Annotated in this window: 49 protein-coding genes and 1 pseudogene (2 of these 50 cut by a window edge); 17 read left to right on the forward strand and 33 right to left on the reverse strand. The window is 66.1% G+C overall.

All coding sequences use genetic code 11. From position 1 onward, the window contains the following. Positions 1-184 carry the beginning of a murein L,D-transpeptidase catalytic domain family protein gene (locus N6H05_RS24775; protein ID WP_284112140.1) on the reverse strand. Its footprint begins 488 nt before the window's first position, so only the first 184 of its 672 coding nucleotides appear in the window; its start codon is at positions 182-184; its stop codon lies beyond the left edge, outside the window. 134 nt (positions 185-318) lie between these two features. Between N6H05_RS24775 and N6H05_RS24780 the strand changes: the two genes are divergently transcribed. Beyond that, the gene (locus N6H05_RS24780) at positions 319-888 is read left to right on the forward strand and encodes a helix-turn-helix domain-containing protein (RefSeq protein ID WP_284112141.1); all 570 of its coding nucleotides are present in this window, start codon (positions 319-321) and stop codon (positions 886-888) included. Between the two features lie 21 nt (positions 889-909). On the opposite strand, the gene N6H05_RS24785 is transcribed toward N6H05_RS24780, so the two are convergent. From N6H05_RS24785 to N6H05_RS24825, 10 genes and pseudogenes are all read right to left on the reverse strand, one after another. Beyond that, complete coding sequence (locus tag N6H05_RS24785) at positions 910-2232, reverse strand: oligogalacturonate lyase family protein (RefSeq protein ID WP_284112142.1); 1323 nt, start codon at positions 2230-2232, stop codon at positions 910-912. Positions 2233-2246: 14 nt separating this feature from the next. Further along, the gene (locus N6H05_RS28340) at positions 2247-3515 is read right to left on the reverse strand and encodes an exo-rhamnogalacturonan lyase family protein (RefSeq protein WP_502958983.1); all 1269 of its coding nucleotides are present in this window, start codon (positions 3513-3515) and stop codon (positions 2247-2249) included. A gap of 51 nt (positions 3516-3566) precedes the next feature. Further along, positions 3567-4904: pseudogene (locus N6H05_RS28345) on the reverse strand (exo-rhamnogalacturonan lyase family protein); the annotation flags it as partial. A 73-nt stretch (positions 4905-4977) separates the two neighbouring features. Then, complete coding sequence (locus N6H05_RS24795; RefSeq protein ID WP_284112144.1) at positions 4978-5670, reverse strand: DUF6250 domain-containing protein; 693 nt, start codon at positions 5668-5670, stop codon at positions 4978-4980. Positions 5671-5775: 105 nt separating this feature from the next. Beyond that, on the reverse strand, positions 5776-8469 hold the full coding sequence (locus N6H05_RS24800; protein ID WP_284112145.1) for a TonB-dependent receptor: 2694 nt from the start codon (positions 8467-8469) through the stop codon (positions 5776-5778). 318 nt (positions 8470-8787) lie between these two features. Then, entirely contained in the window at positions 8788-9600 is an 813-nt protein-coding gene (locus N6H05_RS24805; RefSeq protein ID WP_284112146.1) for a class I mannose-6-phosphate isomerase, read from the reverse strand. Positions 9601-9631: 31 nt separating this feature from the next. Continuing rightward, positions 9632-10570 (reverse strand): ROK family protein, encoded by a 939-nt coding sequence (locus tag N6H05_RS24810; RefSeq protein WP_284112147.1) that lies wholly within the window; start codon positions 10568-10570, stop codon positions 9632-9634. Positions 10571-10651: 81 nt separating this feature from the next. Then, positions 10652-12064: a succinylglutamate-semialdehyde dehydrogenase gene (gene astD, locus N6H05_RS24815; protein ID WP_284112148.1), complete on the reverse strand. Its 1413-nt coding sequence runs from the start codon at positions 12062-12064 to the stop codon at positions 10652-10654. 120 nt (positions 12065-12184) lie between these two features. Further along, on the reverse strand, positions 12185-13276 hold the full coding sequence (locus N6H05_RS24820) for a tyrosine-protein phosphatase (RefSeq protein ID WP_284112149.1): 1092 nt from the start codon (positions 13274-13276) through the stop codon (positions 12185-12187). 21 nt (positions 13277-13297) lie between these two features. Beyond that, positions 13298-15562 carry a TonB-dependent receptor gene (locus N6H05_RS24825; protein ID WP_284112150.1) on the reverse strand — a complete coding sequence of 755 codons (2265 nt, stop codon included), beginning with the start codon at positions 15560-15562 and terminating at the stop codon, positions 13298-13300. A 226-nt stretch (positions 15563-15788) separates the two neighbouring features. Here N6H05_RS24825 and N6H05_RS24830 point away from each other — a divergent pair, with 226 nt between their 5' ends. Then, positions 15789-16979, forward strand: coding sequence for a TetR/AcrR family transcriptional regulator (locus N6H05_RS24830; RefSeq protein ID WP_284112151.1), 1191 nt, complete (start codon positions 15789-15791; stop codon positions 16977-16979). Between the two features lie 2 nt (positions 16980-16981). Here N6H05_RS24830 and N6H05_RS24835 read toward each other — a convergent pair whose 3' ends face one another. Genes N6H05_RS24835 through N6H05_RS24845 form a run of 3 tightly spaced genes read right to left on the reverse strand, consistent with a single transcriptional unit; the run spans position 16982 to position 19421 of the window. Beyond that, on the reverse strand, positions 16982-17821 hold the full coding sequence (locus tag N6H05_RS24835) for an SDR family NAD(P)-dependent oxidoreductase (RefSeq protein ID WP_284112152.1): 840 nt from the start codon (positions 17819-17821) through the stop codon (positions 16982-16984). 5 nt (positions 17822-17826) lie between these two features. After that, positions 17827-19107 (reverse strand): cytochrome P450, encoded by a 1281-nt coding sequence (locus tag N6H05_RS24840; RefSeq protein WP_284112153.1) that lies wholly within the window; start codon positions 19105-19107, stop codon positions 17827-17829. Beyond that, positions 19104-19421, reverse strand: coding sequence for a 2Fe-2S iron-sulfur cluster-binding protein (locus tag N6H05_RS24845; RefSeq protein WP_284112154.1), 318 nt, complete (start codon positions 19419-19421; stop codon positions 19104-19106). Before N6H05_RS24845 ends, N6H05_RS24840 begins: the two co-directional genes overlap by 4 nt. Before the next feature lie 179 nt (positions 19422-19600). On the opposite strand from N6H05_RS24845, the gene N6H05_RS24850 reads away from it, so the two are divergent. The 8 genes from N6H05_RS24850 to N6H05_RS24885 all read left to right on the forward strand — a co-directional run bounded on the left by N6H05_RS24850 (position 19601) and on the right by N6H05_RS24885 (position 30328). Continuing rightward, positions 19601-20893: an amidohydrolase family protein gene (locus N6H05_RS24850; RefSeq protein ID WP_284112155.1), complete on the forward strand. Its 1293-nt coding sequence runs from the start codon at positions 19601-19603 to the stop codon at positions 20891-20893. Further along, a complete protein-coding gene (locus N6H05_RS24855; RefSeq protein WP_284112156.1) occupies positions 20890-22299 on the forward strand; it encodes an aromatic ring-hydroxylating oxygenase subunit alpha in 1410 nt (469 codons plus the stop codon). The genes N6H05_RS24850 and N6H05_RS24855 overlap by 4 nt, the downstream gene beginning before the upstream one ends. A 9-nt stretch (positions 22300-22308) precedes the next feature. Further along, positions 22309-24114, forward strand: a complete 1806-nt coding sequence (locus N6H05_RS24860) for a hydantoinase B/oxoprolinase family protein (RefSeq protein WP_284112158.1) — start codon at positions 22309-22311, stop codon at positions 24112-24114. After that, on the forward strand, positions 24111-26198 hold the full coding sequence (locus N6H05_RS24865) for a hydantoinase/oxoprolinase family protein (protein ID WP_284112159.1): 2088 nt from the start codon (positions 24111-24113) through the stop codon (positions 26196-26198). Before N6H05_RS24860 ends, N6H05_RS24865 begins: the two co-directional genes overlap by 4 nt. Beyond that, entirely contained in the window at positions 26195-27307 is a 1113-nt protein-coding gene (locus tag N6H05_RS24870) for a CaiB/BaiF CoA transferase family protein (protein WP_284112160.1), read from the forward strand. Before N6H05_RS24865 ends, N6H05_RS24870 begins: the two co-directional genes overlap by 4 nt. Beyond that, positions 27304-28503 (forward strand): CaiB/BaiF CoA transferase family protein, encoded by a 1200-nt coding sequence (locus tag N6H05_RS24875; RefSeq protein ID WP_284112161.1) that lies wholly within the window; start codon positions 27304-27306, stop codon positions 28501-28503. The genes N6H05_RS24870 and N6H05_RS24875 overlap by 4 nt, the downstream gene beginning before the upstream one ends. A 68-nt stretch (positions 28504-28571) precedes the next feature. Continuing rightward, positions 28572-29432, forward strand: a complete 861-nt coding sequence (locus N6H05_RS24880; protein WP_284112162.1) for a class I SAM-dependent methyltransferase — start codon at positions 28572-28574, stop codon at positions 29430-29432. 32 nt (positions 29433-29464) lie between these two features. Beyond that, positions 29465-30328 (forward strand): Rossmann-like and DUF2520 domain-containing protein, encoded by an 864-nt coding sequence (locus N6H05_RS24885; RefSeq protein WP_284112163.1) that lies wholly within the window; start codon positions 29465-29467, stop codon positions 30326-30328. 82 nt (positions 30329-30410) lie between these two features. Here the strand turns inward: N6H05_RS24885 and N6H05_RS24890 are convergent, their stop codons facing one another. Genes N6H05_RS24890 through N6H05_RS24900 form a run of 3 tightly spaced genes read right to left on the reverse strand, consistent with a single transcriptional unit; the run spans position 30411 to position 33354 of the window. Next, positions 30411-31175, reverse strand: coding sequence for an SDR family NAD(P)-dependent oxidoreductase (locus tag N6H05_RS24890; protein WP_284112164.1), 765 nt, complete (start codon positions 31173-31175; stop codon positions 30411-30413). Continuing rightward, on the reverse strand, positions 31172-32890 hold the full coding sequence (locus tag N6H05_RS24895) for an FAD-dependent oxidoreductase (RefSeq protein WP_284112165.1): 1719 nt from the start codon (positions 32888-32890) through the stop codon (positions 31172-31174). Before N6H05_RS24895 ends, N6H05_RS24890 begins: the two co-directional genes overlap by 4 nt. Further along, the gene (locus tag N6H05_RS24900; protein WP_284112166.1) at positions 32890-33354 is read right to left on the reverse strand and encodes a hypothetical protein; all 465 of its coding nucleotides are present in this window, start codon (positions 33352-33354) and stop codon (positions 32890-32892) included. Before N6H05_RS24900 ends, N6H05_RS24895 begins: the two co-directional genes overlap by 1 nt. Before the next feature lie 151 nt (positions 33355-33505). Between N6H05_RS24900 and N6H05_RS24905 the strand changes: the two genes are divergently transcribed. Beyond that, the gene (locus tag N6H05_RS24905) at positions 33506-33820 is read left to right on the forward strand and encodes a Rieske (2Fe-2S) protein (protein WP_284112167.1); all 315 of its coding nucleotides are present in this window, start codon (positions 33506-33508) and stop codon (positions 33818-33820) included. On the opposite strand, the gene N6H05_RS24910 is transcribed toward N6H05_RS24905, so the two are convergent. From N6H05_RS24910 to N6H05_RS24935, 6 genes are all read right to left on the reverse strand, one after another. After that, positions 33817-34785, reverse strand: coding sequence for a nucleoside hydrolase (locus tag N6H05_RS24910; protein ID WP_284112168.1), 969 nt, complete (start codon positions 34783-34785; stop codon positions 33817-33819). The genes N6H05_RS24905 and N6H05_RS24910 overlap by 4 nt on opposite strands. Positions 34786-34868: 83 nt before the next feature. Next, positions 34869-36515 carry a class I adenylate-forming enzyme family protein gene (locus tag N6H05_RS24915; protein ID WP_284112169.1) on the reverse strand — a complete coding sequence of 549 codons (1647 nt, stop codon included), beginning with the start codon at positions 36513-36515 and terminating at the stop codon, positions 34869-34871. Beyond that, entirely contained in the window at positions 36512-37705 is a 1194-nt protein-coding gene (locus N6H05_RS24920) for an FAS1-like dehydratase domain-containing protein (RefSeq protein WP_284112170.1), read from the reverse strand. The genes N6H05_RS24915 and N6H05_RS24920 overlap by 4 nt, the downstream gene beginning before the upstream one ends. Positions 37706-37711: 6 nt before the next feature. Further along, a complete protein-coding gene (locus N6H05_RS24925; RefSeq protein WP_284112171.1) occupies positions 37712-39031 on the reverse strand; it encodes an aromatic ring-hydroxylating oxygenase subunit alpha in 1320 nt (439 codons plus the stop codon). A gap of 19 nt (positions 39032-39050) precedes the next feature. Continuing rightward, entirely contained in the window at positions 39051-40034 is a 984-nt protein-coding gene (locus N6H05_RS24930) for an AraC family transcriptional regulator (RefSeq protein ID WP_284112172.1), read from the reverse strand. Positions 40035-40048: 14 nt separating this feature from the next. After that, the gene (locus tag N6H05_RS24935; RefSeq protein WP_284112173.1) at positions 40049-41026 is read right to left on the reverse strand and encodes an enoyl-CoA hydratase/isomerase family protein; all 978 of its coding nucleotides are present in this window, start codon (positions 41024-41026) and stop codon (positions 40049-40051) included. Positions 41027-41151: 125 nt separating this feature from the next. Between N6H05_RS24935 and N6H05_RS24940 the strand changes: the two genes are divergently transcribed. Beyond that, the gene (locus N6H05_RS24940) at positions 41152-42201 is read left to right on the forward strand and encodes an AraC family transcriptional regulator (protein ID WP_284112174.1); all 1050 of its coding nucleotides are present in this window, start codon (positions 41152-41154) and stop codon (positions 42199-42201) included. Here the strand turns inward: N6H05_RS24940 and N6H05_RS24945 are convergent. The 6 genes from N6H05_RS24945 to N6H05_RS24970 all read right to left on the reverse strand — a co-directional run bounded on the left by N6H05_RS24945 (position 42198) and on the right by N6H05_RS24970 (position 48507). Then, positions 42198-43295 (reverse strand): glycosyltransferase, encoded by a 1098-nt coding sequence (locus N6H05_RS24945; protein WP_284112176.1) that lies wholly within the window; start codon positions 43293-43295, stop codon positions 42198-42200. The genes N6H05_RS24940 and N6H05_RS24945 overlap by 4 nt on opposite strands. Next, positions 43292-44383, reverse strand: a complete 1092-nt coding sequence (locus N6H05_RS24950; protein WP_284112177.1) for a sugar-transfer associated ATP-grasp domain-containing protein — start codon at positions 44381-44383, stop codon at positions 43292-43294. The genes N6H05_RS24945 and N6H05_RS24950 overlap by 4 nt, the downstream gene beginning before the upstream one ends. 3 nt (positions 44384-44386) lie before the next feature. Then, positions 44387-45193 carry an NTP transferase domain-containing protein gene (locus N6H05_RS24955; protein ID WP_284112178.1) on the reverse strand — a complete coding sequence of 269 codons (807 nt, stop codon included), beginning with the start codon at positions 45191-45193 and terminating at the stop codon, positions 44387-44389. Next, a complete protein-coding gene (locus N6H05_RS24960) occupies positions 45193-46224 on the reverse strand; it encodes a D-alanine--D-alanine ligase family protein (RefSeq protein WP_284112179.1) in 1032 nt (343 codons plus the stop codon). The genes N6H05_RS24955 and N6H05_RS24960 overlap by 1 nt, the downstream gene beginning before the upstream one ends. Before the next feature lie 91 nt (positions 46225-46315). Continuing rightward, positions 46316-46888 carry an NUDIX domain-containing protein gene (locus N6H05_RS24965; protein ID WP_284112180.1) on the reverse strand — a complete coding sequence of 191 codons (573 nt, stop codon included), beginning with the start codon at positions 46886-46888 and terminating at the stop codon, positions 46316-46318. After that, on the reverse strand, positions 46885-48507 hold the full coding sequence (locus N6H05_RS24970) for an NAD(P)/FAD-dependent oxidoreductase (RefSeq protein ID WP_284112181.1): 1623 nt from the start codon (positions 48505-48507) through the stop codon (positions 46885-46887). Before N6H05_RS24970 ends, N6H05_RS24965 begins: the two co-directional genes overlap by 4 nt. Before the next feature lie 118 nt (positions 48508-48625). On the opposite strand from N6H05_RS24970, the gene N6H05_RS24975 reads away from it, so the two are divergent. Next, on the forward strand, positions 48626-49033 hold the full coding sequence (locus N6H05_RS24975; RefSeq protein ID WP_004210206.1) for a MerR family transcriptional regulator: 408 nt from the start codon (positions 48626-48628) through the stop codon (positions 49031-49033). A gap of 57 nt (positions 49034-49090) precedes the next feature. After that, a complete protein-coding gene (locus N6H05_RS24980; RefSeq protein ID WP_284112182.1) occupies positions 49091-50893 on the forward strand; it encodes an acyl-CoA dehydrogenase C-terminal domain-containing protein in 1803 nt (600 codons plus the stop codon). A gap of 6 nt (positions 50894-50899) precedes the next feature. Here N6H05_RS24980 and N6H05_RS24985 read toward each other — a convergent pair whose 3' ends face one another. After that, on the reverse strand, positions 50900-51784 hold the full coding sequence (locus tag N6H05_RS24985) for a DUF3617 domain-containing protein (RefSeq protein WP_284112183.1): 885 nt from the start codon (positions 51782-51784) through the stop codon (positions 50900-50902). 122 nt (positions 51785-51906) lie between these two features. Between N6H05_RS24985 and N6H05_RS24990 the strand changes: the two genes are divergently transcribed. Beyond that, complete coding sequence (locus N6H05_RS24990; RefSeq protein WP_284114309.1) at positions 51907-53205, forward strand: APC family permease; 1299 nt, start codon at positions 51907-51909, stop codon at positions 53203-53205. A gap of 18 nt (positions 53206-53223) precedes the next feature. Here the strand turns inward: N6H05_RS24990 and dnaJ are convergent, their stop codons facing one another. After that, positions 53224-54357: a molecular chaperone DnaJ gene (dnaJ, locus tag N6H05_RS24995; RefSeq protein WP_284112184.1), complete on the reverse strand. Its 1134-nt coding sequence runs from the start codon at positions 54355-54357 to the stop codon at positions 53224-53226. Between the two features lie 103 nt (positions 54358-54460). After that, positions 54461-56359: a molecular chaperone DnaK gene (dnaK, locus tag N6H05_RS25000; protein ID WP_004210200.1), complete on the reverse strand. Its 1899-nt coding sequence runs from the start codon at positions 56357-56359 to the stop codon at positions 54461-54463. A gap of 177 nt (positions 56360-56536) precedes the next feature. Here dnaK and N6H05_RS25005 point away from each other — a divergent pair, with 177 nt between their 5' ends. After that, positions 56537-57022: a copper chaperone PCu(A)C gene (locus tag N6H05_RS25005; protein WP_284112185.1), complete on the forward strand. Its 486-nt coding sequence runs from the start codon at positions 56537-56539 to the stop codon at positions 57020-57022. Continuing rightward, complete coding sequence (locus N6H05_RS25010) at positions 57019-57483, forward strand: vgr related protein (RefSeq protein ID WP_284112186.1); 465 nt, start codon at positions 57019-57021, stop codon at positions 57481-57483. Before N6H05_RS25005 ends, N6H05_RS25010 begins: the two co-directional genes overlap by 4 nt. A gap of 10 nt (positions 57484-57493) precedes the next feature. Here N6H05_RS25010 and N6H05_RS25015 read toward each other — a convergent pair whose 3' ends face one another. Further along, positions 57494-57671: the end of a hypothetical protein gene (locus tag N6H05_RS25015; protein ID WP_284112187.1), read on the reverse strand. 449 nt of this gene lie beyond the right edge of the window; only the last 178 of its 627 coding nucleotides appear in the window; its start codon lies beyond the right edge, outside the window; it ends in the stop codon at positions 57494-57496.

Here is a 57671-nt window from a genome sequence, read left to right on the forward strand (position 1 = left end):
GCGCGAACAAAGCCGGCTTCACCAGTGCCGGCGGGGTCGGCGTCTGCACCGGCGCGACGGGTGTCCCCGGCAGCATGGGCCGCAGCGCGCGCATCGGCCCCGGCGCGGAGGCACGCGCGGTGCCAACAGCGCCCGCAACCAGAACGGAAGCGGAAAGGAGAAAACGGCGACGATCGGGGTTCATGGATCGTGCAACTAGGGTGCAGGCCCCGCCAAGGTCTTTGCCGGAATCGGGCGCGGCGCACAAAGTCTTGCGCGCATCCGTCCGACCCGGCATTTTTGTCCGGGCGGGGCAAGTCGAAGCGGGAGAAGCGGGACATGGCCGGAACGCGGCTATCGAACGGCATCTATCGGGAAGCGGTCGCCACCATCGTGCGGCGCATCCAGAAGGCCCATGGCCTGTCCGACAGCCAGTTGGCGGAGCGGATCGGCTGTTCGGCCGGCACGGTGAAGAATGCCCGCAACGAGGCGAGCAACCTGGACGCCGTGACCCTTGCCAATATCGAGCAGGTTTTCGGCCCCGGCGCGATCGACCCTTATCTGGCGCTGGCCGATGTTCGCGCCGTGCCGCTGGCCGCGCCCGTCTCGGTCGAACGGCTGCATCCGACGCTGGCGATCGTCGAGGCGCTGCACCGGATCATCGAGAAACAGATGCCCGACAGCGAAGGGGGCACCCGCATCACATCCCACGAGCTGCTGACGATCCTGAGCGAATTGCGCGAGGCGCGCGGCGTGTTCGACGCCCTCATCATGATCGCCGACCCCGCGATCGACAGCGGCGAGATCCGCTTTCGCGACAAGGGGCGCAAGCGGCTGGCCGTGGTCCACAGCCAGGGCGGCACCATCACCCGCGCCGACATCATGCACAGCGAGGACGATGCCGACTGATCCGGCATCGTCCCGTGCCGATCAGCCCGCCGTCTTGGCGACCTCCGCCGCGTAGATTTGCGGCGCGCCGTCCATGTTGGAGCGGAAGATCATCCATTTGCCGTCGGGCGTGAAGGTGATGTTGGGCTCCAGCCGATAGTCATGCTTGCGCATGTCGACGATCTTCTCGACGCCGAAGGTACCCGGCGCGATCAGGTCGGCGGCATTGTCGGCATGGATGCCGGCGACATCGGGAATGGCCTGGGGCGTGAAGAGATAGAGATATTTTCCGTCGGGGGCATGGGCAACCATTTCGCTGTCGCCGCCGTCGCCGGAGAAATGCTTCAAGTCGGGCGCCTGGTTATAATGGACCGACCATTGGTTGCGGTCGACCTTGAACCACTGCCGATGCCCGGTCGCCAGCTCATAGCCGGCGAGCCAGAACACCTCGCCACGCGGCGTCTGAAGATCATACCAGATCCACTTGCCGTCGGGCGAGAAGAACTCATGGCCGGCGATTTCCATGTTCATGGTGCGCTTGTGGACCAGTTGCTGGCCGCTGCCGTCGGTGCGGATCGTCCAGATCCGGTCGACCTTGTGCCAGGGGCCTTCATGGCAATACATGATGAGGCCGGGGTCGGTCGGCGAGAACTGGATATGGTTGAGCCAGTCGGTCGATGCGACCACCACCTTGCGTTCGCCGGTGTGGATGTCGATGGTGAAGATCTCCATCGGGATGCGCGCTTCCAGCCGCTCGTTGAGGCGCACTTCCTTCGCCTCGGCAAAGCTGAGCGGCTTTCCGTCCGGGCCGTTGGCGGCGTAGTTAGCCTGGCCGAACTGCTGCTTGATCTCCGGCGCGGCGCGCTTCTGGGTGCCGTCGGGCTGGAGCGGCTTGTCGCTTGCCGCCCACTGGCCGAGCAGCAGCGTCTCGTCCGCATTGATGGAGCCGATCGAACCGCGATCTACGGTCGCGATCTTGCGCACCTTGCCGCTGTCGATGTCGGCGGCATAGAGCGTCGTCGCGCCGGCGCCATCATCGCGCCTGTGGCTGGCATAATAGGCCGTGCGCGTCTTGCGCCCGGTAAAGAGCAGCTGGATATCCTTGCCCTTGACCAGCGGCCTGATGCTCCAGTCGGCCAGCGTCAGCACCGAAATGCCGTCGGGGGTGGAGATCACCATCTTGTCGCCCTGCGGCGTATAGCTGTTCTGGTGGAAATAGAGGCTGGCGCTGCCCGGCGTGTCGGTCAGTCGCAGCACGCGGTGGCCGGTGGTCTGGTCGACCCATTCGGCCACGGGCTTGGCCAGCGCCGGGGTCGCCGCGCTTACCGTCAGCGCCGCCATCAGGCCCATCATCATCGTCTTCATCTTAAGGCCCTTCATCAGTTGGCAGCGTCGGCGAGCGCGTCGGGAATGAGCGCCAGATTCTGTATCGCGGCAAGGCCCCATTGCGATGCCGCATTGGTGGAGACGTCCGGCCATTCAACGATCGGGCGGACATAGGCCGGTCCCTTCAGCATCACGCGCGGATCGCCGGTCGACAGGCCGAGGCCCGCTTCACCACCGAGGAACTCCTTCCAGGCGCGAACCGCCAGTTCCCTGTCGCCGGTCTCGCGCGCCACATAGGCGGTCAGGCGCGAATGGCCTTCCTTGAGGTTGCGGCGGCCGAAGGGCTGGTCGAACTTCGCCTTCCATTCCTGCGGCGAGGCGTTGAACCAGCGGCAATAATCGAGCCAGGCGGCGCGATAGCGCGGCACGTCGAGCAGGTCGAGAAGCTCGGCATTCACCTCCAGCGCGCCGAACACGGCGTTGAGGTGGGAGATGGACATCTTATCCCCCGCCCCCATGAAGCGCCCGGTCTTGAGGTCATAGGGGGCGCTGCCCGCCAGCCAGCCATATTTGAGGCGACCGATGCTATCCATGCCGTTCAGCAGCCGCTCGCGCCATTTCCTGTCGCCGGTCCGCTCCCATTCGGTGAGCCAGGCCGAGGCGACCGAACACCACATGGTGCCGAAGCTGAGGTCAATGACCCCCGCCGGCAGCGGTGTGCGCTCCGCCCCCGGCACCTTGCGGCCGATCTCGACATGCTCCAGCGACAAGTCCGACGTGACCAGATCGCGCATCAGGTCGCCGGCCCGCTCGTCGGCGGTCAGATAATAGAAGATGCGGCGATACATGGCATTGCTGACGCGCGGCTGCTTGCTGCTGTCGCTCCAGTGCTGGACGCCATGGCGCGTGCCCAGCCCCTTGAACCGGCCGAGATGATAGACATCGACCTCGCCGGTATGGCGGGTCAGCGCCTCGGCAAAGCGGAAGGCGGCGGCATTGCCGGTGCGCAGCACGCTGGTCCAGAACCACAGGTCGGGCGACAGCTCGCTATTGTCCCAGGCAAAGCCGCCAATGTCGTAGCGCCACACATGCCGGTCGAAATCATAGGTGTGCATGATGTCGCCATGGTTCCAGAAACCATACCAGCGACGGCGATCCACCTCACCGACATAGAAGTCGACCAGATTGCTATTCTGGTCCTCGATCCGCGCCTTCATCGGCGTCGAGCGGTCCGGCAGGCTCCAGATGCCGAACACGCCGGCTTCATGGATGCGATCGGGCGTCACCATCAGCTGCGGCGGCACGGCGTTCGCCTGCGCCATCGCGGCCAGAGCATCGGCCGAAGGGGTGGCGGCGCAGGCCCACAGTGTCAGCTCGCTGGTGCGGGCGACGCCGGTCGCGGCATCCCAGCCGGGCTCATAATCCTCATAGGTGATGTCCAGCCCTTCATTCTGGGCGTCATAGCCCTCCATCCCCAGGACGCCGCGATAGGAGCGCATGTCCATCGGCTTGGCATCGGGCGACCAGAGCCAGGCGGTCAGCGTCGCCATGTCGCTTTCGGCGTCCCGAATGCTGATCTGCGAAGGGTGGCGCTGCCAGAAATAGCGGGTGGCGATCGCCGCGCCGCCCTGGGGCGAGCCGATATAGCCCAGCCCCTGCGACCGGCTGCCGGCGACGGAATCGACCCAGGCATGACCGTCCTGCGTGCGCTTGGCGATGGCGAAGCCGTCGGCCGACAATTGGGTCAGGTCGAAATCGCCCCAGGTCGGGATGCGATCGAGCAGCTTGGCGACGCCGGGTGCCATCGCGTCCATCGGCACCGCCTTGCCGGCGATCTGCGCGGCGCGGACGGCCTTGCCTGGATCGCGGCGCAGCCCGGTGAGCGGCCGCACCGCTTCGCTGAACAGGCCGTCGTCGGCAGTGGAGAGGCGGACATGGCGGTCATGCGGGGCGCCGGCCATCGGCACGGCAGCAGTCAGGCCGATGCCGCTGATGAAATCCTTCGCCGGATCGCCATCGAAGATGAAGCTGTGGACGATGCGCAGATGATCGGCGCCGGCATGGGCGTAGAGGCGCAGGGTGAAGGGCAAGATCTGCCGCCCCTGTCCTTCATGCACGCCGGTCAGCTTGACGACGGCGCGGACCGGCCCCTTCTGCTCGACGGTGGCGCTGGTGATGCGGCCGGTGAAGGGCGTGCGGGTGCCGCCTTCAGGCGCGCTGTCGACGCTGGCGACAAGGGTCAGGGGACCAACGACGGTACGATTGCCCTGCTGCGCCGACTGGATGATCGCACTGCCCGACCGGCCGATGCTCCAGCGCAGCGCGCCGACCTGAATCTCGATCCGGTCCGCCAGTTCGCGCACCAGCACCGGCGCCTGCGGCGCGGCGGGCTTGCCCGGCACCACGCGCAGCGCACCGGGCTGGCCGGTGCCGGCGGGCAGCGCATGGGCGGTCCATTTGATCGAACCGTCGGGCCAGGTGGCGAGCGTCCAGTGCTGCGAGGGCAGAGCGGTGCCATCGGCGCCCTGCACCGACAGCGGCTTGCCGGCGCGCAGCACCCCGCGCGGCCATGGCACGCCGAACGTCTGGCCAAGCGAGAGCGGCGGGGCGGCATCGTCGATCCAGCGCACCGGGGTTTCCGGCATGGCGCCGCCACGCGCACTGGTCGCCGCCTGCGCCGCGCCCGGCAGCAGCGCGGTCGCGCTCGCCATCAATCCCGCCTTCAGGCTGTCGCGCCGGCTGATCCCCGCCCTGATATCCACGTTGCTCTCCCTTTTATGTTGTTCAGATCTTGGTGATGGTGAAGTTGCGGACCTGAAGATGGCTCTGCGTCGTGCGCAGGCCGAAATGGCCGCTGAGATAGGGATCGGGATCGTCGAGCGTGAACAGGGTCGCCCCGTCCCGCTCCACCGCGATATGAGACCCGTTGGCGATCAGGCCGATCGAAAACCACTGATTGGGCACCAGCATCGCCGCCTTGTCGGTGCGGTCATGGTCCGGCAGCAGCGGGCGATGGCCCGGTTCGCCGACATAGCGGCGCATCCGCGTGGTGCTGTTCCGGTTGCCGCCGATGCCGACATAATAGGTGCGGAGGCTGTCATACTCCTCGAACGTGCCGCTGCGTGTGCGGCCGAGCGCCGATCCGCCAGGCGCCGCCGGGTCGCGCGCCATCCAGAAGGCGTTGACGTCGCTGACCTCGTCATAAGGGCCGCCATCCGACACGGCGCGCACATCATAGCGGATCGCGACCGGGCCGCTCAGTTGCTTGCGGAGCCAGAGCGTCAGTCCCCTGGGCGCGACGATGTCGAGCAGGCCATCCTGCGCGGTCACGCGCGCGTCGCCCACCGCCTCCAGCTGCCATTGCTTCAGGCCATGGCGGAAATCGTCGCGCCAGAGCGGCTTTCGCGCCGCAGCGTTCAAGGGGCCGGCGATCGGCGCGAGGGCCAGCGATGCAAGGAGGGTGCGGCGAGAGAACATGGCGACCTGTCCCGCTTGATCTTGAAAACATGATGCTGCGGGTCGGGCATGTCCCGACCCGCAGCCTGTCTCATGACCTGGGGGAGGCCAGGCCATGAGCGCCAATCAGAGCTTGAAGCGGATACCGCCATAGACGCGGCGGCCGACCGTCTCGATGATGGTGCGGCGTTCGACGCTGTTGGCATTTTCCTTGCGCGTCGCGTCGAGCAGGTTGACGCCTTCCAGGAACATCGAGATGCCCGGCATCAGCGTGACGTTGAGCGACGCATCGAGCTGGCCATAGGCTTCGCCGAACTCGGGATTATTGCCGCGGCCCTGCGCCGTGATCAGATATTTGGACCGCCAGTTATAGGCGCCCCGCAGGCTGACGACGTCGTCTTCATAATAGGCCGAGATATTGTAGGCATGGCGCGACAGACCCTGGAACGGCAGGGAATCGCCGGTGAAATAATCCTTCCCTTCATAGCCGCTATCCTTGGAGTAGGTATAGTTGGCGACCACGCCCATCTGCTTGAGCACCGGCACGTCGATGAAGTCGAACGCGATCTGCGCGCCGGCTTCCACGCCGTTGATCGTCACCTTCTGCGTGCCGTTGGTGGGCACGGTGATGGTGTAGGTCACGCCGCTGGCATCGGTATAGGGCTCGGTCGTGTTCTGGATGAACGAGCTGATTTCCTTGCGGAAATAGGTAACCGACGCGAAGCTGGTGCGGTTGATATAATATTCCAGGCCCGCATCATATTGGCGGGCACGGAACGGCTGGAGATCGGGATTGCCGCGCGAACCCGACAGGCCGACCACGTCGATGGTGAAGCGCGGTGCCAGCTGCTGCGGCAGCGGACGGGCCATCACTTCGGTCGCGGTCGCACGCGCCATCAGCTTGTTGGGGATGAGTTCCGCCTTCACGTTGATCGAGGGCAGGAATTCGGTGTTGTTGCTGTCATAGGACACAGGCGAGATTACGCCGCCGGTGCTGAGATAGCCCGAGGTGTTGACCTTGGTATTGACGACGCGGGCGCCGATCACGCCGCTGACCGGCACAGCGCCGACATCGAAGGCGAAGTTTGCCTGGCCATAGCCGGCCAGATTGCGTTCGCCGACCTTCCAAGTGTCGGTATAGACCTGGCAGGTGCCGTCGGCATTGGCCGGGCAGCCACCTTCCGCAAACGGATCGGGAATGCCGACCGCATCGGCGATACCCTGGGTCATGTTCAGCCAGCCGCTATAATCGCCGGTGAAGCCCAGATTGCCGGTATGGAAGAAGGGCGAGGTGCCGAGCGCCGCATTGCCGTTGACGATGCTGTCGATCCGCGACTGCACCGCCGGATCGCTGAAGCCGTTGAGCGTCGTGGTGCGGGTGTAGAAGCGGCTCTTGACCGTCAGGTCGCGATATTGGCCACCGATCTTGAACGCGGTGAACAGGCCGCCGTCGGTCTTATATTCCGCGTCCAGCTTGGCCATCTTCTCGGTCTGGTCGTCATAGCGCGGACGACGCAGCACGGTCAGCTGGTTGATGCCGGCCGTGGTGGTCGGATCATTGGGCAGGATGATCTGCGGCGCATTCTGGCCGTTGCTATAGTCGACGATCAGGCTGGACATGCCGGTGACGGCCGCGGTCGCATTGATCTCGTTATTATAGGCCTTGGCCTTGGACAGCGAGATTTTGGGCGTCAGCGTCAGATTGCCGGTCGTCCAGTCGGCGCCCAGCGCGACATTATAGGTGGTGCGCTTGATGTCGCCCAGAATGTTGCGATAGGACACGCCCAGCTGGCTGGTCTGCGCCTTCGACGTATTGTTGGTCATCACCAGATATTCGACCGTATTGTCCGGGCCGATGATGGTGTTTGCAGTATCGACGATGCCGCCGCTGGTGCCGGTCTGCAAATATTGCGAGGTCACCGACTGGATCGACTTGGTCCAGTTGCTTTCGACATAGGCCTTGAAATCGTCGCTCGGGCGCCATTCCAATATGCCGTTCAGGGCATAGCGGCGGGTTTCCAGGCGGTTGATGACATAGCGCGGAATGTCAGGGAAGAAATCGCCGACGCCGTCATTGTTGAGGTCGTAGACGGCGCCATTGGCGTCCTTCAGCTGGACCCAGCCGGTGGTGCGCGCCTGATGGCTTTCGACATTGCGGTTCTCGAACGTGCCCGACACCAGCACGCCGATCGTGCCGTTGGCGAAGGTGTCGCTGCCGATCAGCGCCAGGCGCGGATCCATATGGTCGCCGATATCGGCATAGATGGCCTGGGCGGAACCGGCCAGATAGGGCTTGCCGCCATTGTCGAACGGCCGGCGGGTGATGACGCGCACGGTGCCGCCGACGCCGCCTTCGGTCATGTCGGCGGTGGCCGACTTCACCACTTCCAGGCGGTTGACGAATTCGGAGGGCAGATCGCGGAAATCGACGTCGCGGCCGCCGCCCACAGTGGTGGACAGGGCGGTGACGCCGTTGATCTCGACGCGGTTCAGTGACGGATCGGCGCCGCGGATGGTGATGCCGGAGCCTTCGCCGTCGGACCGGGTCAGCTGGACGCCGGTCACGCGCTGCAGCGCTTCACCGACATTCTTGTCCGGGAACTTGCCGATATCCTCGGCCGAAATGGCGTCCAGAACCTGGGCCGCGTTGCGCTTGGCATTGAGTGCGCCCTGAAGGCTGGAACGGATACCGGTAACGACGATATCCTCGCTGCTCGCTTCGGGCGCCTGCTGGTCCTGTGCCGCGGCCGGCATGGCGCCCAGCAGGACGGCGGCGACGGCCGACGTCGACAACAAGGCGCGATAATTGGAAAACCTCACTTAAACATCCTCCCTATGCGTGCCCCCCCGTTTGGGCACGGGTTTGAGGTTGTTCGCGGCCAGACCCCGCCGCGGCAACCCTTTAATGTCCCATATATTGGGCTTTAATATCTATATATGGACACGCAGGAATGGCGCTGCATTTGCGATGAAGCGAGCCTCATCAGCGATGAATCGTTACATTTCCGGACCACGGTTCCACCATATGGGCCAAATGATGGCGTCGACCAGACTCACGCGAATCTCGTGGCGCCTGCGGCATGAACGGGCTGGCATCTTCGTCCGACCCGTTCCAAATTATGGAATGATGTCAGTGGCTCAGGCGGTGGGACGCGCCAGCAGGCCGTGCAATCGCTGTGTCACCACGATATCGGCCTGATCCTCGATCAGCCAGCACTCGCCCGCTTCCCACGATTGGTCTTCGATGCGGCCATGGCCACGCAGCGGGATGAACCAGCATGGCCCATGCCCCAGCGAGATGGTCTCGCCCGCCCCGCAAACCAGGTTTTCGAGCGTGAAGGGCGCGCCAGCTTCATCCACCAGCATCGTCGCGCGCGCGCTGCTCACATGCTGCGCCGGCCGGTCATAGGATTCGCCCCGACTGACCGCCATGCCGGCATCCAGATGCAGTTCGCGCGGGCGACCATAATCATAGAGTCGGTAGGTGACGTCGTTATTCTGCTGCACTTCGACCAGGGTGATGCCACCGCCAATGGCATGGATCGTGCCGGCCGGGACATAATAGAAATCGCCCGGTTTCACCGGCTTCCAGTCGATCAATTCCTCGATCGAACCGTCCAGCGCAGCAGCCCGCAACGCAGCGGCGTCAACCGCCTGGCCGAGGCCGATACCCAATCGCGCATCGCCCTCGACATCCAGTACATACCAGCATTCCGACTTGCCGCCGGCCAGACCCATGGCCCGCGCCTGGCTATCGTCAGGATGGACCTGCACGGACAGCTTCTCGCTGGTGAAGAGATATTTGACCAGCAGCGGCTGGGCGACATCCGCCTCGGTCGTGAACCAGATTTCGCCGATGCGTCGATCGGCATCGGCTTCATAATGCGCCGACAAGCCAGTGCGTCCCCACGGCTTTTCAACGGCGATGGGAATCAGGCGATAGGAAGACATGACGCCGCCAATAGCATAATGACCGATACTGTCATGTGAGCTGATTGGCTTGACTTGCGGAAAATGCCATCGCCGCCAGTGCGATCGATCCCATCGGCCCCGCCTGCCCGCCCAGCGCCGGTGCAACGATATAAGTTCCCATTTCTGGCAAGCACATATAGCCATTGAGACTGACACGCAGCGCGGCGTCAATCCGGTCGATCAGATGCGGCTGGCCGGCCAGGACACCGCCACCCATCGCGATACGCAGAGGCCCGGTGCTGCACACCAATCCATGCGCCATCATGGCCAATGTGCCGACGATGAAATTCCAGACGGGATCGTCCGACCCGACATCGGATGGCGCACGACCGTTCAGCCGGGCGAGCAGGGCCGGGCCGGATGCCAAACCCTCGACGCAATCGGGATGATAAGGACAGACGCTGACGAAGCTGTCACCCGCCATGCGTGGCAGCCGGACATGGCCGATCTCGCTATGGCCGATGCCCCGCGTGGGCGCGCCATGGACGATGAGGCCGACCCCCACGCCCGTGCCGACGGTGACATAGGCAAAGTCGCGCAGTCCCTGCCCACATCCCCACAATATTTCCGCCATCGCCGCGCCATTGACGTCGGTGTCGAATGCGGCGGGCACAGCAAAGGCGCCGGCCAGCGTGCCAAAAATGTCGGCGCCCGGCCAGCCCGGCTTGGGCGTGGCGAGGATATGGCCATAGTCAGGCGAAGCGGGGTCGAGTTGCACCGGTCCGAAGGAGGCGATGCCGAGCGCGGCAAAGCCGCCCTGCCCTTCCCATTCGCGCAGAATGGCGAGGATGGCCGGCAGCGTTACTTCCGGCCGCGTGGTCGGCACGCTGCGCTGGTCAAGGATGGAATCGGGACCAGAGGCCAGCGTACAGACGCATTTGGTCCCGCCCAGCTCGACCCCGGCATAGGGCAGCGAAGGGACAGCGAAGGTGACGGTAGAATCGGACATGGTCGATCAGATAGCATCAAAGCAGGAAGATGAAGATCGTCACTCCGCCGACCTCCTCTGTACAAGCCGCGGACATTTGGGTCAGCCCGCCAGCCCCTTGATATCGGCAGTCAGGTCCAGCACGTCCCCAGCCTCGAAACTGGCGACCGGATAGGCGCAGTAATCGGCGGCATAGTAAGCGCTGGGGCGGTGGTTGCCCGATGCGCCCAGACCGCCGAACGGCATCGCGCCGCTGGCGCCGGTGGTCGGCCGGTTGCGGTTGACCACGCCGGCGCGGCTTTCCAGCAGGAACCGGTCCCACAGCGCATCGTCGGCGGACACCAGCCCAGCCGCCAGGCCATAGCGGGTCGCATTGGCGGCGGCGATCGCGGCGTCGAAATCGGCGACGCGGATCACCTGCAGCAGCGGTGCGAAAATCTCCTCATCGGGCGCATCCACCCCGGTCATGTCGATGATGCCCGGCGTCAGGAAGGCCGCGCCGAGGTCCGCCGGTTGTTCCAGCGGCAACAGTTCGACGCCGCCCAGCGCCAGCAGCGCGGCATGGCGCGCCCGGGCATGGGCCGCCGCCTCAGCCGAGATCAGCGCGCCCATATAGGGTTCAGGCTGGCTGTCCCAGGCGCCGATCGTCAGCCGCCGGGCCAGCGCCACGGTCGCGTCGAGGATTGCGTCGCCCGCCGCGCCCTGCGGCAGGATCAGCCGTCGCGCGCAGGAACAGCGCTGGCCTGCGGTAATGAAGGCCGACTGGACGATGATCGAGGCGCCCGCCTGCGCATCGCCATCCCAGGCGACCAGCGGATTATTGCCGCCCAGCTCCAGCGCCAGGATCACGCCCGGCCGGTCGGCCATCACGCGGGTAAAATGCGCACCCGCCGCCGCCGATCCGGTGAACAGCAGGCCGTCGATATCCTGCGCGATCAATGCCGCCCCAGTGTCCCGCCCCCCCTGCAACAGGGTGAAGACGCCATCGGGCAGGCCCGCGTCGCGGAAAGCCTGCGCCATCAATTCGCCCACCAGCGGGGTCAGTTCGGACGGCTTGAAGATGACCACATCGCCCGCCAGCAGGGCCGGCACGATATGCCCGTTGGGCAAATGACCGGGGAAATTATAGGGGCCAAGCACCGCCATCACGCCATGCGGCTTGTGGCGCAGCACCGCCCGACCGAACGGGGTCGCCTGCTCGCGCGATCCGGCGCGTTCTGCCTGGGCCGCGATCGAGATGTCGACCTTGCCGATCATCGAGGCGATTTCGGTCTTCGCCTCCCACAGCGGCTTGCCGGTCTCGCGTGCGATCGCCTTGGCAAAGGCATCGCTGCGGTCCGACAGCAGCGCCTTGTAGCGGCGGACATGATCCTCACGTTCGGATTGCGACAGTGCTGCCCAGGCCGGAAAGGCAGCGCGGGCGCGCGTCACGGCCGCTGCGCAGGTCGCGGCATCGGCCGCCTCCCCTTCCCACAGGAGCGTGTCGCTGGCCGGATCGATCGAACGGAAAATCATATGGCCTCCAGAAAGCGGGACGAGGATAGCGCACCCTTTTCCAGCCTCCTAGCGCCTTGCGGGCACGACGGGATAATGAATCCCGCCGCGCCCTTCATGCCGATCCGGAATAAGCGGTGCCTATTCCAGATAGGTGGTGCGCAGCGCCGCAATGTCCACCGGCGTCAGGCCGATTTCCTGGGCCAGATAGGCATCGACCGAACCCCAGCGCTTGTCGATTTCGGCGAAGGCATAGGTCAGGAAGGGCGTGCCGTCGGGCAGGACCAGCGGATTGGCCTTGGCCATCGCTCCGCCCTTCTGCATCTGCGCGAACATGCCGGCGATCGGGCTGCTCTGCGCCACGGCATCGCTCATCGGCGGCACTTCATATTGCGGGCGGCGCGACGGGGTCGAGAGCACATAGTCGCGATAGATGACATCGCGCGGCACGCCGAGCGCCGACAGGATCATCGCGCTGACAAAGCCGGTGCGGTCCTGCCCGGCCGAGCAATTATAGAGCAGCGGCCCGTCCTTCGACAGCAGGCGGGCGAAGACGATACGCAGCTGCGGCTTCAACTGGGTCGCCATATTGCCATAGGTGCCGGCATAGGCCGCGACCTGCTTGGCCGGGTCGATATTCTTGGCATCGAACTTCATGCCCTGCATCATCGCGGCCATCGAATAGCCGACCGCATTATAGGGGATGCCGTCCAGCTTGGTCGGCGCGAACAGCCGTTCCTCGTCCGAGCGGAGATCGACCAGATTGGCGACGCCCAGCGCCTTCACCTGCGCCACATCGGCCGGGGTCAGCATGGCCTGGCCGCCCGATCGATAGATCTGGCCCCAGCGGACATGTTTGCCGCCGGCCGCCGGATAGCCGCCCAGGTCGCGGAAGTTGGAGGATTGCTCCATCACCAGCACGCGTTCGGCCACGCGCGTCACCGCGCCGCTCTTGCTGTCGCGCAGCAGAAAATAGGGGCGGGTGCCCGGCGCCACCTGCACCTCCTGCACGCCATCCTTGTCCCTGGCCGAGACCAGCGTAGCGCTGGCGACGGGGGCATCGGGGCGATCGGCCTGCAACAGATCGACCGGATCGGCATCGCTCCAGCGGATCGCCAGCCTGTCGGGCGCCACCCGCTCCACCACCGGATCGGCGATGGTCCCGGCCAGGACTGCGGCCGGCATCATCAGAGGCAGTGCCGCCAGCGCGGCGCGGATCATCATCTTGCGCATGTTCGTCTCTCTCCCTCTATTTTAGAAGCGGACCGTGGCTTCCAGACCATAGGTGCGCGGTTCGTTGAAAATGCCGAGTTGCAGCGACGAGGAGCCGGTCTGGAAGAATGTGTGCTGTTCGTTGAACAGGTTGCGCGACCAGGCCGAAATCTGGAGCTTGGCGTCGCCCTTGAGCGTGATGTCGGCGAGCGACAGGCGGGCATTCACCAGGAAGGAGGAGTCGGTCAGCGCCGCGTCGCTGGACTGGGAATGATAGCCATCGCCGCCATTGGCATCGACATGGGCGCGCAGCGTCGCCCAGTCGAGCGGCAGGCTATAGTCGATCGCGCCGCTGAAGGCGTTCTTGGGCGTATAGACCACGAACACGGTCTGCAGCGCGTTGCCGGCAAAGGGATTGGCCGCCCGTGCCAGATCGCCCTTGGTATAGGCATAGGCGGCGGTCAGCGTCAGCCCCTCGACCGGCATCACCACCAGATCCGCCTCGAAGCCCTTGATCGTGCCATGGCCATCGACATTGACGGTCTCGATCGTGGTGCGGGTCGGGCCGCCCGGCACTTCGGACAGCACCGCGTTGAAGTCGATCTGCTGATTCTTGTAGATCGTCTTGTAGGCGGCCAGGTTCAGCCGGACATGATGGTCGAGAAACTCGCCCTTGAAGCCGATTTCGGAGGTCTCGACCTCCTCCGGCTTATAGGCGCGATAGGTGACGGAGCGGGAATTGGCGCCGCCGGCGCGATAGGCCGTCCCCCATTTGCCATAGAGATGGATATTGTCGGTCGCGTCGAACGCCAGAGTGACGGTCGGGTCGATCCGGCTGCTGGAAATGTCGAAGCGGAAATCCTTGTCGACGCCATTGACCTTGAACAGGTCGCCGCTCTTCTTGTCACGGGTATAGCGCGCGCCGCCGGTCAGGTGCAGCGCATCGTCCAGGATCGCCGGGGTCCAGGTCGCCTGGCCATAAAGGGCGAAGCTATCGGCCTTGGCGTCGCTGGCGCGATCGGGATAAGGCGTGACCTGGCCGGCTTCCAGCGTCGGCAGCCGGGTCGGCGCGTCAGCCGCCGTCGCGCCCCACTGCATGGTATAGGGCGCCCAGGCCCAATCCTCGCCCTTTTCATGATAATAATAGGCGCCGGCGACGAAATCGATGCGCGAGAGCGACCCCACCAGCTGCACTTCCTGACTGAACTGATTCTGGTCGAGACCTGCCAGGCTGTAGCGCGCGAACTTGGCATAGGGCGCGAAGGCGCCCTGATGCGCGCCGCCATTGTCATATTGGCTCTGGCTCAGTTCGCGATAGGAGGTGATGGAGCGCAGGTTGATGCCATCGGCCACCTGCCAATCCATATGCAGCGCATGGCCATGGGTCTTGCCGATGCTCTTCTGGATCGGCACGCCGATGTCCGCGGTCCTGGCGCGATCGGGCTGGACCTCGACCATGTCCGCGACCGGCAGACGGTCCGACTTGCCCAGCATCTGGAAATAATAGGGCGTGCTGGCGTCATAGGAGGTGTCGAAATCATATTGGGCGGAGAAGCGGCTGCTCGGCTCCCACAGCACTGCACCATGCATGCCGCGCTGGTCGAGCTGGTTATAATCCTCCTCGCCCGCCATCGGATTGTCAGTGGTGCCGCCGCGCTTGGTGACGAGCGCATCCAGCTTGACGCTCAAATTGGCGAAGCTGGGCAGGTCGAGATGGGTTTCGACCTTGTAGCCGTCATAGTTCATGACGCCCATGGTCTGGCTGAGGTGGAACGCGCCGCTCGGCTTCCTGCTGACGATGCTGAGCGCGCCGCCGGTCGAGTTGCGGCCGAACAGCGTGCCCTGCGGCCCCTTCAGCACCTCGATCCGTTCGATGTCGAACAGGGCGGTGCCCAGCCCCTGCGAGCGGCCGAGATAGACGCCGTCGATATAGATGCCGACGCCCGCGTCGCGGCTGGGCTGGTTGGCGTCAAACGGTACGATGCCGCGAATGCCGACGGTCAGCGCCGAATTGCGCGAGGCGAAGGGGGCGATGCGCAGCGACGGCACCGCGCCGTCGCCCAGATCCTTCAGGCTCACCACGCTGCGCGCCTTGAGGTCGTCGCTGCCCAGCACCGAAATGGCGATCGGCGTCTTCTGCAGATTGGTCTCGGTCTTCTGCGCGGTGACGACAATCGAACCAAGGCCGGCATCCCCTTCGTCAAGCGGCGCGTCCTCCGCATGGGCCGGGGCCACGAAGCCCGCCCCCATCAGCATGGTGCCGGCCAGAATGAGCGCGCGACGGCGCAGGACAGACGAATGGTTCATGATGCGTATCCCCCGAATGATGTTGAATTCGGAGGGGCAGTTAGAACGCTTGTATGCAGTCGCAGTTACATATGTATCTCAGTTCGATGACAGGAACAGCGGCAATATGACAGCGGCGAGACACGGATATCGCCCCGACGCAGCCTTTGCCAGTTCGGCGGGATATGGCATAAAGGACGCTATGGCGACGGCTGAAAATTTGGAAAAAACCTCGGAAATCGGCACAATGGAGCGACTTATCGAGGCCGTTCTCGACCTATGGGAACGCAATGGCGCGAGCGGCACATCGGCCCGCGCGATCAGCCGCCTCGCCCAGACCCCGGTGTCCGGAATCTACCACCACTTCGGATCAATGGAACATTTGTTTCTATCCAGCCACGAGCAGGCCCAGCGCGAGTCGGAACGCTGGTGCGCGGCGCGGGTGGCGGAACTGGGGGGTATCGCCCCCCTTTCGCGTGACGCCTTCGGGCCGTTGCTCGCCGCCCTGATCGACCAATGGTGCGAGGAACAGCGCCGCCTGGCCTTCGCCTGGCGCGAATGCCAGCTGATCGCCGCGCGGGACGATCGCTACGGCCCGGTCGCCCAACGCTGGACGGCAATGTGGCGAAACTTCTGGGAAGATGTCTGTGCGCGCTGCGGCCATGCGGGCCAGGGCGCCTTCACGGCCTATCTGTTCGATGGCGAGGCCACGCTGCACCTGATGCGCTGGCGCCGGCCGATCGACCGCGCGGGACTGGAAGAGTTGTGTGGCGGCTGGAACGACTGGCTGTGCGGTCGGCCGGCGCGCGATGGCGACTGGCGCCTCTATGCGCGAGCGCAGGCCGATCTGGCACTACCCGAACAGATCATCACCGGCGGAACGATGGAACAGGTTGCCGAAGCGGCCGCCGACGTGTTGGCGCGGGACGGCATGGGTGCCCTCACGCATCGCGCCGTCGCCGCGAAGGCTGGCCTGACCCTGGGCGTCATCTCCTATAATTTCCGGTCGAGTGCCGAACTGGTCCGTGCCGCGTTCGAGATGATCTATCGCCGGGTGGTGGGCAGCCGGGGCATCGCCCCTGCCGATCCGGTCGCCCTGTCGGAGGAAGAGGTCATGGCCCGCTATCGCACGCCCTTCCCGGCCAATGACCGGACATTGTCGGCGCTGGACGAACTGATGCTCGCGGCTGCCCGCGATAGCGCCCTCGCCAGCTTTGCGCCGCAACTGCGCTATCGGCGCGGTCGCACCAGCGGTGGCATGTTGCAGGCCCTGTTGGGACGCGAGATTTCGGGCCTGGAGGCCGCGCTTTTTTCCGGCTTCGCGTCGGGGCATCGCAAGGCCTGCTTCGGCCTTCCCGTCGATGAAGCAGCCGAACGGAGCGGTATCCTCATCACCCAATTGCGGGAAATGTTGCGTACCCCTTCTGCCGCTGGATGAGTTCAACCGGAGAGGGCACCGGCCCGCGCCGCCAATATATCCTCCAGATGGTTGACCGGATCGCCGGCCACTACGCCGCCCTCGACCGGCATGGCGATGCCGGTGATCTGACGCGCGCGGTCGCTGGCCAGGAACAATGCCGCCTGCGCCACATCCTCCGGCACGCCGCGCCGCTTCAAGGGCTGGTTGGAGAGATAGACCGCGTCGATCGCGGCATCGACCCGCGCCGCCCGGTCCGCCTCTGCCCCCTGCGCGCTGAAGGACGACAGGCTGGTGCGGATATGGCCGGGCACCAGGCAGTTCACGCGGATGCCATGCTGCGCGAGGTCAATCGCCACCGACTTGGAGAATTGGATCAGCCCCGCCTTGGACGCGCGATAGCTCATCATCGCCTGTCCGGCGAGCAGGCCCGCGATCGAGGCGTTGTTGAGGATGACGCCACCGCCATGATCCTTCATGTGCCGGGCCGCCGCCTGCGTCCCCAGCATCGGGCCGAGCAGATTGACCGCCATCACCCGATCGAAATCGGCCAGGCTGTCGTCCAGGAAATGCGGGAAGGGCGCGCAGCTGATCCCGGCATTGTTGAACAGGATGTGCAGCCCGCCAAAGGCATCGACCGCGCGCGCGACCATCGCCTGCACCTGCGCCCGGTCGGCGACATCGACCGCCATGAACAGCGCCGATGGCCCGAGCGCGGCGGCCAGCGCGGTGCCGGCCGCGACATCGCGGTCGGCGATCAGCACGTTGGCACCTTCCGCCACGAACAGCTCCACCGTGGCCCGGCCGATGCCGCCCGCGCCGCCGGTGACGATGGCGACCTTGCCCGCCAATTCTCCTGCCATGCGCCTCAACCCCGCCGGGTGAAGCGGATCGGCAGCCGCTCGATCGACTGGGTCGCGACCGTCGGCAGATAGCGGATATCCTCGGGCGCGATCGCCAGTTCGATATCGCCGATCCGCCGGACGATCTCGCGCGCCGCGACCTTGATCTCCATCCGCGCCAGCGCCAGGCCGATGCAGCGATGCACCCCGCCGCCAAAGGACAGGTGCCGGCCGATATTGGGCCGGTCGAGGTCGAAGCGGCGTGGATCGGGGAACACATCCTCCTGATCATTGGCCGAGGCATACATGAGCAGCAGATGCGCGCCGGCCGGCAGGATGCGCCCGCCCAGTTCCACCTCGCGCGTGGTCATGCGCGACAGGCCGCGCACCGGCGGCTCGATCCGCAGCAATTCCTCGACGAAACGGTTCATCAACCGATCGTCATCCACCGACGCTTGCAGCAAGGTCGCGATTTCCGGCCGGGTCGCGAGAATGTAGAAGAGATTGCCGAGCGCCGTCGCCGTCGTCTCATTGCCGGCGATCAGCAGCGCCCGGATCAACGACACAGCCTCGGCAAAGGTCAGCGCCTGGCCATCGGCATCGCGGGCATGGACCAGGTCGGAAATCATGTCCTCGCGCGGGTCGGCCTCGCGCTCGCGCATCTTGGCGATCAGATACTGTTGCAGGTCGCAAATCTCGCGCGCATGGCCCAGCATCTGCGCGCGATCCTGCATCCGGCCGATCTGCGCCGTCACCGCGATCGACCAGCGCGCGATGCGGTCCTTCATCGCCCAGTCGAGGCCGAGTTGCTCGCAGATGATCCGCACCGTCAGCGGCACCGCGAAATCCTGCACCGCGTCCGCCTCGCCCCGGTCGGCAACGCTGTCGATCAGGTCGGTCACGACCTTGGTGATACGCGGCTCCAGTTCCTTCACCCGATGGGCGCTGAACGCCTTTTCCATCAGCTTGCGGATGCGGGTATGATAGGGCGGGTCGGACATGATCGCGTCAGGGAAATAGCCACCGCCGTCGCGCTCCAATATCTGCTGGAACTCCTGCTGGAAGCCCTTGGCCTGCTGCGTGTGATAGCCCTTGTTCACCGAATAGGTGATCGGATCCTGCTGGATCGTAGCGATATCCTCGTAGCGGGACACCAGATACATGCCGAGCTTCTCGTCCCAATGGACCGGGTCGAGCGACCGCATCGCCGCATAATAAGCACGCGGCCGGGCCGAGATGATCGGATCGGTCATCGACGCGGTGTCGAGCAGGCTGCGCGCTTCGGGCGCCAGGGTGTCTTGCGTCATGGCTGCGCCACCACGACGCGCAGGCCGTCGAGCGCCTGGCTCAGGCGGATCTGACAGGCAAGGCGGCTGGTGTCGCCCGCGACATCGGACACCATGTCGAGCATCGCATATTCGATCTCATCGGGCGCCCCGGTGCGATCGACCCAGGCCGGATCGACATGGACCAGGCAGGTCGCGCAGGAACAGGCGCCACCACAATCGGCCGCGATTCCGTCGATCCCGTTCGCCTTGGCCAGTTCCATCAGCGACAGGTCACCCTCCCCGGCGACCGCCTGCTCCACGCCATGCACATCCACAAAGGTGACCCGCACCATCGACATCCTTCTCCTCATGAAGGGGCAGGATGGCGGACCCGGGCCGGGGCGGAAAGGCATGGCGCCGCGCAGCCGCTTGACTGGCGCGGCAGGCCGGGCGGCGGCGAGAGGACACGCCAAGTGCGCGTGCAGTCATTGGGTCAGGAAAGGGCGCGGCCTAATCTTCACCGCAGAAGAGGATGCCATTCGTGCCGACGACGCTCATCGCCAACGCCACCATCTGGGATGCCACCGGCGCGCCTGCCTTTGCCGGCGACCTGCTGATTGAAGGCAACCGCATCCTTGCGGTCGGGCCGGATGCCAGTGCCGGCCGCGCGCCGGCCGATCAGGTCATCGACGGCAGCGGCAAGACGCTGATGCCCGGCCTCACCGAAGGCCATGCCCATATCTCCTTCGGCGACGCCGCCTCGACCGAAGATCTGATCGCGCCCTCGCCCGAAGCGCACACGCTCATCACCGCGCGCATGGCTGGACGCCTGATCGATCAGGGCTTCACCAGCTGCTATGGCGCGTCGGCGGCCAAGCTCAAACTGGACGTCGCGGTGCGCGACGCGGTCGATGCCGGCCATATCCCCGGCCCCCGTATCCGCGCCGGATCGACCGAGATCACGGTCACCGGCGGCATGGGCGACGAGAGCAGACTGCACAATCCGCGCATCGGCATATCCTGCGTCGTCGACGGGCCGGAGGAGATGCGCCGCGCGGTGCGGCTGGCGATCCGCGAGGGTTGCGACAATATCAAGCTCGATGTCTCGGGCGACCCCTTCTATCCCGGCAGTCCGGCCCATGTGACGCCGATGGCGTTCGCGGAAGTGCAGATGGCGGTCGACACCGCTCATGCTTTCGGCCGCAAGGTGAACGCCCATAGCCGGTCGATAGAAGGCAGCAAATATTGCGTCCGCGCCAGAGTCGATGGCCTGTTCCATGTCGAATATGCCGACAGCGAACTGCTCGACATGCTGGAGGAAGCGAAGGACCGGATCGTCATCGCGCCCTCGATCGGACTGTTCCATGCGATGATCCATCATGGCGAACCCTGGATCAGCCGCGCCGCCTGCGACGCGATGGGCATAGCCGCACTGATCGAAGCATCGGTCGAGACTCACACCGAATTGCGCAAGCGCGGCATCCGCCATCTGATCGGCGGCGACTATGGCCTGGCCTGGAACCCGCAGGGCACCAACGCCCGCGATATCCAGCTGATGATCGACTATTATGGCTATGACGCCGCCGGCGCGCTGGCCTGTGCCACCCGCAATGGCGGGCAGGCGATGCGCGACCAGGGCGATCTTGGCACTTTGGTGCCCGGCGCGCTCGCCGACATGCTGCTGGTGGACGGCGATCCGCTGGCCGACGTCACCATCCTCGAAGACAAGAACCGGCTGGCCATGGTGATGAAGGACGGCGCGATCCACAGCATCGCGCTCGGCCTGATCGACTGTGCCACGCCCGCCCAACGGAGAGTTGCATGAACATGGAAAGCGGCCCCGTGGCGGCGGGCGATGCCCGCTGCCCGGCGATCAGCACGCAGGATATCATCGCCCGCGACAAGGTCGCCGCGCCCGGCTGGGTGCGCAGCGAATCCTACGCCTTCCTGGGCAGCGAGGACATTTCCACCGATCGCTATATCGATCCCGATTTCGCGCGGCGCGAGATGGACAGCCTGTGGACGCGCAGCTGGCAATTCGCCTGCCGCGAGGAGCATATACCGGAAGTCGGCGACTATCAGGTCTATGAGATCGGCCGCCATAGCTTCATCATCACCCGTGTCGCGGCGGACGAAATCCGCGCCTATTATAATGCCTGCCTGCATCGCGGCACCAAGCTGCGCGCCTCGGGATCGGCCGGCTGTGCCAGCGAGTTCAAATGCAGTTTCCATGGCTGGAGCTGGAACGTCGACGGGTCCAGCAAGAGCATCACCTGCCCCTGGGACTTTCCCCATGTCGACCCGGCCAACAACAGCCTGCCGCAGGTCCGCGTGCAGATGCTGGGCGGCTTCGTGTGGATCAACATGGACCCGGACGCACCCAGCCTGGAGGCGTATCTGGGCGCTGAGGCGCTGGCCCATATAAAGGCGTGGAAGCTGGAGGATCGCTATATCCACCTCCATGTCCAGAAGAGCTTTCCGGCCAACTGGAAGCTGACGATCGAGGCCTTCATGGAGGCCTATCATGTGATCGAGACCCACCCGCAGGTGGCCCCGTCCAATGCCGACGCGAACAGCCAATATGATGTCTATGGCGATCATGTGAACCGCTTCATCTCCTGCCTGGGCGTCGCCTCTCCGCATCTGGAGGGGCGCTTTTCCGAGCAGGATATTCTCGACCAGTTCACCGTCGGCGACGCATCGGTGCTGAGCGAGGACCGGCCGCAAGTGGGCGACGGCACCGCGCGCCAGGCGATGGCCGACCTGTTCCGCACCATGTTCGGCGCGGCCACCGGCAGCGACCTCAGCGCCACATCCGACAGCGAGATGCTCGACTGCTTCTCCTACACCCTCTTCCCCAACACCTACCTCTTCCCCGGCGTGTCGCTGCCGATGGTCTATCGCTTCCGCCCGGACCCGAAGGATCATCGCCGCTGCATCTATGAGGTGTTCTTCCTGCGGCCGGTGCCGGATGGCGGCGCGCGGCCCGAACCGGCCGAGCCGATCCTGCTGACGGACGAACAAAGCTTCTGCGAGGCGCCGGGCATGGATGCCGGCTTTGGCAAGATCCTCGATCAGGATACCGACAACCTCTTCCTTCAGCAGGAAGGGATAGAGGCGAGCGCCAAGCGCGGCCTGACGCTGGGCAATTATCAGGAAATCCGCATCCGCCATTTCGAGCAGGCGGTCGATCGCTATGTCGCCATGCCGCCGCTGCGGCCCGGACGCTGAGGCCGGCCCATGACCTTTGCCCTGAACGCGCAACTGGCCGCCAAGCGCCCGCCCCTGCCGACCGCAACGGTGATCGATCCGGTCACCGCCAGCATCATTCGCGGCGCGCTGGAAACGGTCTGCTATGAGGCAACGACCCATCTCGGCCGCGCGGCCTCCTCGCCGATCATCAACCAGTCGAACGAGCGCAATGCGGCGATCGTCGATGCCCATGGGCGGCTGGCCATGGGGTCGATCGGTACGCCGCATCTGACCTTCGTGTCGCAACTCACGGTCCGCTACGGGCTGATGCAGCAGCATGCCTATGACTGGGGGCCGGGCGATGTCTTCGTCGGCAACGACCCCGATTATGGCGGCGGCCACCTGCCCGACTATAATGTCTATGCGCCGGTCTATGACGCGGCGGGCGACCTTGTGCTGGTCCAGGCGCTGCAGGCGCATCAGGGCGATACCGGCGGCAAGGATCCGGGCGGCTTCACCCTCGACGCCACCGACATCTTTACCGAAGGACTGGCCATCCCCTGCCTGAAGCTGGTCCATCGCGGCGAGAAGCGGCGCGACGCCATCCATCTGCTCGAACGAAACAACCGTTTCCCCAGCTTCGCCGGCGATCTCGCCGCGATGATCGGCGCGGTCGAGAAGGCAACCGTCTCGATCCGCGCGATCCTCGACAAATGGGGCGCGGACATGGTGCGCGCGGCGGTCAATCATGCGATCGACCAGTCGGAAAGGCAGATGCGCGCCACCGTCTCCGCCTGGCGCGACGGCCGCTATGATGCGACCGTCCATATCGATCATGACACGATGGGGACCAGGGATATCCGCGTCCAGGTCGGCTGCACCGTCGCCGGCGACCAGCTGACCGTCGACCTCAGCGGCACCGACGATCGGCAGGATCTGGTCGGGGTGTGGAACACCTTTGCCAATTCGCGCGGTTATATCATGACCCAGATCGCCGCCAGTATCGATCCCGACATCGTCAAGAATGAAGGGCTGTTCAACGCGGTCGAGATCATCCTGCCCGAAGGCTGCATCGCCCATCCCGCGCCCAATCGCCCGGCGGCGCTCGGCTCCTTCCACCCCGCCTGCGAGATTACCGAAGCGGTGTGCGTCGCCCTGTCGCAGGTCGCCCCCGACCGGTCCGCGCCGCAGGTCTACAAGATCGGCATGCCCAATGCGGTGATCGGTTTTGATCCGCACGGCCAGATGTGGATGGACCAGGGCGTCGATTGCCGTTCGATGGACGTATCGGCGGTGCAGGGCATTGACGGCTGGGGCAGCTGCCCGGTCTCGCTCGGCAATTTGCTGCTGTCGCAGGCGGAGGATGGCGAGGCGCGCTTCCCGGTGATCAACATCAGCCGCGAACTGGTGACCGACAGCGGCGGCGCGGGCCAGTGGCGCGGCATGCCGGGCAGCCGCAATGTGAAGCAGATATTGGAACCGGCGATGGCGATGGCCTGGATGGTCAGCCATGACCATCCGATCAGCGGCCTGGCCGGTGGCGCCGACGGCACCCCCTATCTCAATCATTTTCAGGTCGGGACGCCCGAAGAATATCGGGTCGAACTGACGGCACGGGCGCAGCTGCCGGCGGGCGCGGTGATCGCCTATCAGCATGGTGGTGGTGCCGGTTTCGGCCCGGCGCTGCGCCGCGATCCGCAGGCGGTGTGCGAGGATGTGCTGGACGAGCTGGTGAGCATCGCCGCCGCCCGCGACCTTTATGGCGTGGTGCTGACCGGCAGTCTGGAAGATTACAGCCTGGCGGTGGACCATGCCGCCACGGCAGCATTGCGCGGGGAGCGGATCGCGGCATGAGCTATCGCGTCGGCATCGATATTGGCGGCACCTTCACCGACTTCGCCCTGCTGAAGGATGGGCCAGAGAACCGGCAGGTCATCCTGCACAAGAATCTGAGCACCCCACAGGATCGCTCGATCGGCGTGATGGAGGGGCTGGAGACGCTGGCCGGCAAGGAGGGGCTGTCGCTGGGCGCCTTCCTCGCCCGCTGCGAGGCGATCGTCCACGGCACCACGGTCGCGGACAATATATTGATCGAGATGGACGGCGCCGTCACCGGCCTCATCACCACCCAGGGTTTCCGCGACGAAATGGAATATCGGCGCGGCTACAAGGAAAGCATCTGGGACGTGCGGCTGGAGCCGCCAATCCCGATCGTGCCGCGCCGCCGCCGGCTGACCGTGCCCGAACGGGTGCTGGCCGATGGCAGCGTGCATGAAGAACTGGACGAGGCGGCGGTCCGCGAGGCCTGTGCCAGGCTGCGCAAGCAAGGCGTCGAATCCGTCGCGATCGGCCTGATCTTCGCCCATGTGAACGGCGATCATGAGGATCGGGTGGCGCAGATCGTGGCGGAGGAGATGCCCGGCATCCCCGTCTCGCTCGGCCACCGCATCCTGTCGCGCGCGCCCGAATATGACCGGATCAGCACGACGGTGGTGAACGCCTATGTCGCGCCGCGCGTGAATGCCTATCTCGAACGGCTGGTCAGTCGGCTCGCCGACGCCGGCTATGCAAAGCAATTGATGGTGATGCAGGCATCCGGCGGGGTGATGACCCGCACCTATATCGAAGCCGCGCCGATCCGCCTGCTCGCCTCCGGCCCGGCCGGCGGCGTCATCGCATCGGCGCGGACCGGCGGCGCCAAAGGCTATCGCAACCTGCTGTGCGTCGACATGGGCGGCACCAGCTATGACATGTCGGTGGTGCGGGACGGCGCGGCTCCAGCCGAAGCGGGATGGAATATGCATCACCGCTATCTGGTCGGCGTGCCGATGGTGCAGGTGGAAACGCTGGGCGCGGGCGGCGGATCAATCTGCCATGTCGACAAGGGCGAGCTGAAGGTCGGCCCCGCCTCCGCCGGCGCGGCGCCGGGGCCGATCTGCTATGGCAGGGGCGGGTTGCGGCCGACCGTGACCGACGCGCTGCTGATGCTGGGCATCCTCTCCATCGGCGAGGGCTTTGCCGGCGGCAGCTTCCGCCTGCGCGACGAGGGCGTGGCGGAGGCCTTCGCGGCATTGGGCGCGCAGCTGGGCTATGATGCGCAGCAGGCGGCGTTCGATTGCTGGCGGCTGGTCAACGCCAACATGACCCAGGCGGTGCGGCGCACGACGGCGGCCAAGGGCATGGACCCGACCGACATGGTGATGCTGGCCTATGGCGGCAACGGCCCGGCCTTCGCCGCGATCCAGGCGCAGGATCTGGGGATCGGCCAGGTGCTGGTGCCGCGCGCCTCCCCCACTTTCTCCGCGCTCGGTACGCTGGTCGCCCATCCGGCGATCGATGAGGAACGATCGTGCAGTGCGCGCGCCGATGCGCTGGACCTCGACCGGCTGCGCGGCCTGTGGGCCGATCTGGCCGCCGATGCCGCCGCGCATTTTGCCGAGGCGGGCTTTGCCGCCGATGCAGTGCAGGCGCGCTGGCGGGTCGCGATGCGCTATGCCGGGCAGAATTGGGCGCTGACCTTCGACCTGCATGAAGGCCAGGGACTGGATGATCTGGGCTTTGTCGACGAGACGCTGTCGGCCCGCGCCCTCGCCGCCTTCAACGCGCGGCATCTGGCCGAATATGGCCATGTTCGTGAGGGCGAAGTGCCCGAGATCACCGGCGTGCGTCTGACCGCCCAGGTCGAAACACCGATGCCACCCGCAGGCGGCGGCTTCACCGCGCCGGTCGTGGAACCCGCGCCGCACGGCTATCGCCGCGCCAATCTGGGCCATGGCTTTGCCGATGTCGCGATCCACAAGGGGCCGGACCTGATCCCCGGCGCCCGCGTCACCGGCCCGGCAATCATCGAGGAGCTGTTCACCACCATCGCCGTCTATCCCGGCTGGCAGGCACGGGTCGATGATGTCGGCGACTATCTGCTGGTGCGCCAGCCATGACGGCGCTGGCCGGGCTGGTGATCGTGGAGACGGCGGAGCGGGTGGCGGGCGAATTTGCCGGCCGGCTGCTCGCCGATTTCGGCGCGGAAGTGATCAAGATCGAACGGCCCGGCGGCGCGCCGACCCGCGCCATGGGGTCGTTTCATGACGGGCAGAGCACCTTGTTCCGCTATCTCAACAGCAACAAGAAATCGGTGCTGCTCGATCTTGAAGCGCCGCAGGACCGCGCGCTGATCGACCGGCTGCTGGCGCGCGCCGATGCGCTGATCGACGATCATGGGCCGGACTGGGCGACGCAGCACGGACTGGCGCTGGAGAGCCAGCCCGATATCGTCCATTGCGTCATCACCCCCTTTGGCCAGGACGCCCCGCCCCATTGGCAGGTCGCGCGCCCGATCAACGTGATGAATGCCGGTGGCTGGGCCTGGCACACGCCCAGCGAGAGCGCGCCCGACCGGCCACCGCTGATGGGCGCAGGCCGGTTCATGAGCGATTATGAGGCGGGGCTGGAGGCCGCGCTCTGCACTGCCGCGTCGCTGCTGCGCAAGCGGCGGACCGGCATGGGACAGGCGATCGACATCAGCGAGGTCGCGGTCCAGCTTTCGCGCGCCGACTGCGTGCTGGGGCGGATGCTTGCCGGGGATGCGGAGCCGGGGCCGGAGCGCACCCGCTATGACATGGGTGGACCGGGCGCGGCCTTTGCCTGCGCCGATGGCCATGTCTATCTGCTGATGACGACGCGTGCGCACTGGCGCGGGCTGTGCGCGCTGATGGGCGATCCCGACTGGACCGCAGCCTTCCCGGAGGACTGGCTGGAATATCATTGCACCCCCGACCGGGTCGCCGATTTCCGCCGGCATTTCCGCGCCTGGATCGCGACCCAGGCCAAGGATGCAGTGGCACAGGCGGCGCAGCAGGCGGGTGTCCCGCTGGTGCAGGTCAACAGCGCCGCCGACCTGATCGACCATGTCCAATATCGGCATCGCGGCTTCTTCCAGCCGCTGGACGGCGCACGGCATCCCACCGTGCCCTATCGCATGAGCGCCTCGCCGGTGCGGCTGCACAGCCCGGCTCCTGCGGCGGGCGCCGATCAGGCGATGCTGGCATGAGCCGGGGCGGACCGCTCGCCGGCATCCGTGTGCTGGAAATCGCCAAGGTCTGGGCCGGCCCCTATGCCGGCAAGCTGCTCGCCTTCCTCGGCGCGGAGGTCATCAAGGTCGAAAGCCGCGCCAATCTGGACGAGATGCGCGCCTATGGCGGGGTCGACATCGACAGCGCGCCCTATTTCCGCAGCATCAATCAGGAGGTGCTGAGCGTCCAGCTCGACATGAAATCGGACGAGGGCATGGCCCATCTGCGCGCGATGATCGCCGCGTCCGATGTGCTGATCGACAATCTGCGGCCCGGTGCGATGGAGCGATCGGGCCTGGGCTATGAGGATGTCCGCGCGATCCGCCCCGACATCATCCAGCTCTCGATCAAAATGTATGGCAGCGACGGGCCGCTCGGCTACCAGACCGGCTATGCCCCCTGTTTCGCGGCGCTGGGCGGGCTCAACGCGCTGGTCGGCCATGCCGGCGAGACGCCGGCCGGCATGAATATCCGCTATGGCGATTCGACCGTCGGCGCGGCCGCCGCACTGGCGATCGTCGCCGCACTCCATCATCGCGAGACGACCGGCGAGGGCCAGTTTATCGACCTGTCGGCGGTCGAGACGCTGTCGATGATGGTCGGTGACAGCCTGTTCGCCTATGGCCTGACCGGCGAGCTGCCGCAGGCGACGGGCAACGCCCATGCCGCCATGGCGCCCCATGGCTGCTACCCGTGCGCGGAGGGGCAATGGCTGAGCATGGCCATCGCCGACGATCGCGAATGGGCGGCTTTCTGCGCTACCATCGGCGCACCCCAGCTTGTCGCCGATCCCCGCTTCGCCGATGCGTCCGACCGGCTGGCCAACCGGGACGCGCTCGACGCGACGATCGCCCAACGCAGTCCCGAATGGGATGCCGAGGCGATGGCGCAGGCTCTGCTTCTGGCGGGCGTGCCGGCCTTTCGCAGCCAGTCCTCGCTCGACCTGATCGGCAGCGAGGCGCTCTGGGCGCTGGGCGCCTATCGCATGGTCAGCGACGCCAAGGGCGAGCCGCGACCGATCATCGGGCCGGGCTGGCGCATGACACCGGACGAGGCCAGCATCACCCGTGGCGCACCTTTGCTCGGCGAGCATAACCATCTGGTCTATGGCGAGATATTGGGATTGAGTAACAGCGAAATTGACGACCTGATCGCCCGTCGCGTCATTTGGTGATTGCCCGCTCTTGCAAGTTGGTCCGCAGCCATTAGATTTTTGCGAACGATTCGCAAAAAGGAAAGCAAATGGCGCAGCCCAATGTCTATCAGGTGTCCGACTGGAACGGATCGAGCGGCGAACGCTGGGTCACGCACCGGCAGCGGCTCGATGCGATGCTCGCGCCCTTTGGCGATGCGGCGATCACGGCGGCGACGGTTCAGCCGGGCGAGCGCGTGCTGGACGTCGGATGCGGCGCGGGCACCAGCAGCATCGCCCTTGCCCGCCAGGTCGGCGCAACCGGTGAAGTGCTGGGCCTCGACATTTCCGGACCGCTGATTGCCTTGGCTCAGTCGCAGCAGCCCGCCGACCTGCCGATCCGCTACACCCTGGCCGATGCCGGCAGCGCGACATTGACCACCCATGGCTTCAACCTGCTCTTCTCGCGCTTTGGCGTGATGTTCTTCGACGATCCGGTGGCCAGCTTCGCCCATATGCGGCGCTGGCTGCGTCCTGGCGGCCGGATCGCCTTCGTCTGCTGGCGCGCGGCGGCGGACAATGATTGGGTGCGCCTGCCGATGGGCGCGATCCGCGACATCGTGCCGCCGCTGACGCCGCCCGACCCCGAAGCACCCGGCCCCTTTTCCTTTGGCGATCCGGCACGGGTAACGCGCATCCTGACCGAGACCGGCTTTGCCGCAATCGACCTTGCCCCGATCGATAGCCTCATCCCCTTCGGCCAGGGTGCCAACCGTGAGGCCGCGCTGGACGATGCGCTCGCCATGGCGTTCGAGGTCGGCCCACTCTCCCGCGCGCTGGCCGATCAGGCCGCCGATGTACGGGATCGCGCCGCCCAGGCGGTGCGCCAGGCCTTTGCCGCAAGACCGGGCGAGACGGCGATCCTGATCGACGGCGCCGCCTGGATCGTGACCGCCACCAATCCGGGCTAGAGGAGCCGCACCGGCCGGGATATAGGCGCGCCATGACCGAGCATCCCGCCTATCGCCAGATCGCTATCATCGGCACCGGCCGGGTTGCGCGCGCGCTGGGGCTGGCACTGGCGCCGCACAGCGCCGCGCCGATCCTGGTGCAGGGCCGCAATCCGGAGCATGCCGCCGCTGTGGTCGAGGCGATCGGCCGTGCGCAGGCCGTTACCCTGTCATCTTCGCTGTCATCCAATTGCGACCTGATCCTGCTGGCGGTGGCGGACGATGCCCTGCCGGCGGTGATCGCGGACCTCGCCACCACGCCCCTGTCCGCGACCATCTGCCATGTCAGCGGGCGCAGCGGCGCGGCGCTGCTTGACCCGCTCCGGGCACAGGGCGCGACCACCGCCGCCGTCCATCCAGCGATGACCTTCACCGGCGATCCGGCGGTCGAAGTCGCGCGGATGCAGGGCGCCCGCTTCGCCATCACCGGGGCCGATGCGCCTTCTATCGCGGCGGCGCACAAGCTGGTCGCGCTGCTGGGCGGTGTGGCGGTCGAGATCGCGGAGGCGCATCGCGCCCTCTATCATGCCGCGCTCTGTCATGCGGCCAATCATCTGGTGACGCTGATCGCCGGTGCCTCCAACGCGCTGGTCGCGGCCGGCGTGGCGGAGCCCGGCGCGCTGCTGGCGCCGCTGGTCCGGGCCGCACTCGACAACAGCCTGGATCGCGGGATCGATGCTCTGTCCGGCCCGCTGCTGCGCGGCGATCGGGAGACGATCGGCAATCACCTGACGGCGCTGAGCGCGCATGCACCCGAACTGCTGCCGGCCTATCGCGCCATGGCGCTGGCGACGCTCGACGCGCTGGACCGGGACGAGGGCGCGCTGCGCGACGATCTTGGAGCGCTAGCCGATTAGATTGAATCGGCCTGCGCTCCAATTGTCTTTTGTTTTTCGCATTCTGCGAGCCATCGGCTGTTCCAGCCGATTTCAGAACGCTCTAGCCGGCAAAGCGGCTGTTGATCATCCGGGTGGTCGACCAGCCGCCATCCACCGCGATCACCTGGCCATTGATATATTCGCCTTTGTCGGAACAGAGGAAGGCGACGACATGGGCGACATCCTCCGGCGCGCAATCGCGGTAGAAGGGGGTCAGCCCCTGGTTGATCCGCTGGAAGGCGGGATAATCCCAGGCGGCGTCGGTCATCGGCGTGCGCACCACGGTCGGCGCGACGATGTTGGAGCGGATGCCCTGTTCGCCATATTGCGCCGCCATCGTCTGGGTGAGGCCGGTCAGCCCCGCCTTCACCGCGCAATAAATGCCGCCATCCATCCCGCCCATGATGCCGAAGGTCGACCCGATGGTGACGATCGCCGACCCCATGCCCATATGCGGCAACACGGCCCGGCACAGCCGGAACGGCGCGCGCAGCGACAGGCCGATCACTTCGTCCAGCATGGCGTCGCTGGTGTCATGCACCGGCGCCCACACCCCCGCGCCAGCATTGTTGACCAGATGATCGACCCGCCCGAACCGTGCCAGCGCCTCCGCCACGATCCTGCCCGGCGCATCATCCTCGCCAATGTCCGCCGCGACGAAGGCAAAGGCGGCGTCCTGCGGCAGCGCGGCCGCCAGCGCGGCGAGCTTGTCCGCGCTGCGACCAGTGCCCAGCACGGCCACGCCATCGGCGCACAGGACGCGCACGATCGCCGCGCCAATGCCGCCCGCCGCGCCGGTGACGATCGCGACCTTCTGTTCCGTCATGCCGTCATCCTCTGTTCGTCATTCGCCCGCGCCGCAATATCCTCGGCTGCGACAAAGCCGAAGGTCAGCGCCGGACCGATCGTCGCGCCGGCGCCGGGATAGCAGTCGCCAAAGGGACTCGCGGCGCAATTGCCGGCGGCATAAAGATGCGGAATCGGCCGTCCGCCGCCATCCAGCACCCGTGCCTGCGCATCGCAGCGCAGCCCGCCCTTGGTGCCCAGATCGCCATTGTTGATCGGCACCGCATAGAAGGGCGCGGTATCGATCGGCCCCAGATTGGGGTTGGGGGAGACGCCGGGATCGCCGAAGAAGCGATCATAGATATTGCCGCCCCGGCCAAATTCGGGATCGACGCCGGTCTGCGCATAGCCGTTCATCACCTGCACGGTTTCGCTGACCGCCTGCGGCGCGATGCCGATCTTGCGCGCCAGTTCCTCGATCGATCCGGCACGGAAGACATAATGGTCCCACCAATGGCCGGGGATGCGATGGTCGGGCGTATGGACCGTGGGCATCAGCCCGCCGGCGCTGAACTTCGCCCGGAACTTGGCATCGAAGATCAGCCAGCAGGGCATATTGGCACCGGTCTTCACCTGATCCGCCACCATCGCCTGGCCGAACCGGTCATAGCCGGTCGCTTCATTGACGAAGCGCAGCCCCAGCCGGTTGACGCAGACGCTCCACGGCCGGCCGACATCGAAGGCGGCCTGGTGGATTTCGTGGAAATTGGCCGCACCCGGCGCCGGCAGGGCCATGGTCGGTATCCACCAGCCCTGATCGGTATGGGCGAGCGACGCGCCGATCGCCTCCGCCGCGATCAGTGCCTCGCCGCGATTGCCTTCCTCCGGGGTGGAACTGTGGCGGGCGAGGCCGGGCACCGGGTAGAAACGCTCGCGCAGCGCCTGATTCCATTCAAAGCCGCCGGCCGCCAGCACCACGCCATGGCGCGCGCCAATCTGCTGCCCCTGCCCGAAGCGACGGACGGTGATGCCCGACACGCGGCCGTCGGCACCCAGTGTCAGCCCCTCTAGCGCGGTTTCCAGCCGCAGTTCGACGCCGCGCGCGAACAATTGCTGGTAGAGCGCGCCCATCAGCCCCGCCCCCTGGGTGAAGCGCCGATCCCGCGCCGACAGCCGCCGCGTGCCGATGTCGAGCCAGTAGCGCGCAATCATCTTCGCCGCGGTCCAGCGCCAGCCGCGCTGCTGCATCATCAGCGCGAAGGTCTGGCCAAGGTCCATCGCATAGCGGCGGAACAGCGTGAACCGGCTATATTGGGCACGCATCAGCGGATAGCGATCATCACCCAATTGCCGCCCGTCGAAGGTGGGGCAGATGATCGAGCGATCCGCCCGCGCGCCCGGCGCATCGGGAAAATAATCGGGCCAGGCCGCCGCCATCACCGGCACGCCGCTGTCCTTGAGGAAGCGCAGCATTTCCGGCGCGCGATCGACATAGGCGGCCAGCCGTTCCGCATCGACCGGCACGCCAATGACGCTGCGCAGATAGCGCAACGCCTCGGCCGCGCTGTCGCCCTGGTCGCCGTCCAGCCCATGGCCGGGCACCCACATCACCCCGCCCGAGGTCGCGGACGTGCCGCCAAATTGATGCGCCTTCTCCACGATCAGGACGGAGAGGCCGAGATCGGTGCCCCGCAAGGCTGCCATGGCGCCGGCCGCGCCCGATCCGACGACGATGAGGTCGAAGCTGTCCATCATCAGAAGCTCGGCACCGCGTCGAGATGCGATCCGGGCGGGAAGCAGAAATATTCGAGATAATGACCCAGATTCGCCCGCGCATCGAAATAGGCATAGGTGCCGCCCATCGTGTCCCAGGCGATCGGCATCGCCCAGCGGGCTTTGGCCGCCGCGACCGCCGCATCAAAGGCGGCGCGATCGCCGAAATGCCGGCCCTGATGATGATAATGAAGGCCAAAGCCCTCCGCCGGCAGGCCCCATTGATAGACGGCGATGTCGCCCGACAGGGGCTGGATGATCTCGAACTGCAGTTCATCCCTGGTCGCCAGCGCGAAATGGGCGACCGCCTGCCGGTCCTGCCCGGTGTCGAACAGCGCATCGGGCATTTCCATATAATGGCCGATGCCGTGCAGCGCGCCAATCTCGTCCATCGCCCGGCGCCAGTCGGTGGTCACATAGGCATGCTGATAATAGTCACGGCGCACGGATCGCCCTCTCCCGCTCTGTTCTTCTGCCGGCCACTATCGAAGGCGGGGCAACGAAGCGGAATGACCCGAGCGGCAGCGCCGCTTGCACCGGCACGCGCATCGGGTTGCGGGCAATTGCCGTGCCCGCCGGCCCATGATGAATGGGGCCATGACCATGCTGACCTTCACTGCTGTCGCCCATGTCGACGATGTGCCGCCAGGCACCACCAGGGCCGTCGCCGTCGACGGCGAGAGCATTCTCCTGTGCCACAGCAATGGCCGGCTGTTCGCGGTCGCCAATCGCTGCTCCCATGCCGACGAGCCACTCGCCTGCGGCCGGGTGCGCGCGGGCTGGATCGCCTGCCCGGTCCATGGCGCGCGCTTCGACCTGGAAACCGGCCGCGCCATGAACCCGCCGGCGAAGGCACCCATCAGGGTCTATGAATTGCGGATTGTGGACGACCGGATCGAGATCGCGCGCTAGTCCCTGCGCGGCTGCATCAGCGCCAGGAAATCGGCCAGCGCGAGCCGCGCATCGAGCTGGGTAAAGAGCCGGATCGACCGGCCGGGGATTTCCGCGCCATAGCGGGAATCGTCCAGCAGGCGCCGACCGGCGATGATCGACGAGGCGCTGCTCTCCGCAGACACGGACGTCAGCAACACCATCGGGCTATCGCCCAGAGTGATGGCGCCGCCCAGCTGGACGAAAGGCGGCAGATCGGCATAGCGGCCATAGAGCCATGCGGTCGTCGCCGACATCGGCTGCAAGGTCGCCGTCATTTCCGCCACCGACATCTGCAACTGGCGATAGGCGCCGGCCGCTATCTGCCAGATCGGCATGCGGCTCCGTTCGATCACGGCGCGCGCGGCTTCCAGATCGGTGGACAGATTATATTCGGTGCCGCCCTGCGGATAATCGGCGCCGCCGATCCACACCAGGGTCATGCGATCGGCGATCGCCGGCTCCAGCTGCAGCGCCTGGGCGAGATTGGTGAGCGGCCCGCCGCAGGTGAAGAAGAGCGGCAGCGGATCGTCCCGCATCGCCTCCGCCACGATCGCCCGTGCCGCCGCCGATGCCTGTGCCCCGGCGACGCCGAACTGCTCGCTGCCCGCGATCACCGGGCAGAGGTTCGTCAACCCCATGATCTTCATCAGGTCGATCGCCGCCTGTTTGCCTGCAGCCGCAGTTGCGCCGGCTGGCTGTCCGCCCAGCGCCGCCAGCTTCGCGTCGAGCGCCGATGTCGTGACCAGCACCGGCCGGGCCGCCTTCGTCGCCAGTTGATGCGCGAGCGCGATCAGGCCGTCGGGATCGCCGGCAAAATCATTGTCGATGATGATCCGTGCCTTGTGCGACTGGCGGATCACCGGCAACGCGGATCGGGCGGCCGTGCCGATCAACAGGCCGGCGCCCGCTGCGATGAAACCGCGCCGATCGATCCCTGTCTGCATGCCTCTCCCCTGTCTGGGCCGAGGGCTGGCATGGGGCGGCCAAAGGGTCAAATAGCGATTTTCGGGGTGCCCATAGGCCAGCGCTATGGATGGCTGAGCCGCGCCACCGCGACCGCGCGAATATCGGCGGCCTTGGCCTTCTCATTGCCGGTCAGGGCGAAATCGGCCTCGTCCAGCAACAGCACCCGACGCGGCACCTTGAAGCTGGCCATGCGCGCCTTGAGATGGGCGATCAGATCGCTTTCCGTCACCCGCGCACCATCGACCGGAACGATGCAGGCGACCACCATCTCGCCCAGCAACTCGTCGGGCACGCCGACGGTCTGGCTGCGCTTGACGCCGGGGAAGGTGGCGATCGCCGCGTCCACTTCCTCCGGCGCGACATTGGCGCCACCGGTCTTGATCATGTCTGTCAGGCGCCCTTCCCAGAAGAAGCGCCCCTGTTCGTCCACCCGTCCGCCGTCGCCGGTGCGGTAATAGCCCTCCGCGTCGAAACACTCTTCCGGCGCCTTGCCCAGATAGCCCGACATCAGGGTCGGCCCCTTGATGCACATCTCCCCCGCCTGCCCCAGCGGCAAGATCGCGCGGGTCAGCGGATCGACGATCTTCAGGCTGTTGCCCGGCAGCGGCGCGCCGGCGCTGCCGCCATACTCCGCGTCGGACGTGTCCGCATCGAACGCCGTGCAGATCGTCATCGTCTCGGTCGTGCCGAAGGCCATGGGCGTGGTCCAGTCGGTGTCGACCGTGGGATGTTCGCCGATCAGCTCGCCCTTGGTCACATATTTGAGGCTGGAAAGGTCCGCGCTGGACCAATTGTCCGCCGCCTGCACCCGCGCCCATTGGTGCGGCCGGCCGGTGAGGAAGGTGACGCGCTCCTGCTCGATCACGTCGAGCGCGGCGGCGGCGTCGAACACCGGTTGCAGCACGGCGGTGCCGCCGGTCGACAGCGCAGTGCCGATCACCAGGCTGATATTGCCCGACCAGAACAGGCCGTTGCCGGTCCAGCTCACCACCGGTTCGCGCATCGCGAAGACGCGCGGCCAGCGCCACCACTGGATGCAGAAGGCGCGCTGGGCATGGACGATGCCCTTGGGCAGGCTGGTCGTGCCGGACGAAAAGAAAATGCCGCCATGGTCGGACGGAGTGACGGTCGCAGCGCGCTGCGCCACCTGCGCATCGGGCACCGCCGCGCCGCTGGCCAGGAAAGCGTCCCAGCCTTCATAGCCCGGCGCGGGCGGATCGGCATCGGTGACGCTGTCGAGTTGCACCAGCCGATGGAGAAACGGCCCCTTGTCGATGCCGGCCAGCATGGCGGCAAAATCCTTCTTCATCACCCGCGTGTCGAAGAGGAGGATGCCGATCGCCGAGGCCTGGATCAGATGGCTCAGTTCCTCCGCGCTCGAAAAGCTGCTGAGCGCCACGGTGACGCCACCCGCCATGGCGATGCCGAAGACGCTGGCGAGATATTCGGGTCGATTCGCCATCAGCACGCCGACCCGGCCGTCCTTGCCGAGACCGGCCGCGATCAGCGCCCTCGCCACCGCCACGGACCGGGCATGGAGTTCGTCATAGCTCCAGCAGATGCGCCGATCCGCCGTGCGCATCACCACCGCATCGCGCGCGCCGTGCCGCGCCCGCACCGCGTCGAGATAGGCGGGGATGGTCTGCGCGCCCTGCCCCGGCTCCTGCGCCAGCGGGGGGCCATGAACCAGCGAAAGCGGCGCGCTCAATAGGGCAACTCCACCTGGGCCGTGCCCTTCAATATCTCCTCGCCATCCTGAGTGGTCATCGTGGTGCGGACCTTGACCACCGGCATGCCGAAGGGGGAACGGTCGATCTTTTCCACCACTTCGCCATCGACCCAGGTGACGTCACCCTCGAACGCGGGGGAACGGAACTGGGTCTTGCTGTGCCAGACATAACCGCCATGGCCGGCCCAATAGGCGACCGTGTCGAGGTGCCAGGCATTCATCGACGCGCCATAGCCATAGGCGCCGCCCATGCCGACATTCTCCGCCTTTTCGGCATTGATATGGCCCGATGACGGGCCGTGATAGAGACCGTCGCCCATGCGCGGGTCGATCTTGCGCGCCTCATGGTCATAGCTCATGTCGGCGCCGAAGCCGGCATCCTCGGTCGCCGGATCATGGATGCCCTCGGGCGCGTTCCAGCGCCAAGTCCCCCAGATATTCTGGCGATGGGCGCGGCATTCATTGGCGAAGCTGACCACCGAATGCGGGCCGATCACCCGGCGCGGCAGCCGGTCGCCGACCTTGACATCGCCATAGGCAGGCGAATGGCCGTCGCGGTTGGACAGGATCCAGTCGTGGCGCGCCTTGTGAATCTCCGCCAGTTCCGCCTTGGTCCAGCGCCGGGGGCTGCGCTTCTCCTTGGCATAGACGCCGCGCCGATTGGCTTCCTCCACCAGATAGCGGATCGCGGTCGCCTGTTCCTTGGCCACCAGCGCCCCATGCTGGTTGCGGTGGATCGTGTCGCCGCGCGCGAACATGGTCGGGCCGGCAAAGCCGGTGTCGGCAATCGAATAGCCGTCGAAGCGGCGGCTCTGCACCAGCTTGTCGCCGGGGCGGACCGGGGTGCCATAAAACCACCATTCCTCGCCCGCGAAGATCAGGTGGGTGCCCGGCACCTTGCCCACACAGGCCGGGTGGCAACCATGGCCATAGTCCATCGCCACGGTGAAGCTCTGCGGCGCGACGATGCCGCCGAAGCGGGAGGCGCGGGCAAATTGCTCGTCCCAATGAATCGGATTGGGATAGTCCATCGCCTGCACCCAGCGGCGAATGTCGGTCGCATTGCAGGCGTCCCACATCTCGGCGAAGATCACCGGCTTGCCGACCCACTGGTCGACATCGCTAGTATCCAGCGTCAGCTTGCTGTCCTGCACATCCATATCGGCCATGATGTCCTACTCGATCACTTGCGGCGCGCCGGTGCCGAGATAGTCGGCCAGCACGCGGTGGAAATTGATGATCGCCCGTTCCTCGACCGGGCTGGGCCGCAGCCCGTCGCAGCCGCGCGAGCGCAGGCCCCGCTGCACCGCCCCCATGTTGGAGAAATCCTGGCACAGCACCTTGCGCCAGCTGGCCTCGTCCATGTCCGGCTTGTGGAGATTGGCGGGGCGCGGCTCGGTGCCTTCGGGGAAGCGTTCGAGCGTATAGACCTCGAAGATGCAGCGATCGGGATCATGGCCGTCGGGCCGGGCGCGATAGCAGAGCGCGAAGGTCGGTCCGTGGATGATCACCGTGTTGGGGAAGATGTGCCAGACATTGCCCGCCGCGGCGAAATGGGCCGGGTCGATGCGCGGCCAGGCGACACCGCGCTTGGCGTCCTCCTCCACCGTACGGCGCATCAGGTGCATCTGCACCTCGGCGGGCGGCGTGCCATCGGGCAGTTCCTCGACCAGCAGATTGGCGACCCGCACCATCGTCTCGGTGGTGGTGCCGTTCACCTCCTCCCACAGCTGGTTGAGCGAATCGGCCAGCCCCTGCCGCATGTCGGCCGCGCCAGCCGCGCCAGCGGTCGCGCCACCGGTGCCCTCGCGCGCCTGCGATCCGAACACGCCATGGATGCCGCGCCCGTCGCTCCAGGTCGGCTTGGGCGAATATTTGGTCAGTTGCGGATGGGTGCCGGCAACATGATAGCCCTCGTTGAACGCCTCGATCGCAACCTTCCAATTGCAGGGGAAATGCAGCCACTGGCGCCAGCGATAGCGCATCTGCTCCAGCTCGAACGGGTCGAGCATCGATGCCGCCGGCTCCAGATAGTCGCGCAGCGGCGGCGCGTCGGGGTCCATGCAGACGAATACCCAGCCGCCCCAGCTGTCGACGCGCACGTCGCGCAGGCGCAGGTCATCGGCCTTCAGGCCGTCGCCCCAGGCATCCTTGCGGACCACGCCGACATTATTGCCGTCCAGATCCCAGCTCCAGGCATGGAAGGGGCAGACCAGCCGCTTCGCATTGCCGCACCCTTCGGTCAGTTGCCTACCGCGATGGCGGCAGACGTTGAAATAGGCGGCAATCCGGTCGGGCGCGGCGCGCACGACGATGATCGAGTCATCAACAATGTCATAGGTGACATAGTCGCCGACCTCGGGGATTTCCTCTTCGCGACAGGCAACCTGCCAGACTTTGGGCCATAGTTTCGCGGCCTCGGCATCGGCATAGGATTGCGAGACATAGGCGGTGTTGCCGATCAGGACCGGCGGTTGGGTAATGTTGCCCTGCATGGTCATGTGTCCCTGCCGCTCAATGCAGCGCAACCGGCGGCGGAGCGGCCTCCGCGCGATAGTCGCTGGGGTTGCGGGCATAGACGCGCTTGAACATGCGGCTGAAATGGGCCGGGCTCTTGAAGCCGACGGCATAGGCGATCTCGCTGATCGAGATGCTGGCCGCGTCCGATCGCGCCATCCAGGCCCGCGCCTGCTCCAGCCGGCGCTGCCAGATCAGGTCGGAAAAGCTGGTGCCATTCTGCTTGAGCAGGGTGGTGAGATAGCGCGGCGAAATGCCGCAGCCCTTGGCCGTCATCGCGGCGGACAGGCCCGGATCGGACAGATGGACCTCGACGAAGCGGCGCACATCGGCAAAGCGCTTCTCCGCGACGGAGGGACGCGGCGGCACCGCGCGCACATCATGGCGCAGCCCCTGGCCGATCACCGCCAATGCCGCTTCCACGAGGGTCTGCGTGGTTTCCTCCGCCACATCGGCGTCGCGCTGGAACAGGCCAGCCAGGATGCCATCGGCGATCCCAAGTTCCGCCCGCTGCATCGGCAGCAATATGCCCGCCCCGGCATCGCAATCGACGAAGCCGCGCAGCACATGGGTCGGTACCGTCACATGCAGCACCTCATGCACGCCCTGCGCATCGGGCTGGCATTCGATCAGAAATGGCGCGGTCGATCGCGTCATCAGGAAATCGCCATATTGGGCGGCCCGGCTGCCAAGCTGGTTGGAAAAGACCAGCCGGCCGCGCTTGACGAACCACAGGACGGTGAGGTCGGTGCCATCCTCGCGGATGTGCTGGCGGGTACGGCGGAAGAAGAGGCGGGTGGCCGATCGCAGCAGGATCGCCGCGCTGGGGCCGGCGGGCTTGCGCCGTGCCTCCACGTCGATGATGGAGCCTTCCTCCATCCAGTAATCGCCGCGATAATATTCCTGCTCGCGCTCGCCGCGAAACAGGTGCTGGCATTCGTGATAATTGCCCCGGTCGAGGCTGAAGAGCGTTTCGATCATCGCATCCGCGCCTTTCAACGTTGCGCCCGCCCGGCGCGGCTCAGCCGCCATTCCGGGGGGTAGTTGAGGTCGTTATTCTTGACGGTATGGGCGATGCCCTGGTCGAAACCGCCGGCGCCCAGATCGATATCGGTCGGCCGGTCGCTCTTCATCAGCGGCAGCATGCCTTCCAGCCAGCCGGTGAGCAGGCTGCCCATATATTCGCCGCGATACTGCTTATAGGCCTCGATGAAGGTCTTTTGCGCCACCACCACGTCGAGCGGCCGGGTGCGGGCGCAGGCATCGGCATATTTGTCCGTCTCCGCCTCCAGCGCGTCGCGCGGCACGACGCTGTTGACGAAGTTGCAGTCCATCATCTCGGCGGCGGTGAAAGGCCGGCCGGTGAACAGCATTTCGGAAAAGCGGCGGATGCCGACCATTTCCAGCCATTGCCACATGCGCGGCCCCCAGCCGGCATAGCGGAAGGAGGGATGGCCAAAGAGCGCGTCGTCGGACGAGACGATCAGGTCGGCATCGGCGCACTGGTAGAAATGCCAGCCATAGCAATAGCCCTTGGCCTCCACGATGCTGATCTTCTTGAATTCCTGCAGCGGCCGGTTGCCGGCATAGCCCTTGGCATAATGGTCGGTCAGGCCATGGAGAAAGCGATAGGAACCGGGCGGCGGATAGCGCACGTCGGGATCGTCAATCTCCAGGTCGGGCAGGAAATCATCCTCCGCGCCGGGATGCAGATACATGTCGCCATGTTCGTTGATGTCGCCGCCCGATCCCAGATCCTGGCCGGCGCCGCGGATCACCAGCACCTTCACATCATCGTCGATATTCGCCTTGTGGACGATCTCGCCGAACAGCAGGCGCATGCCGATCGTCGTCGTGTTGGCCTTGCCCGGCCGGTCGAAAGTGACGGTCGCGATCTTGCGCGCCCGGTCCTTCTCATAATGCACGAACTGCGCCGCCTCGCGCTTGAGCGCTGCCGCGCTTGCCCTGGCCATGCCGCTCTCTCCCATCTCTCTTATGCCCGGCAGGCTGGCACGGGGCGGCGATGGCGTATTGGCATTAGGCGCAGCTTTATCGATATAATACGCAGCGAAGTAACAAGCAGACAGACAGGCGCGCGATGGAGGAGCAGGATTTTTTCTTCGGGCTGGAAGGCCCGCTGGAGGCGGTGCCGGCCGCCGGCCAGATGCGCGCGGCCAATCTGCGCGGCTTTTCCGACTATGTCCGCGCGCGCGGTGGGGCGCCGCGCCGCATTCTCGCCCAGCATGGCCTCGACCCGATGGTGCTGGCCGATCCCGACAGCCATATCGCCTGCCAGCAGGTGGCGGCGATGTTCGAATATTGCAGCCTGTTGTTCGACGATCCGCTGTTCGGCCTGCACCTTGCCGCCACCCAGGACGCCGATATTTTCGGCAGCGTCACCGCCGTCTGCCGCGCCGCGCCGGACCTGCGCGCCGCGATCGCCAGCCTGATCCGCTACCTGCCGGTCGCCCATTCGCCCGAGGCGCAGCTGGAACTGGTGGACGATGGCGGCATGGCCGAACTGCGCTGGGTAGTCGGCGCCGATCTCGGCTTCAACGACCAGGCCAATTATCAGGCGATGATGCTGATCCTGCTGCTGTTGCGGACCGTCAGCGGACAGCGCTTCCGCGCCGCCTGGGTGCAATTTTCGGCCGATCCCAGCCCGCGCGAACTGATCGAGATAGAGGCGTTGCTGGGCACGGCCGTCCGCCCCCGCGCACCGGCCAGCGCGATCGGCTTTTCCGCCGCCTTGCTCGACCTGCCGATCGCAACGGCCAATCGGCTGACCTATCGGCTGGTCGGCGGCTATCTGGGCCGGCTGCGCCTGTTCAACCATGCCGACATGGCGGAACGGGCGCGATCCTATGTGCGCGGCGCGCTGCCGGCCGGGACATGCGCGATCGAGCGCTGCGCCGACCGGATGGGCCTGTCGGTGCGGACGCTGCAAAGCCGGCTCGCCGCCCATGGCCTGCATTTCAGCGATCTGGTCGAGGAACAGCGCGAGCAACTCGCCCGCATCTATCTGCGCCAGACACCGATGCCGATCGACGAGGTGGCGGAGCGGCTGGGCTATGCCGAACAGACCAGCTTCGGCCGTGCGTTCAAGCGCTGGACCGGGCAGACGCCACGGCAATTCCGACAAGGCTAGCGCAGCAGCCGCACCCAGGCATCGGACAGCGCCTCCAGGCCGAAATGGTCGATCCGGTCGCCGGGGCGGATTGCGGTGGCGAGATCGAGCTGCCGGGCCAGCGCATCGGCCATCGCCGCCGCATCGGCCGGGTCGACCAGCAGGCCGCAGCGCCCATGGTCCAGCAGGTCGGCCGCATTGCCCGCGCTGCATGATGCAACGATGGGCACGTCCACAGCCATCGCCTCCAGCAACACATTGGGCGATCCCTCCCACCAGCTCGGCAGGACGAAGGCATCGGCATGGGCGAGCCAGGGGAAGACGTTGTCGACCGTGCCGGGCAGGTCGATATGCTCGGCCACGCCCAACGCCGCCGCCTGCGCCCCCAGGCTGTCGCGGGCGCGGTCGCGGCTTTCGCCCAGGATGATGAGCCGTGCCGGTCGCTGCTGCCGCAGCAGCGCAAAGGCCGCGAGCAAGGTGGCGAAATTCTTCTGCGGCGCCAGCCGGCCGATCGCGAGGATCACCGGCGGCTGGCGGCCCATCCAGCGATGCGGCACCGGCCCGTCCGCCAGGAAGCGGGCGGCATCGGCATCGATGCCATTGGGGATCACCGCCACCTTGCCCGCCCGCACCGCGCCGGCAAAGGCAGGCGTATCCGCCAGGGTGGGCGACACCAGCACCAGATGATCGGCATCGCGCGCCAGCAACCGCGCCATCGCGGTGCGGCCGAGGCGCCCAAGCCCGCCCGACGGCGCGCCCGCCGCATTGCGCATGATGTCGTTGCTGATGCGATAGATGCGCCGCACGTCGCACAGCCCCTGGCTCGCCGCCCAGGCCGTGCCATGGCCATGATTGCCCGCCGAAATCAGCGTCGCTTGCCCCCGCGATCGCAAATGCCGCCGAAGCGCTGCGATCGCCTGCACCTTTTCGCGCGGGCGCGACGGGTTTGGCCCGGCCAGCAGCACATGATGCGGCACGCCGGTCACGCCTTCGCCGCCCGGCAGCGCCGTCACCAGTTCGACCGCCAGACCGCGCGCCGCCAGTTCAGTCGCCAGGATACGGACATTGCGCACCACGCCGGTCGCGGCCAGCGCATGGACATAGAGGATGATCACGCCCGGCGCGCGTCGCGCTCGATCGCGCCGGCCGCCTGCCAGCGCTGCGCCGGCAGATGGCGCAGATGATGGCAATAGAGCGCGCCCAGCCGGCTGTCGGCCAGCCCCCGGCCGCTTACCAATTGCATGATGTCGGTGCCTGGGTTCCAGTTGCCCTCGACCAGCACCGGACCGTCCGGCGTCAGACCGACATCCCAGCCGATCACGGTAAAGCCCGATCGAAAGGCGAGATGCGCCCGCAAGGCCAATGCCACGGCGGCATCGAGATCGGGCACCGGCCGGCCGCTGATGGGCGTGCCGGTTTGCGGATGCCGGTCGCAGCGGATCGGCGTGCCGTCCGGTCCCGCCTGCCATGCCGGGCCGCAGCGCCCGTCGACATCGACTGACAGCACCAGATTGCCGGCGTTGAAATTATCCACAGGGCGCCCGCCCCCGGCGGACAGGCGCAGCGCCAGCGCGCAGGTCTCGGGCGTGCCGACCTCGTCCAGGCAGGTGACCACCCGCAAGGTCGGCAGTGCGCCTGGCGACATATCCGCCAGCGCGTCATGGGTAGCCAGGCAGCGCTGGATCACCCCGCCGGCGGCCCAGAGCGCCAGCAGGCGCGCGCGCAGCGCATCGTCGGTGATCGGCCCTTCCGCGCCTTCCCAGCGCCCGCCCTTCTTTGCGAAGCGCACGACGCCCTGCCCCTTGGAGCAGTAACTGGGCTTGGCGATGATGGCGCTCTGGCCATGCAGCCAGGTGGCAATATCACTCGTCTCCAGCGCGAAACTGTCGGGCACCGGCAATCCCGCCGCCACGGCATGGCGGGCGAAAAGCTGCTTGTTCTTGAGCGGATTGGCTTCGGCCGGGAAGGCGCCGGGATTGAGCAGCCGATGCAGCCCCTTGCGATCGCGCATGCTGAGCCCCTGCGCCCGCACCGCATCGCACAGCAGGCGCCGTTCCGATGCGGCCCAGCCACTGCGCCCGCTCGCCGCGATCAGGCGGGCAATCGTCCGGCGACCGACCGGCCAGTGGCGGCGCAACCCGTCATGATAGGCCGCCAGCAGGCTATTGCCGTCTGCCGGGGGCAGCGCACGCAGCGTGAACAAGGGTCAGGCCGCCTCGACCCGCGCCAGCCGCCGCTCCAGCAATTCGCTTGCCACGCCATGGCTGCGCGCATTGTCGACGTCGATCGCGACCGCGCCGTCGCTCAGGATCACCGGCGCGATCACCATGCGGAAGCGGCGGGAGAAGCGCGCAAAGGCCTGGCCCAGCGTGCCGATGCCGAAGCGGAAACGGATCAGGTTGATAAGGCCGAAGGCGCCGATGATCCGCATCGGGTGCTTCACGAACTGCCCGCCCGAGCGGAAGGTCTCAGCCGCCGCCAGCGCCTTTGCATCCTTCAGCCAATAGGTGTTGCAGTTGGAAAATTCGTCGTCGGCAAAGTGATAGAATTTGCGCTGTCCCTGCGGATGCGCCGCCAGCACCGACGCGCGGCGGGTGAAGGCGACGCCGGCGTTCGCCCCCTGCGCGGCGCAGCCGTCCAGCATTTCGGCCAGTGCATCGGGCGTCAGCAGCACATTGTCGGCGGTGGTGATGAGCAGCGGGAAGCGCGCGCCATCGGCCGCCGCCAGGACGGAATCGACCAGATTGGGCCGGGCAGGAATCGCGACCAGCCGGCCCGTATTCCGCAGTCCGCGCAGTTGCGGCAGTGTGTCGAGCACCGCCACATCCTCGATCGCGACCCGGATTTCGCCAATGCGGGGGCTGGCTGCCAGCGCCTCGATCACATGGACCAGCATCGGCTGGCCGACCACCGGGACCAGGCATTTATGGGTGACGCCCGCCGCCTGCGCGAGCGGATCGGTCGCGCCGTCGCGCTTGCCGGCGAGCACCAGCGCCGTTGCCGTGCCGGGCATCAGGCCGCCTCCAGCACCGGCATTTCGGTCAGCAGGCCATGGCGGGCCAGGCTGTGCGCGACGATGGTTTCGACCAGGCTCTGATGATCGACGCCGATCGACGCGGCCGAGCGCGAGATCGTCTTCTTCGACCACAGATTGCAGGACAGGTTAACTTCCATGAACAGCAGCTCACCCGACGCCGGATCATAGCGATACTCGAACCGGCCATAGTCGAACGGCCAGAGTTCGGGCAGCAGGCGGCGGGTCATGTCCTCCAGCCGCGCGCGCAGGTCATGATCCTCGACCAGGATCAGCGGATCATCGCCCGCATCGATCAGGCCGCGCTTTTCCTCATAGCTGCGCTCGCGATGCGGATCGGCCGGCACATACATCATCGGCGGGAGAATCCAGGGCTGGCCACCGCTGCCGCCGACGACCGGCACGGCCACGTCGAGCAAGGGCGCCCAAGCCTCGACCAGCACATCATGGCCCAGGCCATGGAGATGATCGGCATGGGCATGAGCCTCCGCCCAGCTGTCGACCATCGCGAGGCCCCAGGAGGCCGAGGAGGCGTTGGGCTTCACCACCAGCCGTTCCGCCTGAAATTCCGGGCCGGACGGCATCGCGCCGCGGCGCAGGATGCGCGCCGGCATGGTCGGTACGCCATGAGCACGGGCGATCAGCTTGGAGAGATATTTGTCGTCCGACACGCCACGCAGGATCGGACTTGCGCCCAGGAAAGGCACGCCGCGCCAGGACAGCAGCAGCGGCGCCAGCATCTCGCTATTCTGGAAGCCGCCGCGATTGAGCAGGGTGACGACGAAGTCGACATCGGGCTTGTCGAACAGCGCATCATAGCTGTCGGCGACCGCGACATGGAGGCCGATCGCCTCCAGCGTCGATCGCATCTCATGATGATAGACGGCATGATTGCCATCCACGCTGTCGGCCCCGCCGCCCTTGCAGGCATGCTTGGCCAGGAACAGGAGGCGCAGCCGGGCCTTGTCGGCCGGGGAGATGCGCATGCAACGGTCGATCGGGTTCAGCATGGCGCCGCAATAGCGCACGCCCGTTACGCTGGATTGACGGTGCGATGACGCCGGTTGGTCGATCCGGCGACAGCGTCGTTACGAAATGGCTTCAGTTTTCGGACAGTGGATCGAACAGGGCCGGGTGGCGCGCGCGCAGCGTCAGCAGCAGGATCACCAGCTTGCCATCCTGCAATTGCTGCGCCTCGAAGCGGCGCCACAGGTCGGCAAGCGGCAGTTCGTGGACCAGGATATTCTCCTGCTCCTCGACCAGGCCACCACCATCCGCGACACGGTCCGCCGCGCGATAGGGCGACAGGAAATAATCGATCTTTTCGGTGACGACGCTGGGGATGCTCCAGATCTGGCCGACCGGTTCCAATGCACCGAGCGCCACGCCTGCTTCCTCCAGCGCCTCGCGCCGGGCGCAATCGGCGGGTTCATCCTCCAATATGCCGGCGATCGCCTCCAGCATGTCGGGCAGGCCCGCGAGCATCACCGGCGTGCGCGGCATGGAGACGACCAGCGCAACTCGCCGTTCCGGATCATAGGGCAGCACCGCAACGGCACGGCGCATCTCCACCACATGGCGCTCGCACTCCACGCCGTCGTCCATCCGCAGCCGCATCAGCCGCAGGTTGAGCCAGCCTTCATACAAGGCGCGGCTCGACAGGATTTCGGTCACGCCGCCACCATCTGAACCGCCACCGCCTCGGCCACCTTGATGCCGTCGATCGCCGCCGACAGGATACCCCCGGCATAGCCCGCGCCCTCGCCCGCCGGGTAGAGGCCGGCAACGTTGAGGCTCTGAAAATCCTTGCCGCGCGTGATGCGGATCGGCGAGGATGTGCGGGTTTCCACACCGGTCATCACCGCTTCGGGATCGTCATAGCGGGCGATCTGACGGCCGAACGCCGGCAGCGCCTCGTGAAACGCTTCGATCACATAATCGGGCAGACAGAGCGACAGGTCGGTCGGCGTCACGCCCGGTTTGTAGGACGGCACGACCGACCCCAGCTGGGTCGAAGGCCGACGCGCGAGGAAGTCGCCGACCGTCTGCCCCGGCGCCCAATAGGAAGAACCACCCGCGACATAGGCCAGGCTTTCCCAATGGCGCTGCAGCTCGATCCCCGCCAATGGCCCCTCGGGGAAATCGCGCGCCGGATCGATGCCGACGACCAGCCCCGAATTGGCGTTGAATTCCGCGCGGCTATACTGGCTCATGCCATTGGTGACGACGCGCCCTTCCTCCGAAGTGGCGGCGACCACCCGGCCACCCGGACACATGCAGAAGCTGTAGACGGTGCGGCCGTTGGCGCAGTGATGGGCGAGGCTATAGGCCGCCGCGCCCAAGTCGGGATGGCCGGCGCAATTGCCATAGCGCGCCTTGTCGACCCAGCTTTGCGGATGCTCGATCCGCACGCCGATCGAAAAAGGCTTGGGTTCAATATGCACGTCCTTGCCGTGCAGCATCTCGAAGGTCGGGCGAGCGCTGTGGCCCACTGCCATCACAACATGATCCGCCTCGATCACGCTGCCGTCGTGCAGGACCAGCCCGCGCAATTTCTGCGTGCCGTCGCCCTGCCGTTCCAGCACCAGATCGTCGACGCGGTGCTGCCAGCGATATTCGCCGCCGAGCGACTCGATCTGCTTGCGCATCGCTTCGACCATCGAGACCAGACGGAAGGTGCCGATATGGGGGTGCGCCTCCCACAAGATATCGTCAGGCGCGCCGGCGGCGACGAACTCCTCCAACACCTTGCGGCCCAGGAAGCGGGGATCCTTGACCCGGCAATAGAGCTTGCCGTCGGAGAAGGTGCCGGCGCCGCCTTCGCCGAACTGGACGTTGCTATCGGGGTTGAGCTCGGCCCGGCGCCACAGGCCCCAGGTGTCCTTGGTCCGCTCGCGCACCACCTTGCCGCGATCCAGGATGATCGGCTTGAACCCCATCTGCGCCAGGATCAGGCCGGCGAACAGGCCGCACGGCCCCGCCCCGATCACCACCGGGCGCTTGCCCTGCCAGCCGTCGGGCACATGCGCGACGAACTTGTAGCTGGTGTCGGGCGTCGGCCGGACATCATGGTCCTTGGCAAAACGCTCCAGCACTGCCGCCTCGTCCGCCACGTCGATGTCGAGCGTGTAGACCAGCTGGATCGCGCTGCGGCGGCGCGCATCATTGCCGCGCCGCACGACGCTGTGGCCAAGCAATTGCTGCGGCTCCAGCCCCAGGCGTTCGCAGATGGCGACGGGCATCGCCTCGGCCGGATGGTCGAGGGGCAGTTTCAAACCGGAAAGACGGATCATGGCGCCGCCCATAGTCGCAAATCGCCCGAAATGCTATTCCCCGAGGCCGTGGCACGGCCGATCGTCCTGCGCATCTTCTAACCTTGACGTAAACGTAAAGCCGTCATAGTCTTTGCTCATGAACACGCGCACCAGCATTGCCGGCATCGAGCTTCCCGATGACCGTGACCAGCAGAGCTACAGCATCACCGACCTCAGCGAGGAGTTCGGCGTCACCGCCCGTGCCCTGCGCTTCTATGAGGATGAAGGGCTGATCGCACCGGAGCGCCAGGGCCTGGCCCGCGTCTATTCGCGCCGCGACCGCGCCCGCCTTGCCTGGATCCTGCGCGGCAAGCGCGTGGGCTTCAGCCTCAACGATATTCGCGAGATGATCGACCTCTATGACGCCGACGAGGGTCATGAAGAACAGCGCCGCGTGACGATCGACAAGTGCCGTGCGCGCATCGACCTTCTGACCCGCCAGAAGGACGATATCGATGCCGCCATCGCCGAACTGGCGAGCTTCATCGGAACGATCGAGAAATAAGCCGGAGCCGCATCGTCGGCTCCCCCGCAGCAGAACAAAAACGCCTGGAGAAGATTCATGCCCAGCTACAACGCCCCTGTCCGCGACACCCGCTTCGTGCTCGACCATGTCGTCGGGCTGGAGCGCTACGCCAATCTGCCCGGTTTCGAGAATGCGACCCCCGATCTGGTCGAGGCGATCCTGACCGAAGGCGGCAAGATCGCGTCGGAAGTGCTGTTTCCGATCAACGCCGTGGGCGACAAGGAAGGCTGCACCCGTCATGCCGACGGCAGCGTTACCACGCCGACCGGTTTCAAGGCCGCCTATGACCAGTTTGTCGAGGGCGGCTGGACCACGCTGCACGCGCCGACCGAATTTGGCGGCCAGGGCCTGCCCAACGTCGTCGCCACTGCCGTCACCGAATATGTGCTGTCGGCCAACCAGGCGTTCGAAATGTATCATGGCCTGACCGCCGGCGCGATCGCCGCGCTGATCGCCAAGGGCAGCGACGAGCAGAAGGCCACCTATCTGCCGAACATGGTGTCGGGCGTCTGGACCGGCACGATGAACCTGACCGAGCCGCATTCCGGCACTGACCTCGGCCTCATCAAGACCAAGGCCGTGCCGAACGGCGATGGCAGCTTCGCGATCAGCGGCACCAAGATCTTCATCTCGGCCGGCGAACATGACCTGGCGGAGAATATCATCCACCTCGTCCTCGCCAAGACGCCGGGTGCGCCCGACAGCAGCAAGGGCATCTCGCTGTTCGTCGTGCCCAAGTTCATCGTCAATGAAGACGGCTCGCTGGGCGACCGCAATGCCGTGTCCTGCGGCTCGCTCGAACATAAGATGGGCATCCACGGCAACGCCACCTGCGTCATGAACTATGACGGCGCCAAGGGCTGGCTGGTCGGCGAAGAGAATAAGGGCCTGGCCGCCATGTTCATCATGATGAACGCCGCCCGCCTGGGCGTCGGCCTGCAGGGCCTGGGCCAGGGCGAGATCGCGTTCCAGAACGCCGTCCATTATGCCAAGGACCGTCGCCAGGGCCGCGCGCTCACCGGCCCCAAGGAGCCGGAAGAAAAGGCCGACACGCTGTTCGTCCACCCCGATGTCCGCCGCATGCTGATGGAAGGCAAGGCGCTGACCGAGGGCCTGCGCGCGCTGATCCTGTGGGGCGCATTGCAGCATGACCTGTCACATAGCGCCGCGACCGAGGAAGAGCGTCAGGCGGCCGACGATCTGCTCCAGCTGCTGACCCCGGTGATCAAGGGCTATGGCACCGACAAGGGCTTCGACGTTGCGGTGTCGAGCCAGCAGGTGTTCGGCGGCCATGGCTATATCTGGGAAAATGGCGTCGAGCAGTATGTCCGCGACGCCCGCATCGCCCAGATCTATGAAGGCACCAATGGCGTGCAGGCGATGGACCTGGTCGGCCGCAAGCTGCCGATGAATGGCGGCCGCGCGCTCCAGGCCTTCCTCAAGATCCTGGCCACCGAAATCGCCGAGGCCAAGGGCAATGAGAAGCTGGCGAGCTTCGCCGATGCGCTCGAAAAGGCCAAGGGCCAGCTCGAAGCGGCGACCATGTGGCTGATGCAGAACGCGATGAAGAACCCCGACAATGCCGGGGCCGGCGCGCATCATTACATGCATATCCTGGGCATCGTCGCCACCGGCCTGATGTGGCTGCGCATGGCGAAGGCCGCCACCGGCCTGCTCGACGCGGGCGAGGGCGATGCCGGCTTCCTGGAAGCCAAACTGGTCACCGCGCGCTTCTTTGCCGAGCGCATCATGCCCGACGCCGGTTCGCTCCGCCGCAAGATCGAGGGCGGCGCCGACACGCTGATGGCGCTAGACCCGGACATGTTCCGGGCGGCCTAATCAGCCTTAATCCCGCCCTGCCGTGCCTTCGGGCTGGGAGGGCGGGCATTCGCCGATGCGGCGGCCGTTGAGCAGGTATCGCGCCTCGGTTTGAAAACGCCCGGTGTCGGTGTTGGCGAGCATCAACCCTTCAATCCGCTCGGCCGTCAACTGCGCACTCAATCGCATATCGATCGTGCCATAACGTGAAGGACAGGAGCGGGTGACACTCAGCCGCCCCTCCTCCACCTCCATGCGCGCCAGCATGCAGCCCTGGTGTCCCTCGCGCTCGAAATGATCGTCGACAAATTGCTGCAGCGTCTCCGCATCGCTGCGGCTGAGGCATAGCTGATAGCGATAACCCGGCGGCGCCGGCGGCGGCGCCCGTGACGGGCGGGGGCCAGTCGTTGGAAGCCCCCGCGTCTGGCTGAATATCCGCCCCTTCTCGATCTCCCACAGACCCGGCCTGATCCGGTAGCGCGATCCGGTCACGAGAATATCCGCGTCCCGCTCGGCCGGCGGCAGGCTGATCTGCGGACCGGGCAGCGCGACCGAAGCGACCGGTTGCCGAGCCTGCTCCAGCGCAGCGGGACGAACAAGGACCACATCCTCCGCCTCCATATCCGCATCAACCAGCGCCGCGATCCGGTCGCTGACGCAGGCCTGTGCCTCGCGCCGTCGTCCATGGCCATCGGCGACGCACTGGCGCACGAACTCGCACATCGCCTGATCGACCCGATCCTCGCCGCTGCTGCGCGTGATCGTGCAGCGGACGAGGTCGCGGCCGCGCACATCATAGTCGATGCCGACCTTGCGCAGCTTGGCGGCAGTGACGATGATCGGATCGTCCGCATCGGCCGCGACGAGCGACGAGGACAGAAGCATCAACGCGCCTGTCGCGATCGATCGCATGTCCCGCCTCTCCTGCCCTATCCTTGGCCAAGGATCACCCGAAGCGCGCCGCCATGCAAGTCCGAACGAAGGCGCAACGATCCGTGCTGGCCCTACCCCGCTTTCACCGATAGACAGGGATGATGGACAGCCCGCCGCCGGCACAGGATGTGATCCCCCACCGCCCGGTGCGGACGCTGGGGCTGGCCGCCTGCATCGCGCTGGTCATGGGCAATATGATCGGATCGGGCGTGTTCCTGCTGCCCGCTGCGCTCGCCCCCTTCGGCTGGGATGCGGTCGCCGCCTGGGTCTTCACCATTGCCGGCTCCTTGATCCTGGCCTTTGTGATCGCCCGGCTGACGGTCGCCATGCCCGATGCCAATGCCGCGCAGATGAGCGCGCGCGCCTATGGTCCGCTGGCCGGCTTCGCGATCGGCTGGATCTACTGGCTGTCGATCATCATCACCAATGTGACGATCGCGGTCGCAGCCACCGCCAACCTGTCCAGTCTGCTGCCGATTCTCAATCGGCCGGGCATGGGCGCGCTCTGTTCGATCGGCTTCATCTGGCTGACCACCGCGATCAACCTGCGCGGCGCCCATGCCGCAGGCACCGCCCAACTGGTGACGACGATCATCAAGGTCGTGCCCATCCTGGTCGTGCTGGTGCTGCTGGCGCTGACGATCGGGCGCGGCACGGCGGAAATCGTGCCCTTCCCAGCCCAGGGCTTTACCGGCAGCGGCATCACGGCAGCGGCGGCACTGACGCTGTGGGCATTGCTCGGTTTCGAATCCGCCTCGGTCGCGGCCGACAAGGTCAAGGACCCCGCCCGCACCGTGCCGCGCGCGACGATGATCGGCACGGCGGTCACCGGCCTGCTCTATCTGTTCGTGTGCTCCGGCATCGCCCTCACTTTGCCCGGCGCCGAAAGCCAGACCGGATCACCATTCGGCGCCTATGTCACCCATTATTGGTCGGCCGGCCCCGCCAGCCTGATCGCGACCTTCGTCGTCATCAGCTGCCTTGGCGCGCTCAATGGCTGGACCCTGTTGCAGGGCGAAGTGCCGCTGGCGATGGCGCGCGCAGGCGAACTGCCGGCCTGGCTGGCGGGCACGGATGCGCGCGGCACGCCGGTGCGCGGACTGATATTGTCGAGCATCCTTGCCAGCCTGCTGCTGGTCGCCAACAGCCTGCAGGGACTGGTGGCCTTGTTCACCGCCATGGCGCTGCTCGCGACATCGGCGACCCTGTGGCTTTATGTGGGTTGTGCGCTGGCCGCGCTACGCTTGCGGATTGCAGTCCCCGCCGCAGCGGTCGGCCTGGCCTATGCCTGCTGGACTTTATGGGGCGCGGGCCTCATCCCCAGCGGCGCCAGCTTCCTGCTGATGGCGGGCGGCCTGCCCTTCTACTGGTGGGCGCGGCGCACCAGCGCCACGCCCTGACCAGACAAGTGGGGAGGTTCAGTCCCCCCACAATTCCTTGAGCTTACCGAAGAAGCCGCTCGATTGCGGGCATTCCTCGCCGGTCTCGGTCTCGCGGAAGGCCTCCAGCAGTTCGCGCTGCTTGGCCGTCAGCTTGGTCGGCGTCTCGACATCGACCTGGACGACCAGGTCGCCCTGACCGCGGCCGTTCAGCACCGGCATGCCGGCGCCGCGCTGCTTGATCTGCTTGCCCGACTGGATGCCGCTCGGGATCTTGATCTCATGCCGCTGGCCATCGAGGCCCGGCACTTCGATCATCCCGCCCAGCGCCGCCGTCGTGATGCTGACCGGAACGCGACAGAAAAGCGTGGTGCCATCCCGTTCGAAGATGCTGTGCCGCTTCACATGCAGGAAGATGTAGAGATCGCCCGCAGGCGCGCCACGCGCACCGGCCTCGCCCTCGCCGGACAGGCGAATGCGGGTGCCTTCGTCGACGCCCGCCGGGATATTGACCGACAGCGTCTTGGGCCGATCGACCCGGCCTTCGCCGCGACAGGATTTGCAGGGGCTTTCAATCACCTGGCCCGCGCCATGGCAGCTGGGGCAGGTCCGCTCGACCACGAAGAAGCCCTGCTGTGCCCGCACCTGGCCATGCCCCTGGCAGGTGCCGCAGGTCTTGACTCCGGTGCCCGGCTGGGCGCCCGAACCGTCGCAGCTATCGCAGGCGGCCGACACCTCGATCTGGATCTCGGTCTTCTTGCCATGATAGGCTTCGTCCAGCGTGATTTCGAGATCATAGCGCAGGTCCGCGCCGCGGCGCTGCTGCTGGCGTCCGCCACCGCCGCCAAAGCCGGCCTGGCCAAAGATCGTCTCGAAAATATCGCCAAGATCGGAGAAACCGCCGGCGCCGCCGTGGAATCCGCCACCGCCGCCCTGTTGCTGCTGCTTGAACGCGGCATGACCGAACCGGTCATAGGCCGCCCGCTTCTGCGGATCCTTCAGGCAGTCATAGGCTTCGGAAACGGCCTTGAACTTGGCCTCGCTGTCGGTGCAGCCCCCGGTCTTATCCGGGTGATATTTCATCGCCAGCTTGCGATAGGCGCTCTTGATCGCGGCCCCGTCGGCTGTGCGTTCTACTTCGAGCAGTTCGTAATAGTCGATTTCGGTCGTCATCTCGCCCTCGGCGCGCACGGTCCCCGGCCTCGCTCCGAACGGATGCACTGGTCAGAAACCAGCCTGTCCGCCGGGAGCGAAGTCGAGGAGCGTTTCATGGGGCTTACGCCTTGTTGTCGTCCACTTCGGAGAATTCGGCGTCGACGACGCCGTCATCGGCCTTCGGCGCTTCGGCCTCCGGCGAGGCTGCAGCAGCCTGCTCCTTCTCGTAGATCGCCTGGCCCAGCTTCATCGCGACGGTCGCGAGTTCCTGCGCCTTGGCCTTCATGGCTTCGGCGTCGCCGCCTTCGATCGCCGACTTGGTTTCGGCAATCGCGGCTTCGATCTCGCCCTTCAGCGATGCGTCGACCTTGTCGCCATGTTCGGCCAGCTGCGCCTCGGTCGTGTGAACCAGGCTTTCGGCATTGTTCTTGGCTTCGGCCGCTTCACGACGCTTCTTGTCCTCTTCGGCGAAGCGCTCGGCATCCTTGACCATCTGGTCGATGTCGGAGTCGCTGAGGCCGCCCGAGGCCTGGATGCGGATCTGCTGTTCCTTGCCGGTGCCCTTGTCCTTGGCGGACACGTTGACCAGGCCGTTGGCGTCGATGTCGAAGGTGACTTCGATCTGCGGCACGCCGCGCGGCGCCGGCGGGATGCCGACCAGGTCGAACTGGCCGAGCAGCTTGTTGTCCGCCGCCATTTCACGCTCGCCCTGGAACACGCGGATGGTCACCGCCTGCTGATTGTCATCGGCGGTCGAATAGACCTGCGACTTCTTGGCGGGGATGGTGGTGTTGCGGTCGATCATGCGGGTGAACACGCCACCCAGCGTCTCGATGCCCAGCGACAGCGGGGTCACGTCGAGCAGCAGCACGTCCTTGACGTCGCCCTGCAGCACGCCGGCCTGAATGGCGGCGCCCATGGCGACGACTTCGTCCGGGTTCACGCCGGTGTGCGGTTCCTTGCCGAAGAATTCCTTCACGGCTTCGCGCACCTTGGGCATGCGGGTCATGCCGCCGACGAGGACGACTTCGCTGATCTCGCTGGCGGTCACGCCGGCGTCGGCCAGAGCCTTCTTGCAGGGCTCCATCGTGCGCTTGATGAGGTCGGCGACCAGACGCTCCAGATCGGCGCGGGTGATCGTCTTCACCAGATGCTTGGGGCCATTCTGGTCCGCGGTGATGAAGGGCAGGTTGACTTCGGTCGACTGGGCCGAGGACAGCTCGATCTTCGCCTTTTCAGCGGCTTCCTTCAGACGCTGGAGGGCCAGCTTGTCCTTGGTGAGGTCGATGCTTTCCGCCTTCTTGAAGTCGGCAGCCAGATATTCGACCAGCTTGGCGTCGAAATCTTCGCCGCCCAGGAAGGTGTCGCCGTTGGTCGACTTCACTTCGAACACGCCATCGCCGATCTCCAGGATCGAGATGTCGAAGGTACCGCCGCCAAGGTCATAGACGGCAATGGTCTTGCCGTCCTGCTTGTCGAGGCCATAGGCGAGCGCGGCTGCGGTCGGCTCGTTGATGATGCGCAGCACTTCGAGGCCCGCAATCTGGCCGGCGTCCTTGGTCGCCTGGCGCTGGGCGTCGTTGAAGTAGGCGGGAACGGTGATGACGGCCTGCGTCACGGTTTCGCCCAGATAGCTCTCGGCAGTTTCCTTCATCTTCTGCAGGATGAAGGCGCTGATCTGCGACGGGCTATATTCCTCGCCACCGGCCTTGACCCAGGCGTCGCCATTCGGACCCTTGGCGATGTCATAGGGGACGAGTTCCATGTCCTTCTTGGTCATGGGATCGTCGAAGCGGCGGCCGATCAGGCGCTTCACCGCGAAAATCGTGTTGTCCGGATTGGTGACAGCCTGACGCTTGGCCGGCTGGCCGATCAGGCGCTCGCCATCCTTGGCGAAGGCGACGATCGACGGCGTGGTGCGCGCACCTTCCGCATTTTCGATAACCTTGGGCTTGCCGCCGTCCATCACAGCGATGCAGCTGTTGGTCGTGCCAAGGTCGATACCGATAACTTTTGCCATTTGTGTCCTCTTTGAACCCCAAAATATATTCAGCGGTTGACGGCCCAATACCTCACGTAAGCGCCAAGGCAAGGCCGGTTTGCGCAAGGGATATAGGCGCGCTTTCGCTTGGCACAAGGATCGGGGACGATTAGTCAGCTATTGACCGGAAACGAGACAGTCACGGAGCCCAAGTCCATGCGTGCGCCCTTTGCCCTTATCGCCCTCGCCGCGCCGCTGGCCCTTGCCGGCTGTGGCGACCCTGCGCCCAGCTATGTCGACCAGGCTTGGGTCCGGCTGTCACCCAACAAGGATACGCCCTCGGCCGGCTATTTCGTGGCGCATGGCGGCGATGCCGGGGTGCAGTTGCGCGGGGTGATGACCGACTATGCGCTCAAGGTCGAGATGCATGAGAGCGTCGGCAAGGACGGCATGATGTCGATGCAGCCGATCGAGAGCGTCGACGTGCCGGCCAAGGGCACGGTGGCCTTCGCGCCGGGCGGCAAGCATCTGATGATCTGGGGCGTCAACGATACCGCGATCAGCCGGGGCAAGATGCAGCTTACCTTCCTGATGTCGAACGGCGACCGATTGCTGGTCGATGCGGTGATCCGCAAGCCCGACGGCAGCGCACCGGCGGCGCCTGCTACGGACAATGCGACGGACGAGCATAAGGCGCATTGACCAGCCGCCCGCTGACACTTGAGGAGGCCGCGCTCGCCCGGACGATGTTCGGCGACGCGATCGCCTATGACCGGGTGCGGGTCCACAACCGGAAATGGTGGCCCTTCCAGCCGCGCGCGGTGACCATGGCCCCCGACGGCGACCTGTGGTTTCATCCCGAAGGCGGCCTCTTCTGCGACGATTTCTGCGCCAGCCCGCTCAGCCTGCAGGGCCTGTTCATCCATGAGATGACCCATGTGTGGCAGGCGCAGCGGTCGGGCAAATATTGGCTGCCGCTAATGCGTCACCCCTTCTGCCGTTATGATTATGCGATCGAGCCGGGCAAGCCCTTCGCCCGATATGGCATCGAGCAGCAGGCCGAAATCGTCCGCCATGCCTTCATCCTGCGCCAGGGCGGCCGGGTGGAAGGCAAGCCGGGGATCGCGGTTTATGAGGCGCTGTTGCCATTTGCCTTGACCTGATCGCTCCCCCTTACCCCCCATGGCCGCTGCGGCAACCGTCGGGGACGACGCTACGGCTGAGCGAAGCGGTCGAGAAGATGTCGGCTTCGGGCAGGCTGTGGCTGTAGGTGAGGACCGCGCTGGTCAGGCGCTCCGTCGCGTCGTCATTGGCGTCATGGATCGTCGCCGCGATAATCGCGCCGTCGTCG

It is taken from the genome of Sphingobium sp. WTD-1, from assembly GCF_030128825.1.
Lineage (GTDB): Bacteria > Pseudomonadota > Alphaproteobacteria > Sphingomonadales > Sphingomonadaceae > Sphingobium.

Coding starts and splice junctions, on each gene's coding strand:
- N6H05_RS24780 (WP_284112141.1), top strand. CDS start 319: ATGGCCGGAACGCGGCTATCGAACGGCATCTATCGGGAAGCGGTCGCC.
- N6H05_RS24785 (WP_284112142.1), bottom strand. CDS start 2,232: ATGAAGACGATGATGATGGGCCTGATGGCGGCGCTGACGGTAAGCGCG.
- N6H05_RS28340 (WP_502958983.1), bottom strand. CDS start 3,515: ATGGCGCAGGCGAACGCCGTGCCGCCGCAGCTGATGGTGACGCCCGAT.
- N6H05_RS24795 (WP_284112144.1), bottom strand. CDS start 5,670: ATGTTCTCTCGCCGCACCCTCCTTGCATCGCTGGCCCTCGCGCCGATC.
- N6H05_RS24805 (WP_284112146.1), bottom strand. CDS start 9,600: ATGTCTTCCTATCGCCTGATTCCCATCGCCGTTGAAAAGCCGTGGGGA.
- N6H05_RS24810 (WP_284112147.1), bottom strand. CDS start 10,570: ATGTCCGATTCTACCGTCACCTTCGCTGTCCCTTCGCTGCCCTATGCC.
- astD (WP_284112148.1), bottom strand. CDS start 12,064: ATGATTTTCCGTTCGATCGATCCGGCCAGCGACACGCTCCTGTGGGAA.
- N6H05_RS24820 (WP_284112149.1), bottom strand. CDS start 13,276: ATGCGCAAGATGATGATCCGCGCCGCGCTGGCGGCACTGCCTCTGATG.
- N6H05_RS24825 (WP_284112150.1), bottom strand. CDS start 15,562: ATGAACCATTCGTCTGTCCTGCGCCGTCGCGCGCTCATTCTGGCCGGC.
- N6H05_RS24830 (WP_284112151.1), top strand. CDS start 15,789: ATGGAGCGACTTATCGAGGCCGTTCTCGACCTATGGGAACGCAATGGC.
- N6H05_RS24835 (WP_284112152.1), bottom strand. CDS start 17,821: ATGGCAGGAGAATTGGCGGGCAAGGTCGCCATCGTCACCGGCGGCGCG.
- N6H05_RS24840 (WP_284112153.1), bottom strand. CDS start 19,107: ATGACGCAAGACACCCTGGCGCCCGAAGCGCGCAGCCTGCTCGACACC.
- N6H05_RS24845 (WP_284112154.1), bottom strand. CDS start 19,421: ATGGTGCGGGTCACCTTTGTGGATGTGCATGGCGTGGAGCAGGCGGTC.
- N6H05_RS24850 (WP_284112155.1), top strand. CDS start 19,601: ATGCCATTCGTGCCGACGACGCTCATCGCCAACGCCACCATCTGGGAT.
- N6H05_RS24855 (WP_284112156.1), top strand. CDS start 20,890: ATGAACATGGAAAGCGGCCCCGTGGCGGCGGGCGATGCCCGCTGCCCG.
- N6H05_RS24860 (WP_284112158.1), top strand. CDS start 22,309: ATGACCTTTGCCCTGAACGCGCAACTGGCCGCCAAGCGCCCGCCCCTG.
- N6H05_RS24865 (WP_284112159.1), top strand. CDS start 24,111: ATGAGCTATCGCGTCGGCATCGATATTGGCGGCACCTTCACCGACTTC.
- N6H05_RS24870 (WP_284112160.1), top strand. CDS start 26,195: ATGACGGCGCTGGCCGGGCTGGTGATCGTGGAGACGGCGGAGCGGGTG.
- N6H05_RS24875 (WP_284112161.1), top strand. CDS start 27,304: ATGAGCCGGGGCGGACCGCTCGCCGGCATCCGTGTGCTGGAAATCGCC.
- N6H05_RS24880 (WP_284112162.1), top strand. CDS start 28,572: ATGGCGCAGCCCAATGTCTATCAGGTGTCCGACTGGAACGGATCGAGC.
- N6H05_RS24885 (WP_284112163.1), top strand. CDS start 29,465: ATGACCGAGCATCCCGCCTATCGCCAGATCGCTATCATCGGCACCGGC.
- N6H05_RS24890 (WP_284112164.1), bottom strand. CDS start 31,175: ATGACGGAACAGAAGGTCGCGATCGTCACCGGCGCGGCGGGCGGCATT.
- N6H05_RS24895 (WP_284112165.1), bottom strand. CDS start 32,890: ATGATGGACAGCTTCGACCTCATCGTCGTCGGATCGGGCGCGGCCGGC.
- N6H05_RS24905 (WP_284112167.1), top strand. CDS start 33,506: ATGACCATGCTGACCTTCACTGCTGTCGCCCATGTCGACGATGTGCCG.
- N6H05_RS24910 (WP_284112168.1), bottom strand. CDS start 34,785: ATGCAGACAGGGATCGATCGGCGCGGTTTCATCGCAGCGGGCGCCGGC.
- N6H05_RS24920 (WP_284112170.1), bottom strand. CDS start 37,705: ATGGCCGATATGGATGTGCAGGACAGCAAGCTGACGCTGGATACTAGC.
- N6H05_RS24925 (WP_284112171.1), bottom strand. CDS start 39,031: ATGCAGGGCAACATTACCCAACCGCCGGTCCTGATCGGCAACACCGCC.
- N6H05_RS24930 (WP_284112172.1), bottom strand. CDS start 40,034: ATGATCGAAACGCTCTTCAGCCTCGACCGGGGCAATTATCACGAATGC.
- N6H05_RS24935 (WP_284112173.1), bottom strand. CDS start 41,026: ATGGCCAGGGCAAGCGCGGCAGCGCTCAAGCGCGAGGCGGCGCAGTTC.
- N6H05_RS24940 (WP_284112174.1), top strand. CDS start 41,152: ATGGAGGAGCAGGATTTTTTCTTCGGGCTGGAAGGCCCGCTGGAGGCG.
- N6H05_RS24955 (WP_284112178.1), bottom strand. CDS start 45,193: ATGCCCGGCACGGCAACGGCGCTGGTGCTCGCCGGCAAGCGCGACGGC.
- N6H05_RS24960 (WP_284112179.1), bottom strand. CDS start 46,224: ATGCTGAACCCGATCGACCGTTGCATGCGCATCTCCCCGGCCGACAAG.
- N6H05_RS24970 (WP_284112181.1), bottom strand. CDS start 48,507: ATGATCCGTCTTTCCGGTTTGAAACTGCCCCTCGACCATCCGGCCGAG.
- N6H05_RS24975 (WP_004210206.1), top strand. CDS start 48,626: ATGAACACGCGCACCAGCATTGCCGGCATCGAGCTTCCCGATGACCGT.
- N6H05_RS24980 (WP_284112182.1), top strand. CDS start 49,091: ATGCCCAGCTACAACGCCCCTGTCCGCGACACCCGCTTCGTGCTCGAC.
- N6H05_RS24985 (WP_284112183.1), bottom strand. CDS start 51,784: ATGCGATCGATCGCGACAGGCGCGTTGATGCTTCTGTCCTCGTCGCTC.
- N6H05_RS24990 (WP_284114309.1), top strand. CDS start 51,907: ATGGACAGCCCGCCGCCGGCACAGGATGTGATCCCCCACCGCCCGGTG.
- dnaJ (WP_284112184.1), bottom strand. CDS start 54,357: ATGACGACCGAAATCGACTATTACGAACTGCTCGAAGTAGAACGCACA.
- dnaK (WP_004210200.1), bottom strand. CDS start 56,359: ATGGCAAAAGTTATCGGTATCGACCTTGGCACGACCAACAGCTGCATC.
- N6H05_RS25005 (WP_284112185.1), top strand. CDS start 56,537: ATGCGTGCGCCCTTTGCCCTTATCGCCCTCGCCGCGCCGCTGGCCCTT.